This window comes from Klebsiella sp. JN_Kp126, assembly GCF_033843325.1.
GTDB classification, from domain to species: domain Bacteria; phylum Pseudomonadota; class Gammaproteobacteria; order Enterobacterales; family Enterobacteriaceae; genus Klebsiella; species Klebsiella michiganensis.
Map to the genome: position 1 here is coordinate 57,672 of NZ_JAWXQV010000084.1, position 57,671 is coordinate 115,342.

43 protein-coding genes and 9 pseudogenes (1 of these 52 only partly in view) are annotated in these 57,671 nt (G+C 55.1%); 30 read left to right on the forward strand and 22 right to left on the reverse strand.

Translation table 11 applies throughout. From position 1 onward, the window contains the following. The 3 genes and pseudogenes from lacZ to SIK97_RS20810 form a co-directional block, all read left to right on the forward strand. A protein-coding gene (lacZ, locus tag SIK97_RS20800) for a beta-galactosidase (RefSeq protein WP_057173951.1) crosses the window boundary here: on the forward strand, nucleotides 1-2,801 show its 3' portion. Its footprint begins 274 nt before the window's first position; the window shows 2,801 of its 3,075 coding nt (coding positions 275-3,075); its start codon lies off the left edge, out of view; its stop codon occupies nucleotides 2,799-2,801. A 51-nt stretch (nucleotides 2,802-2,852) separates the two neighbouring features. Next, nucleotides 2,853-4,106: a lactose permease gene (gene lacY, locus SIK97_RS20805; protein ID WP_003846917.1), complete on the forward strand. Its 1,254-nt coding sequence runs from the start codon at nucleotides 2,853-2,855 to the stop codon at nucleotides 4,104-4,106. A 65-nt stretch (nucleotides 4,107-4,171) separates the two neighbouring features. After that, nucleotides 4,172-4,312 (forward strand): annotated as a pseudogene (locus tag SIK97_RS20810) (maltose acetyltransferase domain-containing protein); the annotation flags it as partial. Nucleotides 4,313-4,326: 14 nt separating this feature from the next. Here SIK97_RS20810 and SIK97_RS20815 read toward each other — a convergent pair. The 13 genes and pseudogenes from SIK97_RS20815 to SIK97_RS20875 all read right to left on the reverse strand — a co-directional run bounded on the left by SIK97_RS20815 (nucleotide 4,327) and on the right by SIK97_RS20875 (nucleotide 20,327). Beyond that, nucleotides 4,327-5,021: pseudogene (locus tag SIK97_RS20815) on the reverse strand (IS1-like element IS1A family transposase). Between the two features lie 375 nt (nucleotides 5,022-5,396). Beyond that, nucleotides 5,397-7,130 carry an ABC transporter ATP-binding protein gene (locus SIK97_RS20820; RefSeq protein WP_004118832.1) on the reverse strand — a complete coding sequence of 578 codons (1,734 nt, stop codon included), beginning with the start codon at nucleotides 7,128-7,130 and terminating at the stop codon, nucleotides 5,397-5,399. A gap of 7 nt (nucleotides 7,131-7,137) precedes the next feature. Continuing rightward, nucleotides 7,138-8,085 (reverse strand): acetamidase/formamidase family protein, encoded by a 948-nt coding sequence (locus SIK97_RS20825; RefSeq protein ID WP_004118225.1) that lies wholly within the window; start codon nucleotides 8,083-8,085, stop codon nucleotides 7,138-7,140. Nucleotides 8,086-8,129: 44 nt separating this feature from the next. Beyond that, nucleotides 8,130-9,734, reverse strand: a complete 1,605-nt coding sequence (locus tag SIK97_RS20830; RefSeq protein WP_057174077.1) for an ABC transporter substrate-binding protein — start codon at nucleotides 9,732-9,734, stop codon at nucleotides 8,130-8,132. 12 nt (nucleotides 9,735-9,746) lie between these two features. Beyond that, the gene (locus SIK97_RS20835) at nucleotides 9,747-10,667 is read right to left on the reverse strand and encodes an ABC transporter permease (protein WP_004118227.1); all 921 of its coding nucleotides are present in this window, start codon (nucleotides 10,665-10,667) and stop codon (nucleotides 9,747-9,749) included. After that, nucleotides 10,667-11,515, reverse strand: coding sequence for an ABC transporter permease (locus tag SIK97_RS20840; RefSeq protein ID WP_004118228.1), 849 nt, complete (start codon nucleotides 11,513-11,515; stop codon nucleotides 10,667-10,669). Before SIK97_RS20840 ends, SIK97_RS20835 begins: the two co-directional genes overlap by 1 nt. Continuing rightward, on the reverse strand, nucleotides 11,512-12,105 hold the full coding sequence (locus tag SIK97_RS20845; protein ID WP_057174078.1) for an ANTAR domain-containing response regulator: 594 nt from the start codon (nucleotides 12,103-12,105) through the stop codon (nucleotides 11,512-11,514). The genes SIK97_RS20840 and SIK97_RS20845 overlap by 4 nt, the downstream gene beginning before the upstream one ends. Then, the gene (locus SIK97_RS20850; protein ID WP_004118840.1) at nucleotides 12,102-13,229 is read right to left on the reverse strand and encodes a transporter substrate-binding protein; all 1,128 of its coding nucleotides are present in this window, start codon (nucleotides 13,227-13,229) and stop codon (nucleotides 12,102-12,104) included. Before SIK97_RS20850 ends, SIK97_RS20845 begins: the two co-directional genes overlap by 4 nt. Nucleotides 13,230-13,513: 284 nt before the next feature. Continuing rightward, a pseudogene (locus SIK97_RS20855) lies at nucleotides 13,514-13,615 on the reverse strand (integrase); the annotation flags it as partial. A 412-nt stretch (nucleotides 13,616-14,027) separates the two neighbouring features. After that, a pseudogene (locus tag SIK97_RS20860) lies at nucleotides 14,028-14,216 on the reverse strand (DUF2913 family protein); the annotation flags it as partial. A gap of 917 nt (nucleotides 14,217-15,133) precedes the next feature. Continuing rightward, complete coding sequence (repA, locus tag SIK97_RS20865; protein WP_158010508.1) at nucleotides 15,134-16,108, reverse strand: plasmid replication initiator RepA; 975 nt, start codon at nucleotides 16,106-16,108, stop codon at nucleotides 15,134-15,136. A 688-nt stretch (nucleotides 16,109-16,796) separates the two neighbouring features. Then, nucleotides 16,797-19,763, reverse strand: coding sequence for a Tn3-like element TnAs1 family transposase (locus SIK97_RS20870; RefSeq protein WP_001138014.1), 2,967 nt, complete (start codon nucleotides 19,761-19,763; stop codon nucleotides 16,797-16,799). Nucleotides 19,764-19,766: 3 nt separating this feature from the next. After that, nucleotides 19,767-20,327 carry a recombinase family protein gene (locus SIK97_RS20875; RefSeq protein ID WP_001161490.1) on the reverse strand — a complete coding sequence of 187 codons (561 nt, stop codon included), beginning with the start codon at nucleotides 20,325-20,327 and terminating at the stop codon, nucleotides 19,767-19,769. A 309-nt stretch (nucleotides 20,328-20,636) separates the two neighbouring features. Between SIK97_RS20875 and SIK97_RS20880 the strand changes: the two genes are divergently transcribed. The 21 genes and pseudogenes from SIK97_RS20880 (at nucleotide 20,637) to trbC (ending at nucleotide 44,402) form a co-directional block, all read left to right on the forward strand. After that, nucleotides 20,637-22,214, forward strand: coding sequence for a PAS domain-containing methyl-accepting chemotaxis protein (locus tag SIK97_RS20880; protein ID WP_001323889.1), 1,578 nt, complete (start codon nucleotides 20,637-20,639; stop codon nucleotides 22,212-22,214). Nucleotides 22,215-22,403: 189 nt separating this feature from the next. Further along, nucleotides 22,404-22,655: a hypothetical protein gene (locus tag SIK97_RS20885; RefSeq protein ID WP_319610961.1), complete on the forward strand. Its 252-nt coding sequence runs from the start codon at nucleotides 22,404-22,406 to the stop codon at nucleotides 22,653-22,655. Nucleotides 22,656-22,663: 8 nt separating this feature from the next. Beyond that, entirely contained in the window at nucleotides 22,664-23,653 is a 990-nt protein-coding gene (locus tag SIK97_RS20890; RefSeq protein WP_049593989.1) for a toxin co-regulated pilus biosynthesis Q family protein, read from the forward strand. 2 nt (nucleotides 23,654-23,655) lie between these two features. Beyond that, complete coding sequence (pilM, locus tag SIK97_RS20895; protein WP_049593988.1) at nucleotides 23,656-24,072, forward strand: type IV pilus biogenesis protein PilM; 417 nt, start codon at nucleotides 23,656-23,658, stop codon at nucleotides 24,070-24,072. Between the two features lie 28 nt (nucleotides 24,073-24,100). After that, nucleotides 24,101-25,747, forward strand: coding sequence for a PilN family type IVB pilus formation outer membrane protein (locus SIK97_RS20900; protein ID WP_053094426.1), 1,647 nt, complete (start codon nucleotides 24,101-24,103; stop codon nucleotides 25,745-25,747). An 11-nt stretch (nucleotides 25,748-25,758) separates the two neighbouring features. Then, the gene (pilO2, locus tag SIK97_RS20905) at nucleotides 25,759-26,991 is read left to right on the forward strand and encodes a type 4b pilus protein PilO2 (RefSeq protein ID WP_049593987.1); all 1,233 of its coding nucleotides are present in this window, start codon (nucleotides 25,759-25,761) and stop codon (nucleotides 26,989-26,991) included. Beyond that, on the forward strand, nucleotides 26,975-27,397 hold the full coding sequence (gene pilP / locus SIK97_RS20910) for a type IV pilus biogenesis protein PilP (protein WP_049593986.1): 423 nt from the start codon (nucleotides 26,975-26,977) through the stop codon (nucleotides 27,395-27,397). Before pilO2 ends, pilP begins: the two co-directional genes overlap by 17 nt. Continuing rightward, nucleotides 27,390-28,910: a GspE/PulE family protein gene (locus SIK97_RS20915; protein WP_049593985.1), complete on the forward strand. Its 1,521-nt coding sequence runs from the start codon at nucleotides 27,390-27,392 to the stop codon at nucleotides 28,908-28,910. Before pilP ends, SIK97_RS20915 begins: the two co-directional genes overlap by 8 nt. Next, entirely contained in the window at nucleotides 28,903-29,979 is a 1,077-nt protein-coding gene (locus SIK97_RS20920) for a type II secretion system F family protein (RefSeq protein WP_049593984.1), read from the forward strand. Before SIK97_RS20915 ends, SIK97_RS20920 begins: the two co-directional genes overlap by 8 nt. 54 nt (nucleotides 29,980-30,033) lie before the next feature. Next, nucleotides 30,034-30,624 carry a type 4 pilus major pilin gene (locus SIK97_RS20925; RefSeq protein WP_077260796.1) on the forward strand — a complete coding sequence of 197 codons (591 nt, stop codon included), beginning with the start codon at nucleotides 30,034-30,036 and terminating at the stop codon, nucleotides 30,622-30,624. A gap of 46 nt (nucleotides 30,625-30,670) precedes the next feature. Further along, nucleotides 30,671-31,171: a lytic transglycosylase domain-containing protein gene (locus SIK97_RS20930; RefSeq protein WP_049593983.1), complete on the forward strand. Its 501-nt coding sequence runs from the start codon at nucleotides 30,671-30,673 to the stop codon at nucleotides 31,169-31,171. Nucleotides 31,172-31,353: 182 nt separating this feature from the next. Next, the gene (locus SIK97_RS20935) at nucleotides 31,354-33,246 is read left to right on the forward strand and encodes a hypothetical protein (protein ID WP_319610962.1); all 1,893 of its coding nucleotides are present in this window, start codon (nucleotides 31,354-31,356) and stop codon (nucleotides 33,244-33,246) included. Between the two features lie 16 nt (nucleotides 33,247-33,262). Continuing rightward, entirely contained in the window at nucleotides 33,263-34,450 is a 1,188-nt protein-coding gene (gene traW / locus SIK97_RS20940) for a conjugal transfer protein TraW (protein WP_319610963.1), read from the forward strand. Continuing rightward, nucleotides 34,440-34,967 carry a conjugal transfer protein TraX gene (traX, locus tag SIK97_RS20945; protein ID WP_062913647.1) on the forward strand — a complete coding sequence of 176 codons (528 nt, stop codon included), beginning with the start codon at nucleotides 34,440-34,442 and terminating at the stop codon, nucleotides 34,965-34,967. Before traW ends, traX begins: the two co-directional genes overlap by 11 nt. Nucleotides 34,968-35,337: 370 nt before the next feature. Then, nucleotides 35,338-35,433: a DinQ-like type I toxin DqlB gene (gene dqlB, locus SIK97_RS20950; protein WP_023321907.1), complete on the forward strand. Its 96-nt coding sequence runs from the start codon at nucleotides 35,338-35,340 to the stop codon at nucleotides 35,431-35,433. 136 nt (nucleotides 35,434-35,569) lie between these two features. Continuing rightward, a complete protein-coding gene (locus tag SIK97_RS20955) occupies nucleotides 35,570-37,717 on the forward strand; it encodes a DotA/TraY family protein (RefSeq protein WP_319610964.1) in 2,148 nt (715 codons plus the stop codon). 108 nt (nucleotides 37,718-37,825) lie between these two features. After that, a complete protein-coding gene (gene excA, locus SIK97_RS20960; protein WP_142777242.1) occupies nucleotides 37,826-38,419 on the forward strand; it encodes a plasmid IncI1-type surface exclusion protein ExcA in 594 nt (197 codons plus the stop codon). A 656-nt stretch (nucleotides 38,420-39,075) separates the two neighbouring features. Further along, a pseudogene (locus SIK97_RS20965) lies at nucleotides 39,076-39,822 on the forward strand (SAM-dependent methyltransferase); the annotation flags it as partial. Nucleotides 39,823-40,471: 649 nt separating this feature from the next. Beyond that, nucleotides 40,472-41,599, forward strand: a complete 1,128-nt coding sequence (locus tag SIK97_RS20970; protein WP_319610965.1) for a conjugal transfer protein — start codon at nucleotides 40,472-40,474, stop codon at nucleotides 41,597-41,599. Nucleotides 41,600-41,617: 18 nt separating this feature from the next. Continuing rightward, the gene (locus tag SIK97_RS20975) at nucleotides 41,618-42,448 is read left to right on the forward strand and encodes a thioredoxin fold domain-containing protein (protein ID WP_319610966.1); all 831 of its coding nucleotides are present in this window, start codon (nucleotides 41,618-41,620) and stop codon (nucleotides 42,446-42,448) included. Beyond that, entirely contained in the window at nucleotides 42,441-44,402 is a 1,962-nt protein-coding gene (gene trbC / locus SIK97_RS20980) for an F-type conjugative transfer protein TrbC (RefSeq protein WP_319610967.1), read from the forward strand. The genes SIK97_RS20975 and trbC overlap by 8 nt, the downstream gene beginning before the upstream one ends. On the opposite strand, the pseudogene SIK97_RS20985 reads toward trbC, so the two are convergent. After that, nucleotides 44,385-44,969: pseudogene (locus SIK97_RS20985) on the reverse strand (DUF1062 domain-containing protein); the annotation flags it as partial. The gene trbC and the pseudogene SIK97_RS20985 sit on opposite strands and share 18 nt — an antisense overlap. 323 nt (nucleotides 44,970-45,292) lie before the next feature. Here SIK97_RS20985 and SIK97_RS20990 point away from each other — a divergent pair. The 5 genes from SIK97_RS20990 to SIK97_RS21010 all read left to right on the forward strand — a co-directional run bounded on the left by SIK97_RS20990 (nucleotide 45,293) and on the right by SIK97_RS21010 (nucleotide 50,157). Continuing rightward, nucleotides 45,293-45,544: a zinc ribbon domain-containing protein gene (locus SIK97_RS20990; protein ID WP_131077022.1), complete on the forward strand. Its 252-nt coding sequence runs from the start codon at nucleotides 45,293-45,295 to the stop codon at nucleotides 45,542-45,544. 557 nt (nucleotides 45,545-46,101) lie between these two features. Beyond that, nucleotides 46,102-47,310 (forward strand): PfkB family carbohydrate kinase, encoded by a 1,209-nt coding sequence (locus SIK97_RS20995; protein ID WP_131077021.1) that lies wholly within the window; start codon nucleotides 46,102-46,104, stop codon nucleotides 47,308-47,310. 22 nt (nucleotides 47,311-47,332) lie between these two features. Further along, a complete protein-coding gene (locus tag SIK97_RS21000; protein ID WP_062913674.1) occupies nucleotides 47,333-48,094 on the forward strand; it encodes a glutamine amidotransferase in 762 nt (253 codons plus the stop codon). 66 nt (nucleotides 48,095-48,160) lie between these two features. Continuing rightward, nucleotides 48,161-49,126: a DMT family transporter gene (locus SIK97_RS21005; RefSeq protein ID WP_054177051.1), complete on the forward strand. Its 966-nt coding sequence runs from the start codon at nucleotides 48,161-48,163 to the stop codon at nucleotides 49,124-49,126. Continuing rightward, nucleotides 49,126-50,157, forward strand: a complete 1,032-nt coding sequence (locus SIK97_RS21010; protein WP_131077020.1) for a phosphotriesterase — start codon at nucleotides 49,126-49,128, stop codon at nucleotides 50,155-50,157. The genes SIK97_RS21005 and SIK97_RS21010 overlap by 1 nt, the downstream gene beginning before the upstream one ends. A 165-nt stretch (nucleotides 50,158-50,322) precedes the next feature. Here the strand turns inward: SIK97_RS21010 and SIK97_RS21015 are convergent, their stop codons facing one another. From SIK97_RS21015 to mobA, 3 genes are all read right to left on the reverse strand, one after another. Further along, nucleotides 50,323-51,276 (reverse strand): Rpn family recombination-promoting nuclease/putative transposase, encoded by a 954-nt coding sequence (locus tag SIK97_RS21015; protein ID WP_319610968.1) that lies wholly within the window; start codon nucleotides 51,274-51,276, stop codon nucleotides 50,323-50,325. Nucleotides 51,277-51,346: 70 nt separating this feature from the next. Then, the gene (gene traI / locus SIK97_RS21020) at nucleotides 51,347-53,218 is read right to left on the reverse strand and encodes a TraI/MobA(P) family conjugative relaxase (RefSeq protein ID WP_319610969.1); all 1,872 of its coding nucleotides are present in this window, start codon (nucleotides 53,216-53,218) and stop codon (nucleotides 51,347-51,349) included. Continuing rightward, nucleotides 53,215-53,541 carry a plasmid mobilization protein MobA gene (gene mobA, locus SIK97_RS21025; protein WP_023321898.1) on the reverse strand — a complete coding sequence of 109 codons (327 nt, stop codon included), beginning with the start codon at nucleotides 53,539-53,541 and terminating at the stop codon, nucleotides 53,215-53,217. The genes traI and mobA overlap by 4 nt, the downstream gene beginning before the upstream one ends. 268 nt (nucleotides 53,542-53,809) lie before the next feature. Here mobA and SIK97_RS21030 point away from each other — a divergent pair, with 268 nt between their 5' ends. Next, nucleotides 53,810-54,133, forward strand: coding sequence for a molybdopterin-guanine dinucleotide biosynthesis protein MobC (locus SIK97_RS21030; protein WP_319610970.1), 324 nt, complete (start codon nucleotides 53,810-53,812; stop codon nucleotides 54,131-54,133). A gap of 41 nt (nucleotides 54,134-54,174) precedes the next feature. Here SIK97_RS21030 and SIK97_RS21035 read toward each other — a convergent pair whose 3' ends face one another. From SIK97_RS21035 to SIK97_RS21055, 5 genes and pseudogenes are all read right to left on the reverse strand, one after another. Continuing rightward, nucleotides 54,175-55,008, reverse strand: coding sequence for a DUF932 domain-containing protein (locus tag SIK97_RS21035; protein WP_049593944.1), 834 nt, complete (start codon nucleotides 55,006-55,008; stop codon nucleotides 54,175-54,177). Between the two features lie 1,099 nt (nucleotides 55,009-56,107). Beyond that, nucleotides 56,108-56,227 carry a type I toxin-antitoxin system Hok family toxin gene (locus SIK97_RS21040; protein WP_223156217.1) on the reverse strand — a complete coding sequence of 40 codons (120 nt, stop codon included), beginning with the start codon at nucleotides 56,225-56,227 and terminating at the stop codon, nucleotides 56,108-56,110. Next, nucleotides 56,175-56,324 (reverse strand): annotated as a pseudogene (locus SIK97_RS21045) (DUF5431 family protein); the annotation flags it as partial. The gene SIK97_RS21040 and the pseudogene SIK97_RS21045, both read right to left, overlap by 53 nt. A 158-nt stretch (nucleotides 56,325-56,482) precedes the next feature. Continuing rightward, a pseudogene (locus tag SIK97_RS21050) lies at nucleotides 56,483-56,808 on the reverse strand (theronine dehydrogenase). Next, nucleotides 56,805-57,350: pseudogene (locus SIK97_RS21055) on the reverse strand (plasmid SOS inhibition protein A); the annotation flags it as partial. The pseudogenes SIK97_RS21050 and SIK97_RS21055, both read right to left, overlap by 4 nt. Nucleotides 57,351-57,671: the final 321 nt, after the last annotated feature.

Consider the following 57,671-nt stretch of genomic DNA (forward strand, 5'->3'; position numbering starts at 1 on the left):
AGATGCACGGTTACGATGCGCCTATCTACACCAACGTGACCTATCCCATTGCGGTCAATCCGCCGTATGTTCCCACGGAGAATCCGACGGGTTGTTACTCGCTCACATTTAATGTTGATGAAAGCTGGCTACAGGAAGGCCAGACGCGAATTATTTTTGATGGTGTTAACTCGGCGTTTCATTTGTGGTGCAACGGGCGCTGGGTCGGTTACGGACAGGACAGTCGTTTGCCGTCTGAATTTGACCTGAGCGCATTTTTACACGCCGGAGAAAACCGCCTCGCGGTGATGGTGCTGCGCTGGAGTGACGGCAGTTATCTGGAAGATCAGGATATGTGGCGGATGAGCGGCATTTTCCGTGACGTCTCGTTGCTGCATAAACCGAGCACGCAAATCAGCGATTTCCATGTAGCCACTCACTTTAATGATGATTTCAGCCGCGCTGTACTGGAGGCAGACGTTCAGATGTACGGCGAGCTGCGCGATGAGCTGCGGGTGACGGTTTCTTTGTGGCAGGGTGAAACGCAGGTCGCCAGCGGCACCGCGCCTTTCGGCGGTGAAATTATCGATGAGCGTGGTGGTTATGCCGATCACGTCACCCTACGTCTGAACGTCGAAAACCCGAAACTGTGGAGCGCCGAAATCCCGAATCTCTATCGTGCGGTGGTTGAACTGCACACCGCCGACGGCACGCTGATTGAAGCAGAAGCCTGCGATGTCGGTTTCCGCGAGGTGCGGATTGAAAATGGTCTGCTGCTGCTGAACGGCAAGCCGTTGCTGATTCGCGGCGTTAACCGTCACGAGCATCATCCTCTGCATGGTCAGGTCATGGATGAGCAGACGATGGTGCAGGATATCCTGCTGATGAAGCAGAATAACTTTAACGCCGTGCGCTGTTCGCATTATCCGAACCATCCGCTGTGGTACACGCTGTGCGACCACTACGGCCTGTATGTGGTGGATGAAGCCAACATTGAAACCCACGGCATGGTGCCAATGAATCGTCTGACCGATGATCCGCGCTGGCTACCCGCGATGAGCGAACGCGTAACGCGAATGGTGCAGCGCGATCGTAATCACCCGAGTGTGATCATCTGGTCGCTGGGGAATGAATCAGGCCACGGCGCTAATCACGACGCACTCTATCGCTGGATCAAATCTGTCGATCCTTCCCGCCCGGTACAGTATGAAGGCGGCGGAGCCGACACCTTCGCAACCGATATTATTTGCCCGATGTACGCGCGCGTGGATGAAGACCAGCCCTTCCCGGCTGTGCCGAAATGGTCCATCAAAAAATGGCTTTCGTTGCCTGGAGAGACGCGCCCGCTGATCCTTTGCGAATACGCCCACGCGATGGGTAACAGTCTTGGCGGCTTCGCTAAATACTGGCAGGCGTTTCGTCAGTACCCCCGTTTACAGGGCGGCTTCGTCTGGGACTGGGTGGATCAGTCGCTGATTAAATATGATGAAAATGGCAATCCGTGGTCGGCTTACGGCGGTGATTTTGGCGATACGCCGAATGATCGCCAGTTCTGCATGAACGGTCTGGTCTTTGCCGACCGCACGCCGCATCCGGCGCTGACGGAAGCAAAACACCAGCAGCAGTTTTTCCAGTTCAGTTTATCCGGGCGAACCATCGAAGTGACCAGCGAATACCTGTTCCGTCATAGCGATAACGAGCTCCTGCACTGGATGGTGGCGCTGGATGGCAAGCCGCTGGCAAGCGGTGAAGTGCCTCTGGATGTCGCTCCACAAGGTAAACAGTTGATTGAACTGCCTGGACTACCGCAGCCGAAGAGCGCCGGACAACTCAGGCTAACGGTTCACGTAGTGCAACCGAACGCGACCACATGGTCAGCAGCCGGACACATCAGCGCCTGGCAGCAGTGGCGTCTGGCGGAAAACCTCAGCGTGACACTCCCCTCCGCGCCCCACGCCATCCCGCAACTGACCACCAGCGAAACGGATTTTTGCATCGAGCTGGATAATAAGCGTTGGCAATTTAACCGCCAGTCAGGCTTTCTTTCACAGATGTGGATTGGCGATAAAAAACAACTGCTGACGCCGCTGCGCGATCAGTTCACCCGCGCACCGCTGGATAACGACATTGGCGTAAGTGAAGCGACCCGCATTGACCCTAACGCCTGGGTCGAACGCTGGAAGGCGGCGGGCCATTACCAGGCCGAAGCAGCGTTGTTGCAGTGCACGGCAGATACGCTTGCCGACGCGGTGCTGATTACCACGGTCCACGCGTGGCAGCATCAGGGGAAAACCTTATTTATCAGCCGGAAAACCTACCGGATTGATGGAAGTGGTCAAATGGCGATTACCGTTGATGTTGAAGTGGCGAGCAATACGCCACATCCGGCGCGGATTGGCCTGACCTGCCAGCTGGCGCAGGTAGCAGAGCGGGTAAACTGGCTCGGATTAGGGCCGCAAGAAAACTATCCCGACCGCCTTACTGCGGCCTGTTTTGACCGCTGGGATCTGCCATTGTCAGACATGTATACCCCGTACGTCTTCCCGAGCGAAAACGGTCTGCGCTGCGGGACGCGCGAATTGAATTATGGCCCACACCAGTGGCGCGGCGACTTCCAGTTCAACATCAGCCGCTACAGTCAACAGCAACTGATGGAAACCAGCCATCGCCATCTGCTGCACGCGGAAGAAGGCACATGGCTGAATATCGACGGTTTCCATATGGGGATTGGTGGCGACGACTCCTGGAGCCCGTCAGTGTCGGCGGAATTCCACCTTAGCGCCGGTAGCTACCATTACCAGTTGCTCTGGTGTCAAAAATAATAATAACCGGGCAGGCCATGTCTGCCCGTATTTCGCGTAAGGAAATCCATTATGTACTATTTAAAAAACACAAACTTTTGGATGTTCGGTTTATTCTTTTTCTTTTACTTTTTTATCATGGGAGCCTACTTCCCGTTTTTCCCGATTTGGCTACATGACATCAACCATATCAGCAAAAGTGATACGGGTATTATTTTTGCCGCTATTTCTCTGTTCTCGCTATTATTCCAACCGCTGTTTGGTCTGCTTTCTGACAAACTCGGGCTGCGCAAATACCTGCTGTGGATTATTACCGGCATGTTAGTGATGTTTGCGCCGTTCTTTATTTTTATCTTCGGGCCACTGTTACAATACAACATTTTAGTAGGATCGATTGTTGGTGGTATTTATCTAGGCTTTTGTTTTAACGCCGGTGCGCCAGCAGTAGAGGCATTTATCGAGAAAGTCAGCCGTCGCAGTAATTTCGAATATGGTCGCGCGCGGATGTTTGGCTGTGTTGGCTGGGCGCTGTGTGCCTCGATTGTCGGCATCATGTTCACCATCAATAATCAGTTTGTTTTCTGGCTGGGTTCTGGCTGTGCATTCATCCTCGCCGTTTTACTCTTTTTCGCCAAAACGGATGCGCCCTCTTCTGCCACGGTTGCCAATGCGGTAGGTGCCAACCATTCGGCATTTAGCCTTAAGCTGGCGCTGGAACTGTTCAGACAGCCAAAACTGTGGTTTTTGTCACTGTATGTTATTGGCGTTTCCTGCACCTACGATGTTTTTGACCAACAGTTTGCTAATTTCTTTACTTCGTTCTTTGCTACCGGTGAACAGGGTACGCGGGTATTTGGCTACGTAACGACAATGGGCGAATTACTTAACGCCTCGATTATGTTTTTTGCGCCACTGATCATTAATCGCATCGGTGGGAAAAACGCCCTGCTGCTGGCTGGCACTATTATGTCAGTACGTATTATTGGCTCATCGTTCGCTACCTCAGCACTGGAAGTGGTTATTCTGAAAACGCTGCATATGTTTGAAGTACCGTTCCTGCTGGTGGGCTGCTTTAAATATATTACCAGCCAGTTTGAAGTGCGTTTTTCAGCGACGATTTATCTGGTCTGTTTCTGCTTCTTTAAGCAACTGGCGATGATTTTTATGTCTATTCTGGCGGGCAATATGTATGAAAGCATCGGTTTCCAGGGCGCTTACCTGGTGCTGGGTCTGGTGGCGCTGGGCTTCACCTTAATTTCCGTGTTCACGCTTAGCGGCCCCGGCCCACTTTCTCTGCTGCGTCGCCAGGTGAATGAAGTCGCTTAAGAAATTAATGTCGGATACGGCGCGAGCGCCTTATCCGACCAACTTATCAGGACGGAATGTTAAAAATGAACATGTCGATGACAGAAAAAATAAAAGCAGGCAAGCTATTTACCGATATGTGCGAAGGCTTACCTGAAAAAAGACTTCGTGGGAAAACATTAATGTATGAGTTCAATCACTCGCATCCATCAGAAGTTGAAAAAAGGGTAATGACTCCAACTTATTGATAGTGTTTTATGTTCAGATAATGCCCGATGACTTTGTCATGCAGCTCCACCGATTTTGAGAACGACAGTGACTTCCTGCCCAGCCTTGCCAGATGCTGCCTCAGATTCAGGTTATGTCGCTCAATGCGCTGCGTATATCGCTTGCTGATTACGTGCAGCTTTCCCTTCAGGCGGGATTCATACAGCGGCCAGCCATCCGTCATCCATATCACCACGTCAAAGGGTGACAGCAGGCTCATAAGACGCCCCAGCGTCGCCATAGTGCGTTCACCGAATACGTGCGCAAACCGTCTTCCGGAGCCTGTCATACGCGTAAAACAGCCAGCGCTGGCGCGATTTAGCCCCGACATAGCCCCACTGTTCGTCCATTTCCGCGCAGACGATGACGTCACTGCCCGGCTGTATGCGCGAGGTTACCGACTGCGGCCTGAGTTTTTAAGTGACGTAAAATCGTGTTGAGGCCAACGCCCATAATGCGGGCGGTTGTCCGGCATCCAACACCATTCATGGCCATATCAATGATTTTCTGGTGCGTACCGGGTTGAGAAGCGGTGTAAGTGAACTGCAGTTGCCATGTTTTACGGCAGTGAGAGCAGAGATAGCGCTGATGTCCGGCAGTGCTTTTGCCGTTACGCACCACCCCGTCAGTAGCTGAACAGGAGGGACAGCTGATAGAAACAGAAGCCACTGGAGCACCTCAAAAACACCATCATACACTAAATCAGTAAACCACTTCACATTAATGGCAGCAAACACCCGAACCGGCAGATGAGCTCCGTGTTGTTCTACGGCGCAAATAGGTAGTACGGCGACGATATTCGCCATATCCAGTTTACTGAATTCCCGCGTGGTGAGATCACGCCACTAGGGAGAAGACGGTTTAAGCATGTTTACCTCCGGTTTTGTCTAACAATAAAAGATACGGTACGTTGCATTTAGGGCATTTTAGACCGGCTCTATGTCCTGCTATGTGCTAACTTTTCCAGTTTAATGGCCTCTCGTCGAGTTGTGTGGCAACAGTGTTGCCACCGGCGGAAATCCGCCGGTTTGAATGCTTTTTTGTTCAGCAGGCGACGAGGTGCCCGTCGCCAAAATCGGTAAAGCGCTGCGGTACTCTCTGATAGCCGATGGGTTTGATCGGTTCTGGTCTTATCGGCATTGCGCTGGTGGCTCGGGGTTGCCGTCTTTGCTGAACGTCAGGTATAGGAACGGCGCTGAGCAAGTGCTGAGTATAAGGATGCTGCGGATGGTGCAACACTCGATCTCGTGGGCCGATCTCCACGAGCTGGCCGCCAAACATCACCGCTACCCGGTGGCAGATGCGCTCCACCACCGCCATATCATGGGAAATAAACAGATAGCTGAGCCGATAGCGCTGACGCAAATCTTCCAGCAGCGTCAGCACCTGCGCCTGTACTGAAACATCCAGCGCGGAAACCGATTCATCGGCGATGATCACTTTCGGGTTCAGCGCCAGCGCGCGGGCAATGCAAATGCGCTGGCGCTGGCCGCCGGAAAACTGGTGCGGATAACGCCGCATCGCTTCCGCTGGCAGGCCGACCTGCTGCAATAGCTGCGCCACCCGCTCCGTGCGCTGTACTGCGGGCATCTGCTCATGAATCAGCAGCGGCTCCCCAACCAGGTCGAAAATAGTTTTGCGCGGATTGAGCGCCGCCCAGGGATCCTGAAACACCATCTGCAAATCGCGGCGTACCGCTCTTAACGCCTCGTCCTTCAGGCCGTGCAGCTCCTGTCCGTTAAGCTGCGCGCTGCCGCTAAATGGCACCATATTCATCAGCGCTTTTGCCGTCGTCGATTTACCGCAGCCGCTTTCACCGACGATGCCCAACGTCTCGCCGGGGAAAAGATCGAAGCTGACGCCATCGACGGCATGGACTTCGCGACGCACGCGCAGGCCGTCGCCGCGCACCGGAAAGCGCACGCTGAGGTCGCGGACGCTGAGCAACGGTCGCGTCGCCTCGACCGGCGCCAGCGCGGGCGCCTGGCCCAGCACCGGTACCGCCTGCAACAGCTGGCGGGTATAAGCCGCCTGCGGCGAGGTAAACAGCGTTTTTGCCGGAGCCTGCTCCATGATTTTGCCGTGACTCATGACCAGCACATCATCGGCCATTTCTGCCACCACTCCCATATCGTGGGTGATCAACAGCAGGCTGGTGGAAAACGCCTGCTGCAGTTCGCGCATCAACTCGAGGATCTGCGCCTGAATAGTGACGTCGAGGGCCGTGGTCGGCTCATCGGCAATCAGCACCTGTGGCTGGCACAGCATTGCCATGGCGATCATCACCCGCTGGCGCATACCGCCGGAAAGCTCGTGCGGATACTGTTGCAGGCGCTTCTCCACATGACTGATTTTGACCGCGTCCAGCATCGTGCTGACCCGGCTGCGCCGTTCACGGCGGCCCAGCACTTCGTGGCGTTGCAGCGTCTCTTCCAGCTGCTGGCCCACCGTCATCAGCGGATTGAGCGAGGTCATCGGTTCCTGAAAAATCATGGCAACCGACTTGCCGCGCAGCAGCTGCATTTGCCGCTCCGGCAGGCTGAGCAAATCCTGGTTATCAAAAATAATCGCGCCGCCTGGAATCTGTGCCTCCTCCGGAAGCAAACCCATGATCGCCAGCGAAGTCAGCGATTTACCGCTGCCCGACTCGCCGGCAATGCACAGAGTTTTTCCCGGCCAGAGCGCAAAGCTGACGTCATCCACCACCCGCTGTGTACCAAACTGGATCGACAGGCGCTCGACCGAGAGCAGCGGCGCCGGAAATAGGACTGCTGACATAACGCTCCTAATTAAACACGCTGTTGGGAAAATAGAACGACACCACCCAGTTAGGCCGATCGACGATTTCGCTGATGCGCAGATCGCCGCACACGGAGCAGAGCATATAGGCCTCTTCCGCCGACATCCCTTGTTCGCGGCACAGCGCATCGATGGTATAGCTTACCGCGTCGCGGGCGGCGGTCATCAGGTCAGGGCCAATGCCGGTGAAGGCGCTGTAGCCGTGCCGATCCAGATGTTGGGTCACTGGGCCAGGGGTGGCGAAACGCGGCGTTTTCAGCGGCATATCTTTAACCACTTCCAGCTTCACCACCACGTCCATCGCGCTTTCAATCGCCGTGCCGCAGACTTCACCATCGCCCTGCGCGGCGTGGGTGTCACCAATAGAAAACAACGCGCCTTCTACTTCCACCGGTAGCCATAATGTGCAGCCAGCGGCCAGATCGCGAATATCCAGATTGCCGCCCACGCGGCGCGGCGGCACCACCGAATGATGGCCCGCGGCGGCGGGAGCGACGCCGAGGGTACCGGCGAAGGGTTTCAGCGGTACGCGGCCATATCGGCCAAAGGCGCAGGGGGTTAAGCCCTGGCGGTCATATTGCCACAGCGTCAGCGCCGGATCAGAAAACTGATCGGCCAGCAGGCCGAAGCCCGGGATATTCGCAGTCCAGCCAAAGCCGCTGGGACGAAAGGATTCCAGCGTCACCTTTAGCGCATCGCCCGGCTGAGCGCCTTCCACATAGACCGGGCCACTGACCGGGTTGAGCTTATCAAACGGCAGCGTTGGGATATCCGCTGCGGTAGAACCGGCGTTGAACCAGCCGTTAGCCGCATCCAGGCAGTGAAACTCCAGTTGGCTGCCGGAAGCTACGTGCAGGACCGGGCTCAGGCTGTTATCCCAGCCGAAATGATGTTGAGCATGATGAATGGTCTTCACCAGACAATTTTGGCACATCCTGACTCTCCTTTAAGCAGCGGCGCCGTCCCGGCGCCATCAAATTATTTCAGTCCGATATAGTCGTAGTTGACTGGTACATGCACTGGATCGACATACAGCGCGTCCTCGCCCCCCATGCGTGCGGAATGTACGGTGTAGCGCTTCTCGTTGAATACCGGCACCCAGGGCGCGTCATCCATTGCAGTGATGAAGATTTTGCGCCAGGCTTCAATGCGCGCGTCCTGCTGGTCGGGTTTCACCATGCTGTCCGCCGCGGCCGCCTGCGCGTCCAGCGCTTTGTTGCAGTAGCGCGCCCAGTTCCAGCCGCCCTCTACCGCCCCGGCGCAGCCGAGGATCGGGCCATAGAAGTTGGAGGGATCCGGGAAATCGGCGATCCACGCCATGCCGCCGGACCAGACCATCGGCGCTTGGCTGGCGGAGCCGCCCGCCGCAATCACATTCGCCTGCGCCAGGGATTTGATGCTGGCGTGGATGCCCACTTTGGCCAGATCCTGCTGGATAGACTGGGCGATACGCGGCTGCGGATCGGTATTCATCACGTACAGTTCGGTAGCAAAACCGTTGGGGAAACCCGCTTCGCTGAGCAGTTGCTTCGCTTTTGCCGGGTCGTAGCTGAAACCCTGATATGCCTTGTCATAACCGGGCATGGCGGGTGGCAGTGGCTGGTTGGCCGGCGCCGCGCGTCCATTAATGATGCGCATGATGCGATCTTTGTTGACCGCCATGTTCACCGCCTGGCGGACTTTGAGATTATCGAAAGGCGGCAGCGTGGTTTTCATCGTCACGTAGCCGGTCTGCAACTGGTCGCCGGTGACCATCAGGCCCTTATAGGCCGGGTTGTTTTTAAACGACAGAAACTGTGCGGGCGGTACGCCGTCGCCGGCAATATCCACTTCGCCTTTTTCCAGCCGCAGCAGAGCGACCGAGGGATCCTGTCCCATTTCGAACTTTATGTGATCCAGCCGCGGCACGCCGGCTTTAAAGTAGTTCGGGTTTTTGCGGAAGATCAGCTCCTGGCCCAGCTTCCACTCCTGGAGCTCAAACGCGCCGCTGCCGACCGGATGCTTGCCGAAGTCGGCGCCCCATTTCTCCACCTCCTCACGGGGAACCACCGAGGCAAAGTTCAGCGCCAGCACATGCAGGAAGGTGGCGTTGGGCTCTTTCAGAGTGATTTTTACCGTATGATCGTCGACGACCTCGATACCGCTCAGGGTCGTGCTTTTACTGCTGGCCTCCTCGTCATAGCCCGCGATGGGACTGAAGAACCCGGCGCCCGGACTTTGGGTTTTCGGGTTGACTGTGCGTTCCAGAGAATATTTCACGTCCGCCGCCGTGACCTCGCGGCCGTTGTGGAATTTCACCCCTTTGCGTAGCACAAAGGTGTAGACCTTGCCGTCCTCGGAAATGGCGTAGCTCTCCGCCAGGTCGTTCACCAACTCGGTGGTGCCGGGACGATAGTCCATCAGGCCGTCGAACAGGCTTTTGATCATCGACCAGTTTTGCCAGTCATAGCCAATGGCCGGATCGAGGGTCGCCACGTCGTTCTGGTAGGTCACCACGATATCGCCGCCGGTCTTCTCGTCAGCCTGCGCGCCATAAGAGAAACAGGCCGCGGCCACCGCCATTGTCAATAACGCATTTTTCATCATCTTCCCCTGCTACTTTTTGACATCAATGCGCGGATCGACCCACGGCAGCACCAGATCCGCAATAAGGTTGCCGCCAACAATGGCAACCGCTGACACGGTGGTTACCCCGACAATCACCGGGATATCCACCTGTTGAATCGCCTGCCAGGCCAGCTGACCGATACCCGGCCAGCCAAAGACCGATTCGACTACCACCAGTCCGCCCATAAAAATGCCGATATCAATGCCTATCATCGGAATTAGCGGCAGCACGGCATTCGGCAGCACGTGACGCAGCAGTACGCGGGTTCGGCCCAGCCCTTTGGCCCGCGCGGTACGGATAAAATCCTGATGCAGCACCTCAATCATCGACGAGCGCAACATGCGTGAATACCAGCCGCTGCCGAGCAGGCCGAGGGTTAGCGCCGGTAGCGCCAGATGGCTGAAGCCGCCATAGCCTCCCATCGGGAACCAGTTGAGTACCACGGCGAAAAGATAGAGAAAAAGCATCGCGGCGATGAACTGCGGCGCCGAAACACCGATAAAGGAGAGCGCCATCAGAAGCCGGTCCGCCAGCCCGCCGCGTTTTAACGCCGCCAGGGTGCCGAGGGCGATCCCCAGTACCAACTCGCAGAGAATACCCGCCGCCATCAGCTGCAGTGACGGCCCGATACGGGCGGAAACCAGTTCACTCACTTCGCTGCGCTGAATAAACGAGCGTCCCAGATCGCCGTGCAGCAGCCCCTGCAGATAACGCCAATATTGCTGATAAAACGGCAGATCCAACCCCAACTGATGGCGGATGTTTTCGACTACTTCCGGCGTGGCACTGCGCCCGGCGATTTGGCGCGCTGGATCGGCGGGCAACATAAACAGCAGCAAATAGCAGATCAACGTAACGCCAAGCAGGATCAGCCCGGCATGCAACAGACGTTTTCCCAGAAATAGCATTAGTTTCGTCCTTTTAAGCCGGGATCGAGGGCGTCGCGCAGGGCGTCACCAGCGATATTGAAAGAGAGCGACAGCAGCACAATCGCCGCGCCGGGAAAGAACACCAGCCAGGGAGCCGAAGTAAAATAGCTCTGGCTTTCAAAGATGATGTTGCCCCAACTCGGCGTTGGCGGCTGTACCCCCACCCCGAGGAACGATAGAGTAGCTTCCAGCAGGACTGTGGTGGAGATGCCTAGTGTGGCCCAGACCAGCACCGTTGGCGCCAGATGTGGAATTAAATGCACGCCGAGAATACGCAACGTTCCGGCCCCCAGGGTGCGTTCCACGGCGATAAAGTCGCGGGCGCTAAGCGCGCTAGTTTCGGCGTAGATAACCCTGGCGATCTGCACCCAGTTCACCATGGCGATCACCAGGGACACGATCCAGACACTTGGCTGGAAAATCGCCGCCAGGGCAATCGCCAGCAGCAGTGCGGGAAACGCCATCATCAGATCGGTAAAGCGCATCAGCAGCCCTCCGATACGCCCCTGCAGATAACCTGCGCTAAGCCCTACCAGGACGCCGATCAGTACTGCAGTGCCGTTGGCGACAACACCGATGAGTAACGAAGTACGAGCTCCGTAAATTAAACGCGAGAAGAGATCGCGTCCCAGCAGATCGGTTCCCAGCCAGTAAGTGCTGTTGGGAGAAAGCGGTGCGCCTTCCAGGCTCAGTCCCTCGACAAACTGTTCATCGGGATCGAAGGGGGTGAGCCAGGGGGCAAACAGCGCGCTCATCACCACCAGGAGAATAAACAGCAGCGAGAGCAGCAGGGCTGGCCGGCGCAGAAAATATCCGACTCTATTCATTGTGCTCCCCGCTTGCCGGACGACATTCGTAGCAGCCACTTCTGCGCCACCTGTGCCACCGACTGGTTCGTACACATTGATTCCGAGCGCAGGCGAACCCATGCCTGTTGTTCATCAATACTTTCCGCTTGCATCTGGGCCGCCAGAGCTTGGGTAATCTGCGGCATTACTGCCAGACGCTGGCGCAGTAGCATCTGTTGCTGTTGAATGTCATGCAACTGCTGACGCAGCCCCACTGCCATCATCAGGGTGGTATAGATGGCTCGCTGTGTAATAGGCTTGGTAAGGAGCGCTGTTGCCCCTAACTCCAGCGCGCGCTGTACCTGGTAAAGTCCCTCATGTGAGGTCAGCGCGATCACCGGTATTCCCGCCAGGTTGATCTGGCTCAGGGTTATCGGGCTGGCGAATGCCTCCAGTTCCACCAGTACTGCACAGGGGGTGAGAGGAGGTAAAGCCTCATCTCCGGTCAGGTGATGCCAGCGGATACCCATCCGCGTCAGGTTTTTTTCCAGCGCTTCGCGACTCCTTGCTTCACAGTCTACCAGCAGGAGCGGCTGAGCATCTAAATCCGGGGACAGCAGCGTTTTCATTTAACAATCCTCAGAGCAGGTCTGGCTGCAACCGTTCGGCTTTCACGTAGCTCGGTCGCGGAGAGATAGGGATCGGGCATAACCGGCAGCGGTTCGCGATGCAGTATCTGAAAGCAAGTTTGTTGCAACTCAGCGATGTAGCAGGGCAAACAGGCGTGGTTGTTTCGAGCCATTACTGAGCGAGCGCCCGGAGAATCAACGTCGTGCTGACGATGCAGTGCCGCCAGCACCGCACCCGGCTCGCTGTTTCCGGCCTCGCGCAGGCTATTGGCAAACAGCCTTACTGCCCGCCAGCCGCCGATATAGTAGTGGGAGATGCGCTGTGCGCCATGTTGCAGGTGCTGCCGCGCACAAAAATCGAGATCGACGCTCTCAAAAAACGGTCCGCAGGAAAGCAAACGTACCGCCCTTAGTGGCGCGACTTCGGCGACTTCGGCTTCGGTAAAATTACAGCTGAGCACCGCTAACGTCCGCCGATCGCGAAGACAGGCCTCGTCCAGTGCGCGCAGAAACGCATAAGAGGTTTCGCCTACCAGGTTATTGAGCACAAAATCTACCTCTGTGCTGAGAATCGCCTCAATCAACTCGGTCACGTTGCTGTTTCTCAGGTGCAGATATTTTTCGCCCACCACCGTACCGCCGGAACCTTCCACTACCTCACGGGCGATACGATTGCTTTCCCAGCCCCAGACGTAGTTAGAGCCGATCAGCCAGGAGCGATTTCCGAACATATCCAGCGCCAGCCGCAGGAGTGGCAGCAGAGTCTGGTTCGGACAACCGCCCAGATATACGACCTGCTCGCAGCTCTCGAACCCCTCGTAAGGACAGCCATACCACAGCAGCAGGTTATGCTGCTCCAGGTCCGGGATAATCTCCTTCCGACTGGCAGAGGTAATGGTTCCGAAGATATGGCGGATGCCGTGAGCGATAAAGGTGCTCACCGCTTCACTGTAGGCTGCGAGTTCACCCGCAGGGTTGATATGTCGGGCCCGCAGCTGAAAAGGATAAGCAGGATCGGCATTGATTTCCTCTAAGGCATGGCGCGCACCAAGCAGTGTGCTGTTCGCCAGGTGGCTGTAGGTACCTTCTGTGGAAAGCAAAATTCCAATATCAATAGTTTGCACGTATGTTTGCTCTCTGCATTAATAAAAAAGCCTGATTGTCCTTATTAGGGCAATCAGGCTTCATTACCTGTCGATATTTAATGGATTCAAGGCTTAAGGGTTGCCCCTGCTTGCATATACCCGACATGAAAAATTCATGCCATTTTTAAAGCACAGTTAAATCAATGGATTATTTTTTTTTGGAGACACTTTTGCACCAATGGGATGCGGCTTGCTCAGTTATGGTGCAATTTTCTGATGCAGTCTGGTCTCTTCAACATGAGGTGGAGTAATGCACACCTGTTTTAGTTCCACGCACTTTTTGAGAGTTCCGGTTTTTCAGCCATCAGCAGGTGATCCTCCGGCGTCAGGTTATTCAGGGATTCATGGGGACGCTCTGGATGGAAGATCCTCGTGACGAAGCCGAATTTGCCCCCGGCCACGTGCTTTTTTTCGAGCGTAATGTTGTCCATGCATTACCAACCCTTCTTGAAGAACCCGTAATATTTCTGTCATTGGCCAGCCCTCGTCGTGATCCTGAAGATATTACCTTTGTTGACCCGAAAGATGGCACTGCCAGAACCTTTATGGCCAGAAATAATGAGTCAGCATAATTTATTTCCTAGTCCATTCATATGAAAACACTGGCGGAAGAGGGCTATGCACCGAGGTAAAGGGAGGCAATCCGTCGTCAGACGGTGTACTGTACACCGAAGAACAAAACCAGGCCCGTCAGCGCGAAGGGGCTGGTTTTGTTCAAGCGAGAATACCGCGCAATGTATTAATCAGTGCAGGCTCACGTTCAATGAGACACAGCAGTTTCAGAAGCCACTCGATGTCGGGGGTAATATCACACGAAAAGCGACGTTGCTTCAGCGCCGTCGCCAGCCACCTGGTGAGAAAGAGATTTTACTGTACTGGCGACACTATATCGCCGTTCTTCCTACCTAATGCCAGCGCAACCAGCTCGCACCACGCCAGATGGGCCGATTTTTCCTTCAGATTCACTACGAACATTTCCCTTATTTTTCGAGAACCTGAATGTATCTTAACCGGAAGCAGAAAGGATTCGGAACCGTTCACCCTGAATTGAATACACAGCCTGGACTGACGAGCAAGTTCTCTGAATGCCGCTTTGCGGCATGGAGGCGCCAGCAGCAGTTGAGTACAGCTCTGATAGTGAGTGGCGCCGTTGCCCGGCGCAGCCGGCTACTGTGTTGACAGGTTCTGCCTCACCGACCCCCTTCTCTGCAAAGCCATACCCGCTCAAAACATCTCAGACGCCTCTGTACGCGGTCGGAGTGGACCCGACAAGGCGACAGCCGCAGTCGGGGCGTATCTCCGCGTTAGCGGGCCGTAGGGCCGCTTACGAGCGTGTACCAGACAACTAACCGCAGCTCCACCCACAGCATGAAGAAGAGTAGTTACAACACCCATCATTAAAAGCGATGGTGTTCCCCGGCCTTCGGCCGGGGGCGGCGGCGGTTTTGTAGTGGGTGGAAGCGGCACGATCCTTTCAAACCTGTGATGGTGTTTATCGCGATGTTGAGGAGGGGCACGGAGGTTCTTACCTGCTCCATTTTTGGTGCTCTAATTGGATGTTGTAACTACTTTTTTGCAATTGCCTGTAATATCCCCGTTATTCACAGAGACTGCGGACTGAAATAATCGGTATGTAATGAATTATCTATGGTGGGTATGAATATATTGCACTTAACTGAAGTTCAATTGCACTCACGACGGTTTGCTACTTTGCAGATAACGGTGCACAACAGAATACGTCTGTTTGTTAGCGACGTTTTGTGGCCATTTCGGAGTTAGCAGGGAAGCTCAGTAAGGGCAGAAGTGACGAGAGAACGCCGTTTTGCCTGATTCAGGCAGACGTCATCACCGCAGGAGGCGGTTAGCTGGAGAGAAAATGCAAATCATTTGACTGGTGGCGCGCATTTCTGCGGCCGGAAAAAGAGCTGTAGCTGGTAAAGCTGTTCGTACACCAGTTTACCAAAACGCTGAGGAGGGATGGATGTTCGAAGTGGGCCCAGCTGACGGTAGACGCGCTCCCCTATGTGGCGCTTCTGTTCATCCGGCGATAACCCCTGTAACTGTTTCCTGAGCCGGGATTCTGCCCTTTTTTGTTGTCTGCGCCGGAGAACGGCCAGCCGGTTTCGTTCCTGCCAGCGTTGTTGAGCTTCTTTCAGCGCCTCGTTGTTCAGACGCACCTCACGTTCATGCCGGAAACGCGCCATATCAATCCCTGTCAGGCTCCATCCCAGGTCGGTGATAATGACATGTTTCGGGAAACGAACCTTACCCGTAAAATCAAATTCAGGACGTGGATTTTCCAGGATACCAAATCGTTCCAGTTCATTCAGAAGACGTGACAGGCGGCTGACAACCACATACTGCGAGGGATCTGGTGAGCCATCCGGTCGCACCGGGCTGAGCTGACGGCTGATTTCGGTAATATTGAGAACAACGATCCCGGTGGCCAGGTCTGCCGCTGAGATGAGAAGCACGAATACCGCATCCAGTAAATCACGACGAACTTTCGGGAACCCGCGCTTGCGGCCAAGCGCCGTACGCAGCGCAATGAATATCGGATCGGCAGATACTCGGCGCCGCAACGAACACTGGCCGGTTTTGCGGTCGCGGGCGACCAGACTGGCATAGGCATGCCCGTGGATCCCCTTCAGAGGTTTCCAGTCCGGAGGTCTGAAATAGAACGGGTGCCGGCATTTACAGACCGTTGAGTGGTCCCCCCGACGCCGTCCCCTGACACTGGCCGTCGTTGTCACGTCCGGCCCAGTGTTGAATGAGTCATATCCATTTTCATGTTTCTCCATTTTTTCAAAAAAAGGGATTAGATCACAAAAAGGATGCAAAACCGGACGTTTATTCACATCACCTCTCGGGATGCCTTTCATCTTGCGAAATCAGGAGATGTTAAAAATTGACGGGAATCAATATTTTTTAAGAAATATCTTATGGATAAGAGCGGCTAACACTCAGTTTGATGGTTTTTTATTCTGATAAAAACAGGGTTTATGATCAAAAAGATCGTGTTTTTTAACATTTGCAGACAGACGATCTAATATCACGCCTCAGATAAGAATAAATGACTGTTTTGACAAATTTATCCAGATCATTAATCTGGGTGTTGTGTTATGCGGCAGTAGATAAGATCGAATCTTTTAATTACTGCGATATAAACTAAATATTGTGATTTTTTATTTTTTTGCTAATGACACCTTACATAATGTTGGCTTTTGGCTGTCTTTTCTGGTTTTCAGGACCAACGGGGGCATTTGATTCGCTCTGCACCGGGAAAAGCCAGCGTAAAGCCCTCTGTCCGCCTGTAGGACGCCTGGATCAGATATCACAACTGGTCGTTGTGAGAGCGGGTCCCCGACCGGAGATCGCGGTCCTCTCCGCCGACCTCTCCGCCGACAGTCTTGACCATCATGACAGCGGCGTTGATTACACCCGGGTCTATCTGGCCCAACTGAACAGCAGGCGCACCCTGCGCCCGCCACCCTACAGGGAGCCGCCTATGCCGGGGAGCCCGCAGAATTCGGAAAAAATCGTACGCTAAGGTTTTCCGGGCATCCGTAAGGGCCGAAACTTCCCGTCTTCCAGTCTGCGGCTCTGCCGCCAGACGTAATCGCCGGTGAGGTTGATGTGCTCCCAGCCCAGCGGCGACAGGAATTGCAGCAGCTCGCCGTCCACCGGCTTGCCGGCCTCGACCAACCCCTGGGTGGCGCGTTCCAGGTACACCGTGTTCCACAGCACGATAGCCGCCGTCACCAGGTTGAGGCCGCTGGCCCGGTAGCGCTGCTGCTCGAAGCTCCGATCCCTGATTTCCCCAAGGCGGTTGAAGAACACCGCCCTGGCCAGCGAGTTGCGCGCCTCACCTTTGTTCAGGCCGGCATGCACGCGGCGGCGCAGTTCAACACTTTGCAGCCAGTCCAGGATGAACAGCGTGCGCTCGATCCGGCCCAGCTCGCGCAGGGCCACGGCCAGTCCGTTCTGGCGCGGGTAGCTGCCGAGCTTGCGCAGCATCAGCGAGGCGGTGACGGTGCCCTGCTTGATCGAGCTGGCCAGGCGCAGGATGTCGTCCCAGTGGGCACGCACGTGCTTGATGTTCAGGGTGCCGCCGATCAGCGGGCGCAACGTCGGGTAGGCTTGCACGCCCTGCGGCACGTACAGCTTGGTTTCGCCGAGGTCGCGGATGCGCGGCGCGAAACGGAAGCCCAGCAGGTGCATCAGGGCGAAGACGTGATCGGTGAAGCCGGCCGTGTCGGTGTAGTGCTCCTCGATCCGCAGGTCGGACTCGTGGTACAGCAGGCCGTCGAGCACATAGGTGGAATCGCGCACGCCGACATTCACCACGCGGGTGCTGAACGGCGCGTACTGGTCGGAGATATGGGTATAGAACAGCCGTCCCGGCTCGCTACCGTACTTCGGGTTGACGTGCCCGGTGCTCTCGCCCCGGCCACCCGCGCGGAAGCGCTGGCCATCGGAGGATGAGGTCGTGCCGTCGCCCCAGTGGGCGGCAAAGGCGTGGCGATACTGGTGGTTGACCAGCTCGGCCAAGGCCGCCGAATAGGTTTCGTCGCGGATGTGCCAGGCTTGCAGCCAGGACAGCTTGGCGTAGGTCAGGCCGGGGCTCGACTCGGCCATCTTGGTCAGCCCGAGGTTGATCGCATCACCGAGGATTGCGGACAGCAGCAACGTCCTGTCTTTGGCCTCGGCCCCGTCCTTCAAGTGGGTGAAGTGGCGGCTGAAGCCCGTCCAGTCGTCCACGTCCATCAGCAGTTCGGTGATCTTGATGCGCGGCAGTAACTGGCTGGTTTGGTCGATCAGCGCCTGCGCCCGATCCGGCACCGCCGCATCCAGCGGGGTGATTTTCAGCCCTGACTCGGTGAGGATGGCATCGGGCAGCTCGTTGTCCTTGGCCAGGCGGGTGACGGTGGCCAACTGCTCGTCCAGCAGCTGCAAACGCTCTTCCAGGTACTGGTCGCTGTTCGGGTTGATCGCCAGGGGCAGGGCCTGCTCGCGCTTGAGTGCGGCGAACTTCTCGGCCGGCAGCAGGTAGTCGTCGAAGTCGCGGAACTGCCGCGAGCCCTTGACCCAGATGTCGCCGGAGCGCAGGGCGTTCTTCAGCTCGGACAGGGCGCAGATTTCGTAGAATTTCCGGTCGAGGCCTTCCGGGGTGATCACCAGCGGCTTCCAGCGCGGCTTGATGAAGGCCGTGGGTGCATCGGCCGGCACCTTGCGCAGGTTGTCGGCGTTCATCTCACGCAGGGTCTGCACGGCTGCCAGCACGCCTTGCGCGGCCGGCGCGGCGCGCAGTTCCAGCACCTCCAGCAAGGCCGGCGTGTAACGGCGCAGGGTGGCGAAGTTCTCGCCGACCAGGTGCAGGTGGTCGAAGCCTTCCGGCCGGGCCAGCAGCTCGGCCTCGCTGACGCTCTCGGTGAACTCGTCCCAGGGAATCACCGCCTCGATGGCGGCATAGGGGTCGCTGCCGCTTTCCTTCGCTTCCAGCAGCGCCTGGCCGATCCTGGAGTACAGGCGCACCTTGTCGTTGATCGCCTTGCCCTGCTTCTGGAACTGCTGCTGATGCTTGTGCTTCGCGCCGCTGAACAGCTTGACCAGGATGCGGTCATGCAGATCGACCAGCTCATCGATCACGGTCGCGGTGCTCTCCAGCACCACGGCGGCCAGGGTCGCGTAGCGGCGCTGCGGCTCGAACTTACCGAGGTCTTTGGGCGTCATCTGCCCACCCTCGCGGGCCAGCTTGAGCAGGCGGTTCTGGTGGATGTGCCGGCCCAGGCCTTCGGGCAAGTCCACCAACTGAAATGTCTTCAGCCGCTCGATGTGTTCCAGCATGTGCCGAGAGTTGGGTTTCAGCGGTGCCTGGCGCAGCCAGGTCAACCAGGTGATGCTGCTGCCGGCCTTGAGCTTCAACAGCTCGTCCAGCTTGGCCCGATGCGAGTCCGTGAGTGGTTCGACCAGGGCGCGGTAGACCCGCCGATTGGCTCGCGCAATGGCTTCCGAGCAGGCCCGGTCAATCACGCTCAGCGCCGGCAGGATGCGTCGTTTCTGCCGTAGGCTCTCCAGGGCCTGACCGGCCAGCAGCAAGCCTTTGTCGGTCTGCTGGGCCAGCTCGGTTAGCTCGCGCACCAGGGCGCGGAAGTCGGACAGGCCGAACGGGGCCAGTTGCAGGTAGGTGCGCAGTTCCTGGGCATGCTCGCGACGGGTCACGTCGCGCTCGCCGTACTTTGCCCAGCTCGCCGGCTCGGCCTGGACTTGCTTCGCCACCCACAGGATGACCGGCTCGGGCAGCTCGCTGTCGGTTCCCAGCGCGTAACCGGGGTAGCGCAGCAGGCAGAGCTGCACGGCGAAGCCGAGGCGGTTGGCGTCGCCGCGTCGCTGGCGGATCAGCGACAGGTCGGAGTCGTTGAAGGTGTAGTAGCGGATCAGGTCATCCTGGCTTTCCGGCAGCGCAAGCAGGGTGTCCCGCTCCGTGGCCGAGAGGATCAAGCGACGCGGCATGTGTCAGTCGTCCGTGCGGAGGTACTGGTAGAGGGTTTCCCGGCTGATGTTGAACTCGCGGGCAAGCTGCGCCTTGGGCTCGCCGGCCGTCGCTCGCTGCCGCAGGGTAGCAGCCTGCTCATCGGACAGGGCTTTCTTGCGGCCCCGGTACGCGCCACGCTGCTTGGCCAAGGCGATGCCCTCACGCTGCCGCTCGCGGATCAGGGCGCGCTCGAACTCAGCGAAGGCCCCCATCACCGACAGCATCAGGTTGGCCATCGGCGAGTCCTCGCCAGTGAACACCAGGCCCTCCTTCAGGAACTCGATGCGCACGCCGCGCTGAGTCAGCTTCTGTACCAAGCGACGCAGGTCATCGAGGTTGCGGGCCAGCCGATCCATGCTGTGCACCACCACTGTATCGCCTTCGCGGACGAAGCTCAGCAGCGCTTCGAGCTGGGGGCGCTGGGTGTCCTTGCCCGATGCCTTGTCGGTGAACACCTTGCTCACCTGGGTTTGTTCCAGCTGGCGTTCCGGGTTCTGGTCAAAGCTGCTGACCCGGACGTAGCCGATGCGGTGCCCCTGCACGATGTCTCCTTGGTTGAAGGCGGCTTAAGTGCACTTTCTGTTCCGTTGTGCCTCAAAGCCCATTTCTGTCAGGCTGAAATCTATAACCTTCGCGGGCATGTGTCAAAAAATGGGAAAGCAGACTCTATTCTGACGAAGCGGCGCGGCCCTGCCTGACATCAAGTTAGGGTATAGCCTAGATTGACATGCGCGATGCAACCCTTAACTTGCTTGCACCTATCGTTTCCATGCTAGCTTTATCGTAACGCTCAAGAAATTGGGCTTAATGCCGAAAACAATAAAATAAAACAGCCAACCCTTGAGGTTCTTATGCGCCAGAATTTACCAGTGACGGGTCGAAACTTAGAACTCCCAAAAGATGCCAATATTCTTTCGACTACCTCCCCTCAAAGCCATATCACGTACGTTAATCCTGACTTCATTAAAATCAGTGGTTTCACTGAGGAAGAACTATTAGGCCAGCCTCACAACATCGTAAGACACCCAGATATGCCGCCTGCTGCATTTGAGCATATGTGGAGTACATTAAAATCTGGCCGCTCATGGATGGGGCTAGTAAAAAATCGCTGTAAAAATGGCGACCACTATTGGGTAAGTGCTTATGTAACGCCAATAGCTAAGAATGGTTCGATTGTTGAATACCAGTCTGTAAGGACCAAGCCTGAACCTGAGCAGGTTTTGGCTGCGGAAAAATTATATGCTCAATTGAGAAGCGGGAAGGCCGCGAGGCCGAAATTGGCTGCTAGCTTTTCCGTGAAAATACTCTTGCTCATATGGGGTAGTATTATATCAAGCGCAATGGCTGCCGGCATGCTTACTGATACATCAATAAGCAGCTTATTGTTAGCCACTTTAATGTCAGGAAGCTTAAGCTCTGTTAGTGTTTTGGCTATTCTCTCTCCTCTTGGAAGACTGGTTGAAAGAGCCAGGAATATTTCCAATAACCCATTAAGTCAATCCCTCTACACTGGGCGCACCGATGAGTTTGGCCAAATAGAGTTTGCTTTACGAATGATGCAAGCTGAAACAGGCGCCATAGTAGGTCGCATAGGTGATGCATCAAATCGGCTTAGCGAACACACCCGAGGCCTACTAAAGGATATTGAGTCAAGCAATGTACTTACAGTTGAGCAGCAGGCAGAGACAGATCAAATAGCAACGGCAGTAAACCAAATGGTGGCAAGCATTCAAGAGGTTGCGAGCAATGCACAGCATGCTGCAGATGCGGCCGGAAGAGCAGACACTGAGACGGCATCTGGCCAGCGTCTGGTAGCCCACACAAGCCAGTCAATCACTGCCCTTGAAGGTGAAATTAGGCAAGCCACTCAGGTTATTCATGAGCTTGAAGGTCAAAGTAACGAGATATCAAAAGTTCTTGACGTTATACGAGGGATCGCCGAGCAAACGAATTTGTTGGCACTCAACGCAGCAATTGAGGCCGCGCGTGCTGGTGAGCAGGGGCGTGGTTTTGCTGTTGTCGCCGATGAGGTTCGCAGTCTTGCTGCTCGCACACAGCAATCGACAACGGATATTCAAAGCATGATCAGCGCTCTACAAGAGCGAGCGCAATCCGCTGTTACAGTCATGGAGCAAAGTAGTCGGCAAGCGCACACGAGTGTAGCTCACGCAGAGGAAGCAGCTACAGCTCTTGATGGAATTGGCCAACGCGTTAACGAAATTACCGACATGAACGCGCAAATAGCGACTGCGGTCGAGCAGCAGGGAGCAGTAAGTGAAGACATAAACCGCAGTATTATCAATATACGCGATGCTGCTGATACCAATGTACAGACCGGGCAGAATAATTTGCAAAGTGCGAAATCTGTCGCTCAGTTAACTAGCGCTCTGAGCGAACTGGCAAAACAGTTTTGGGAAAAACGAGGATAACGCTTTTCAGTATCTCGACAGGGATAACTTACTTTACCATCGGTTATCCCTTTTAGCCGCACAAATTTTAGCCATGGCTTTTCAGGAAGTCAGGGCTATCAGAATGGCCTTAGAAAGCCTAGTCAAAGAGCTGTCACGAGAACACCGTTAGCTTAGCGTACGATTTTTTCCGAATTCTGCGGTTCCCCCATGCCCAAAGCCAAATCCTACAAACTTTCTCCTCTGCACACTGACCGCCTGACCCAGACCACTCTCTGTATCGCCTTCAGGCTGCGTACTGAAGTCCGCCCGCGCGATGTCCTGCATGCGCTGATCGACCAGCTTTGTGAAGGGGATGACAGCACCGTGGAAACCCTGGGATTACTTATCCAGAAAAACCAGCAACGCGAACGTAATCGTGACCGCCGCCGCCGTCAGAAACAACTCATGGCCAGCCAGTAAGGAACTGTATGAAAAAAATGTTGTTTGTCATGCCGGCACTGCTGACCGGCTGTACGGGGTTTTCCCCACTGAGATCACCCGCGCCGGAGCTCCAGGTCCCGGCACTGGTGTTTGTTGACGGGCAGATACGCAGCTCAGCAGAAACGGTGGCACATACCCAGCAGCAGGTGCAGGCGACCGTGCCGGCGCCATCCCGCGCAGCCCCGATCCCCCCGACACCCGCGACTGCTACCTCTGGCGTGCCGGCAATGTCGCCTTCCACCTCGCATGACACACTGACCGGTCCCGCAGCCCCGGCAGCGACCACGGCAGCTGGGCTGCGTGTAACCGGCACACCACAAAAACCGGCGGTTATCAGCCTGCCCGGCGTCAGTAACCTGACAACAGAGCAGTGGATACGCCGTATTCTGCCTGATGGCTGGCAGCTGCAGTACGAAAATGCCCTGCGCCAGACGCTCAGCACCCGACACAAGACTATCTGGCAGAATGATGAATGGACACGGGTACTCGAGCGTCTGCTGGTCTCACAAAATATTCAGGGCCATCTGGACTGGCATGCCCGGACGCTGACCCTGTCTCGTCCCGGCGTTCAGCCAGCAGTCCCCGTGACATCTTCCGCCCCTGCTGCCACGCCAGCGCCGCGTAATCCGTTCCGGCAGGGGCGTGAAGACGATACCTCCATCCCCCCTCCAGCCCCAATACCGGTCGCACCTGCCGGCCCGGTCTGGAAAGCCGAACCCGGCAGCACCCTGCGGACCACCCTCACGCAGTGGGCCTCCACGGCCAGCTGCAGTGGTGGCAAATGGCTGGTTATCTGGCCCGTCGCGGTTGACTATCCAGTTTCTGCGCCTCTGACCTTTAACGGGCCATTTGAACAGGTGATGACCGGGCTGTTTACCCTCTATCAGAAAGCCGCGGTTCCCCTGTATGCCGGAGTCAGTCGCCAGCAGTGTGTGATTTCCGTCAGTGATAAACCTTTTCCGGGAGGCACGCCGTGAACATGCTGGCGCCGTTACTGCTGCTGGTACTGCTTGTGACCGGCGGCTGGTATCAGAGACACGCAGAATCCCGGTTAACGCCGTCTGACCTGACCGCGAGACAGACCGCGAGTGAGATACTGATGCTGGCCGATGCGGTCAATGACTGGCGGTACCGTTACGAGGGTACACCAGCCCTGCAGGACCTGGATCTGCCCTGGCCCCTGCCTGCCGGGATCCACTTCACTGTGCACAACGACCGGCTTTTTATCTGGACCCGGGAACAACCTGGCCTGCTCAGCGCCCTGCGTGCTGCAGCCCGTCAGTCGGTTCTCGTCCTGACCGTCAGTAACGGTACACTGCTGATGGCATCCGGCACGCCGATGGGTGTCCCTCTGCCTTCAGGTATCACTGACAGTGACATTGTCTATCTGAATTAATGAATTAACTTCCCCCGGAGTTTCCCCTATGAAATTACCGTTCCGATCCGGCGCGGTCTGGCTGATGACATCCCTTTTGTCGCTCGCCGGCTGTTCTGCCATGTATGACGACATCAGTCAGGAGGCCGCCGGCATCACCCGCCAGAGCGATACCGCGCTGCAAACCCACCAGGTGGCAGAAGCACCTCCGGTGACGTGGCTTGACAGCCAGTGGGTCAATCCACACCCCCTGACCGTCAGTGAAAAAACCAGAAGCGTCCCGGCCTGCAGCATCACGCTGGTATCTGCTGTTCCCCTCACGCTGTCGGCCGCCGCGCAACGTATTACCGCATCCTGTGGCCTGCCGGTGACGATCCAGCCCCCCGCCGGGCTGTCAGCCCACGGTGAGACCCGCCAGTTAAACGGTTCGCTCCCGCTTCCGGATGCCAGTGGCCGGACGCCACTGGCCACGGCCGGCGCCATGCCCTCCTCCCGGTTAATCGCGGTCACCTCGCCGGATATCGGGCCCCTGAGCTGGCAGGGGCCACTGGGCGGGCTGCTGGATACGCTGTCCACCCGCTCCGGGATGCACTGGCGCCATGAAGGGGGCCAGATAACGTTTTTCAGCCAGACAACCGAAACCTTTCAGATAGCGGTGTTAAATGCCAGTACGTCCATGGATGCCAGCGTGACCGGGGGGACGTCCGCCAGTGCCGGTGTTTCCGGCGGAGGCTCGAACAGCAACTCCCTGTCCGGCAATCAGGATACCTCCCAGAAAACCACGGTACGTCTGGCATCTGAACTCTATGACGACTTGCGTAAAGCCGTGGAAACTATGCTGACACCAGACAGCGGTCGTTACTATCTGAGCACGGCCAGCAGTACGCTGACCGTCACTGACACCCCGGAGGTGCTCGCCCGCGTACGCCATTATATCGAGACCGAGAACAGCCGCCTTAACCGGCAGGTCACCCTGAAGGTGGAGGTTTACAGTGTGACCGCGAAGAAAGCGAACGAGCTGGGGCTGGACTGGAAAGCGGTCTATAACTCGGTGACCGGCATTGGTGCCTCTCTGACCGGCAGCTTTGCCTCCGGCAGCAGCACCGCGTCCAGTGCCGGTATGAGTATTCTCGACTCGGCCACCGGACGAGCGGCCCGCTGGCGCGGTTCTGAGGTCTTTATCAAAGCCCTTGCGGAGCAGGGTAATCTGGCCGTCGTGACGACCCAGACCAGCACCACCACCAATATGGTGCCGGTTCCAGTTCAGGTGGCTGACCAGACGGTCTATCTGGCCTCCACCAAAACCACCACCTCAGACTCCTACAGCTCCACAGAGCTGACGCCGGGAAGTATCACCACCGGCTTTAACATGACGATGATGCCGTACGTTCGGGATAACGGCGATATCCAGTTGCAGTTCAGTTTTAACCTTTCTGACAGCCCGACCATCCGTACGGTGACCTCCTCAGATGGAAACACCTCGATTGAAATGCCCTACACCAAGCTTCGTTCCCTGGCGCAGCGGGTCAACATGAAATCCGGGCAAACACTCATTCTTTCCGGCTATGAGTCCACTGCCGCCCAGGACACGCGTGAAGGAACGTTCACACCGAAGAACTGGTTGTTCGGTGGTGGACGCGGCGTTTCTGACCAGCGCGCAACACTGGTCATTCTCATCACGCCGGTTCTGTCCTGACAGGAGGCCCTATGCACTATTTTACTGTCGGAAAATACCGTCTGGCGGCGGGTCTCTCCTGGTCCGTGCTGACCGGAGGACGTCCGGGCCGTCAGTTACGCGCGCTGACCGGCCGACGAAATCCATGTGTGCTGGTTCGTCAGGGAGAGATGCAGTACGCCGGCGTGGGAGAAGGCCGGGAACGCGCCTGGTCTGTCGCCGTTGCCGCCCTCCCGGCCCTGGGCCAGAACGGATATGCCCTGATTAAATTACCGGATGAACGGTGGCTGTTTCTGGCCGCCGTGGACGGTATGCCCGCCCTGCAGGGAGATATAACCGGTGACAGTGTCACCTGTATCAGGGCGCGCGATCGTTTTCTGGCGTTTCACGACGCCCCTGTCTCCGGATGGCAGGAAACCGGGACAGAGGCGGCACCCGCAGACATTACCGCCCTGCTGCCCCCCCGCCTCCCTGCCGCCGCCCGGTTGTTTATTCCTGGGCAGCGTGTCCGCCGGTGTCTTCTCGTCGGACTGGCTGCCGTGGCGATCTGGTATGCCTGGGATTACTGGCAGGGGGTACAGCGCCGGGAAGCGCAGCGTCTGGCCGCCCAGGCCCGTAAACAGGCCCCGAAAAAAACCGGGATGCGCCGTGTTGCCCTTCCCCACCCCTGGGCAACCCTGTCGACACCACAATATCTGCTCGGCGAGTGCCTGACGGCCGTCAGAAATCTTCCCCTTACTCTTTCCGGCTGGACGCTGAAAGGTGGGGAATGCCGGGGAGACGGTATTCGCGCGGAATATCATTTCCAGGCCGGCAGTACGCTTACCCGTTTCAGAGAAAGTGCACTTGCCCTGACTCCCCCACCGGTTGTGATGACCAGTGATGATGGCCAGAGCGGAGAAATTCGCTGGCCCATCCCTGCAGGAGAAATGACGGATGAACGTCCGGGGAATCAGACCGAACAGCTCACGCCGTTTATATCCAGTCTCCAGGCGCGCAACGTCACGCTTCAGCTGAAAGCCGATCCTCCACTCCGACGTCCTTCACAGACCATTGACGGCGAAGTTATCCGTTATATCCAGGGCTGGCAGTCCTGGTCATTTTCCGTCACCTCGCCACGGGCACCGGATCGCTGGTTTCCGTTACAGAAAGGGATACGCATCACGGATATTGCGTTCAGTCTGAGCGCGGCCACCTCCATCACCTGGAAAACAAGCGGACAGATTTTTGCCATAAAGGAGCCCCCCCATGAAGATGAAAAATAACCTCTCCGGACTGCTTCTGCTGGCAGCCTCTTTCGCCGGCCATTCCGCCACGGTGGGCGAGCTGGAAAGTGTTCAGGAAAACAACCTGCTGCTGGAAGCGCGCCTGAAAGGTGCGCGTATGCTGGCGGAAATGGCAAAACACAATGAGCCGGCTCAGCCGCTCTCTGTTCTGCCCCGGGGCGCCACGCCCGCCTCTCCATCAGCCCCTGTCAGCATGCTGACCGGTATTCACGGGAAAGAGGGGGTGCTGACGGCTGAGCTGCAGCGCAACGGGCTGACTCATGAGTTACGTAACGGCAATCCGTGGCCGGGGAGCCGTCTCACGGTAAAAAGTATCACCCTGAAAGGCGTCACACTGAGTGACGGCACTGTGATTGTTCCCGGTCAGGAGATCCACCATGAATGACATACCGGTGCTCCCTCCGGTACCGGCAGCCATAGCCGACGCCGTGGTCATTGATGATCATGCGTCTCCTCCCGTGGTGCTGGTTGACCGCGAACAGAAAACGGACGCTGCTGTTCAGGCGTGGGTGGAAACACTGTGCCGTAGTCACCCGGAGGTGGACGTGACGTTTGCCGGGCGAACGGAGCTGGCCGCCTTTTCAGGTAATCCGGCGGCGACAGAGGGACAGTCGGAGACCCAGGACAAGGTGATCCGTCTGTTTCGTCAGGCCTGCGAGGTCGGTGCTTCAGATATTCATCTCATTACTGAGGGCAATTCTGGCCTGATCCGCATGCGCGTCAACGGGGAGCTGTACACCGTCTCCGAACCCCCTGCGAGGGAAATTATGACCATGGCCACCACGATTTACGGCACGATGTGTGATGCGTCTGAGCCGCACCTGGTTGAAACCCGTGAACAGGATGCGCGGCTGAAATCAACATTTCTGCGTCAGGCAGGCCTGTTTGGCGCGCGGTACAGCCACCGTCCCAAGGTGGGAGGACTGCTGATTGTCATGCGAACCATTCCGGACGATGGTGACGCTGCCCCGACGCTCGATGCGCTGGGATTTTTGCCTGAGCAGATTAACCTGATCGAGGAACTGGAGCGGCGGCCGGAAGGCGTTAACGCGCTGTCCGGACCTACCGGTTCGGGCAAGTCCACGACCCTGCGCTGCCTGAGTGCCCGGTTTATTCAGCGCACCCAGGGAAGACGTAATCTGATAACCATTGAAGATCCGCCTGAAGGGCGTATTGCGGGTGGAATACAGACGCCGGTTATCGCGGATAAATCCTCCCAGGACGACACCATGCGGGCGTGGCAGACGGGCATACAGTCATCCATGCGTCTGGATCCGGATGCACTGCTGATTGGTGAACTGAGGGACTATGCCTCCTCCCTGGCCGGGATCAGCGCAGCCCTGTCAGGACACTGGGTACTGACAACCTTCCACACAACAGACCCGCTCAGTATTCTCACCCGTCTGCAGATTTACGGGCATCCTCCCGCGCTGCTGGCCGACCCGGGATTATTTGTCTCTCTGATTTCCCAGCGGCTGGCCCCGGTGCTTTGTACAGCGTGTCGGATCCCCTGGACGGAAGCCGTCACGCAAAACCACATCACCGAAAAACAGCAGGCTTATATCCGAAATTGGGTCGACGTGACACACGTCCATTTCCGTAATCCCGACGGCTGCCCGGTCTGCCGTAAAAAGGTCATGGGGCAGGAAATCAGCCACGGTCTGCAGGGCCGGACGGTCATTGCAGAGATAGTCCCTACCGATCGCGGACTGATGGAAACATGGCTGACAAATGGTGTACTGGCCGCACGGTTGTACTGGAAAGCCAGGGGCGGCATCACGCGCTGTGAACACATGCGCCGCCGGGTGGCGCAGGGCATGATTGACCCACTGATAGCCGACGATATCTGCCCGCTCAATGAGGACGGCCGATTGTACGGGGAGGTGGCAGATGATTAACGTCCTGCAGGTACAGGTCTGGTTCCAGAGACAATTGTTTCTCGCCCAGGCCAGGGTACAGCTCTATGAAATTCTGCTGCTCCAGCTTCGCAACCGGCGTGGTGTGGATACGGCGCTGGAGAATATCCGGGAAGTCTATTCAAAGGGGGGAACCCGTTCCAACGCCCACACGCAACTGGCCAGCGAAGCACTGGCTGCCCTGGCAGATAACCGTCCGGGACACCGTATCGAAGATGTGCTGAGGCGCTGGTTACCCAGTAATGAAGCCGCCCTGTTACATACCGGACTCCGTACCGGGGCCCTGGAGTCCTCTCTTGAGCAGGCTATTGTCACGGCACGGACATTCGCCGTCATTCGTTCGGCTACCCTGCAGTGCATCGCTTATCCGCTGTTTTTCCTGGCCCTGATGGCCGGCATTGTCGGCACGTTCAGCAGTGAAGTGATGCCGGTTCTGCTGAAAATCGTTCCGGAATCACGCCTGACCGGTCCACTGGCATTCATGCACGGGCTGTCACAAGTGGTCAACACCTACGGGCTACTGATCCTGCTGAGCGGTTTTGCTGTTATGGCGCTCATCGCCTGGTCTCTGCCTGACTATACCGCCGGAGGCCGCCGTATCCTGGACAAACTCCCGCCCTGGTCCGTTTACCGGACACTACAGGGGGCCGCGTTCCTCACCAACATGGGTTCGCTCATGAAAGCCCAGGTCAACCAGGCAGAGTCACTGCTGATCCTGCAGGGATTTGCCAGTCCGTGGCTGCAGCAGCGAATCGCCGCCACGCGCCGCGAACTGGCCGGAGGAGCCTCCTTCGGAGAGGCCCTGAGCCGGACCGGCTACGGTTTCCCGTCGGAGGATGCGATCGCGCATATCCGGTTGCTGGTTATTGGCGATGGGGCCGCGGAGGCACTGGCGCGATTTGGTGAGTGGTGGATTGGTGAAGCCGCCCGTCAGGTGGCGCTCATTACCCTGCTGATTAAGGCCTTCTGCCTGCTGACCATGCTGATGTTCATCATCACCATGGCACTGGCCATCGAGACGCTGCAGTCCCTTCTCAGCCTCCCGGCCTGAGTCGCACTCCTTGTTACACCCGTAGTTTTTCTTTCACTCATAACCGGAGTCTCTATGCAAACTTCTTCTGCTCTTTCTCTCCAGTCTGTCCAGTCTGTCCGGCGTCAACCCGCACGTGGAGTGAACTCCCTGGATGCTTCCATCACCGTGGTGGCGATAATTGTTATCCTGGCCGTACTCCTGGGGTTCTATTATTCCTTTTCAAAAAGCTCCGCCTCCGGCACAGAGCTCACCAATATCCAGAGCCTGATGACCAACACCAGTTCCATGCTCAAAACCCGTAACGGTTATGTCGACGTCAGCATCGATGCACTGTACCGCGCCGGTGGCGTGCCGAGCGCCATGAGCTACGACATGTCCGGAGGGACGCTGAACAACACGTGGGGCGGTGAGGTCAAGGTGGCTACCGGTACCGGCAGTTCCGGCGCAACGGTTTCTAACGAGAATCTGGCCTTTACCCTGACGTACGAAAAGGTTCCGGAATCCGCCTGTGTGAATATTGCCAATCAGTTAAGCCGGACAGGGGCTATCGCCGGTATCACTGTCAACGGTTCCGTGGTGGATAAAGATGATTCCATTGCGGATATCACTGGCTACTGCTCTGACGAAGACGACAACACCCTGGCGTTCACTTCCGTACGCTGATCCTGTTCCGGGAGGCGTCAGCCTCCCGTATTCCGGAGACTGTCTTATGAAAGTGCTTCTGTCTCTGCTGTTACTTCTCTCCAGCGCAAAATCGGCGGCCTTCTGTTTTGAGGCGGCCGGAGCCCGCTACAGCATTGACCCTCTCCTGCTACGGGCGATAGCGACCGTAGAGAGCCAGCTGAATGCCAGAGCCATCAACCATAACCGGGATAAAAAAACCGGAAAAATCCTCAGCAGCGATTACGGCGTGATGCAGATTAACTCCACCCATATCGCCGGGCTGCGCTCTGCCGGCATTATCAGGAGCCATCAGGATCTGCTGGGTAATCCCTGTCTGAACGTCCAGACCGGAGCATGGATCCTGGCGCGACATTTTCAGACCTGCCGGGTTAGCTGGAACTGCCTGGGCAGTTACAACGCCGGGTTTAAGGACCGAAACGATGCTATCCGCGAGGCATACGCCAGCCGGGTATATAAACATTATCGCAGACTGATGCTGGATGAACGGGGTATATCCCTGTCCCCCGGAGGCCGCCATGCTGATTAGTATTGTCATATTGCTTGCCTGCTGTCTGACCGGAGGACTGACCGGCCTGGCGTACCTGGGTGCCCAGGAGAAGCATCGCCTCCTGCACAGGAGGACACTACCTGTCGCGACCGGCTGGATGCTGTGTTTTCTGGTGACAGGATCGCTCTGCTTTATGGCCGGGTACGGAATTTGATGAAGACGTGGATGGACTGGAGCAGTCTCTCGAAACCTGGGTCGATACCCTTGCCACCGCCCTGAATGCCGAGTTTGGCCGCCCGGGACATAAAATCAGTATGGTGTATGAACGGGATCCGGCTCAGGGCCAGGCAGAAATCGACCACCTTCTTGCCCCCCAGTACCAGAGCATTCGTCGTCTGGGCCTGAACATTCGCGACGTACTGGACGAAAAATCCCGCAAGCTAGCCCCCTGGATCGCCCGGGAACGTTGCTGGCTGGTTATCTGGACGTCCCGCGCCTCACTGTCCTCTGCAGAAATCAGGGATGAACAGGCCCGCATTGTCGCGATGAATAAACAGATCCCCCCGGCACGTTTTGGCCAGATCCCGACCCTGTCTTCTCTGGTCAGTCTGAAAATACGCCATGATGCCTTCCTCGAAATGCTGGAACACACGCTGTTCAACAGTGGCCGGGGACTCATGATCCGCCTGCTCGATGCGCATGAAGCCGGGCACGATATCCGCGCACAGGTTGACCGGGAGGGCACGTCCCCGGAGTGGTATCCCCTTCTGCCGGATGATCACATTACACCTCACGGAGACCGTAAGGGGGACGACCACACACCATTTCTGGCCCCCTGGCTCAATTACCAGCTGATGAGCGAAGCGCCGGAGACAAAGGGAAATCTGGTCCGGGTCGGACAGACCTGGCATGGCTCCCTTTCCATGGTCACCGGCCCGCAGCAGCGCCAGAGTTTCACTCGCCTGTTATCCCATATTCCCCGCGGACTCCCGTTCAGAATACGCACCGATATTGCGCCCGGAGGGATGAGAAAGCTGGGCATGACAAAGACTGCCCTGACCTTTCTCGCCGTCTTCCCGGCCCTGCGCCCTGTCTGGGACTGTGTCTGCCGGCTGGAGCAGGCTGACCGCCAGGATCCCGTTACCGTCTCCACCATCACCACCAGTACCTGGGGGCGGTCGGAAGAAGAGGTGAACCGTAACCTGACGCTGCTGCAGAAAGCCTTTCAGTCATGGGGCGTCTGCGAGATGACATCCCAGACCGGCGATCCGTATCGGGTCTGGACCTCGACCATTCTGGCTGCCTCTGCTGCCAGCGGACCGAATCTGCTGTATCCCCCCCTGAGTGAAGTGCTGGGGATGCTGCCGTTAAACCGCGCGGCAACGCCCTGGGCCGGGGACGGAAATATCCCCTTCATCACGCTGGACGGTAAACTCTGTCCGGTACGTCTGGGCACGTCAAAGCAGAACAAACACACCACGCTCATCACCGGTGACTCCGGGTTTGGCAAATCCGTGCTGCTGAACGTCCTGAATGAAATCACCATCACCTCGGCCCAGACGGCCCTGCCCTTTATTGGCATCGTGGATAAAGGCTTTTCCGCGCAGGGCCTGATACAGATGATCAGGGATGCGTTGCCGGCACACCGCAAGGACGAAGCCGTGGGGATCATCCTGCAGAACCATGAAGACTTCTGCCGGAACCCGTTTGATGTACAGCTCGGCGCCCGCAAACCCGTGATACCGGAGAAAGAGTGGCTGCTGAACCTGCTCTATGCCCTGTGTATTGACCCGACAACGGGCGAGGCGCCGAACGCCCGTGATACCCGCCAGATCCTGAACCGCATCACCGATGAGGCCTACCGGGCGACCGCAGAAACCCAGCCCCGGCTCTACACGGCCGGCGTTCTGGAGGATGTGGACCGGGCACTGGAGGAAACCGGGCTGCTGATGAAATATGACAGCGAATGGTTCGCTACCGCTCCCTGGTACGATATCCGGGATATCCTTTTCCGTGCCGGGCGCACCCACGAAGCGCAGTCCGCGCAGTATCAGGCAGTATGCGCTGTGACGTTACCGGCCTCTTTCTCCTTTGTACTGCCCCCCTTTTTCTGACTCCCCGGAGGATCCTGTGAAAATACGTCTCTCATTACTGGGCGTTTCGCTGTGCCTGTCGGCCAGCGCCCATGCCTACAGTGTTTATGTCACTGGCAGCGCCCCCGTCACCACCCAAATCATGCCGGCGTTGGGGACCATTGAAGCCACCCTGGCGGACATTCTGGCCACGCAGATACAACTGGGCACCGCCGTGGTCAATGGTAATGAACAGGTCGCCTCCGTCGTCAGCGAGGGCTTTAAAACCCAGCGAGAAATGGACATCCTGGCCCGGCAGACCGAACGCCTTGAGGACGCCCGGAAAAGCTTCACTGTGCCTGAAAGCATCTGTTCCGAATCGGCCTCGGGCGCGGCTGCGCAGGTGGCAGGCACGTCCCGCGCGACAGCCTCGTCTCTCAGAAGCGTCCGGGCGGCAGCTGGCGGCGCCCTGACGGGACAAACCCGGACACCCGGAGAGGATGCTGTCCGTGCCGCGTCAACCCATGCAGGTTACTGTACGGAAGAAGAGTTCAGTTCGATTGGGGGAACGCCCTTTTGCCCTGCTGTCTCCCGGCATCCCGGTGGGGACCGGCAGGTCACCACCCTGTATGACGGCTCCGGCGAAACAGGTAAACGGCCGGATCTGACGTTCAGTGATGAGCAAATCGACGCTGCCCTGGCGTATATGAAAAATACCGCGCGCCGTTCTGCGGGTCGCTCGCCCGAGAAAATGGACCTGAAAACCGCTGCGGGCCAGGAATACCAGGGGGTCTTTACGGAATATCAGGGGATTACTGATGCTGCCGCTGAGCCCCAGCTCTCGCTCATTGCGGCCAGTAAACCCAATACCAGCACCCGGGATGTCCTGAGTGAAACCCTGCAGTCAGAAGCGGCCAGAAAATATTACGACGAGACCACAAGCAGCGAAGCCAGACGGACCGGCATGATGAGTGAACGGGAATTTGAGGCCTTTGAAGTGGGACGCCGCTATGCCAATACCGCCTATCTGACCGACCTGCAGGAAATGGACGGCGACAACCTGATTCGGGAGCTTATCCGCACCCAGAACCTGTCGAACTGGCTGGCGCTGGGGATGAGAAACCAGCTGATCAGGCTCTCCGTCATTGAGGGGCAGTCACTTGCGCTGCTCGCTGAGCAGAAATACCGGCCTCAGATGGCCGCGCTTGAAGAACGCATGAATGCAGGGGGTTCCCGTGGGAAATAAAAAAGCGCGTAAGACAGCCCAGATTGCCGTGAACGTTATCAACTTGCTGTTTCCGGTACGCGACATTGCACGTATCGTGATGACGGCACCGAAACCCCTCCTCATGACTCTCCGGCGTACCCGGGAAGTTTTTCATCAGCAGGCGAAAGAACAGGCTGACCTGAGCTGGGCGGAGGCCCTCGCGGCCTCGGGCTACACGGAGGCGGCGCTGGCCCGGCGTTATCGCCACAGTCAGTGGCTGTGGCGTGCCGTCATGTGGGGAAGCCTGCTGGTCAGCCTCGTGCTGTTGACGCTGGTCATTGGGTCCTGGACGACGCTGAGTGCGTTTGAGGTCCTGCGGTCCGTATCATTTCTTTTTGTACTCCTCTCGCTGACGTTGCTGAGCTTTGTCAAAGCGATGGAGGCCACGTTCCGGCGCTGGCAGCTGCTGAGCCGCCGCGTCAGTATCGCGGAAAAAGGGACATTCAGGGATTTTACGGCTGAGAACGCCTGGATACGCCAGACGATGGGATACTGAGGACGTAAAAAAACCCGACTGGTGAGATCGGGTTTTAATACATTCCGGCACTGAGTTGGTGGCTCTGACCAGAAGAAGTCACTTTTCAACTGACAAAATGATGATATTACCTGTGGGGTGTAAATGCAACCTGACATCATACAGACCTCTGATATAATCGGCCTGTTAGCTCTGCATAGTGTCTTTCCTGCCCTACCCCGTAAACATGCGGGTATGAACGAATTAAAGTCCTGGCTGAATAAACAGGTGGTGCTGCGTTCAGTGCTCTGGCAGGAAGAAGTCACTTTTCAACTGACATTGAGAGATCCGTTGTGACAGGCAGTGTATGAGTAAGCAACGGTGATTTCTTCCAGTTAATCTGGAGAAACGGATGGTTAACCTGTTAATCATCGTTCTTCGGGCCGTAATCGCGTGTGCAAACGCGCTGATTGCAGTCCTGGAACTGATCCGCGAACTCATCGACTGATAGTTCCGGAAACGTAACTAAGGCCGGGAACCCCCTTCCCGGCCTTTAATAAAAACACACTCCTGTACCACTCTGTCGTCATCAACCACAACGCCTTTCCGATTTACTTCCATCAACTCTACGCGTGGAAAACTCTATGACTCTTCTTAAAAGACTCTTCTGGGGTGGGCTCGCGCTTGCCCTGACGACGGCCGTCCGTGCTGACTCAGTGACTTATGGCACCATCGCTGATGCGGCAAAAAATAATGAAGACCTGTCCCGACAGGCACTGATTGCCGTTTTTGGCCAGGTGGTTGCCGATCCGTTTCAGGCTTCGGAAATGACGGTCATGGGGGCGCTGTTTGCCCTGATGAACGGTGTGCTGGCCTGTATCGCGCTGTTCTGGTTTTTGACTATCACGCTCAAGCACGTTACCACCAGTGGCGCTCAGGGCCAGGTATTTGGCTCCGGTCGGAGTTACATGTATCCGGTCATGACTCTGGCAGGCTTTATCAGCATAGTACCCACCGGCTCCGGCTGGTCCATTGCACAACTGACCATGCTCTGGGCCGCCTCCATTATGGGGATTGGTAGCGCCAATCTGTTGACGAACAAGGGTGCAGAGATGATCGGGAGTGGTTATTCACTGATTACACAACCTACAGCAGCCAGCACCCGTACCGCATCCCGCACCATCTTCGAGACCATGCTGTGCCGCAATGCCATCAATGCACGGCAGAGTGAAATGGAAAACTACTTTACTCAACAGATGATGGAGATTGAGCCTTCTAAGGACAATCGCGGCTACACCATTACGAACGGGAATTCCGTCTGCGGTACCGTAGGCGTGCCTGTCATGACCAGAAGCAGCAGCTGGAACAATAAATTCGACATAGCTTCAGGCATCGATGTGACGTCCATCCAGGATGCGCAGCTGCGGGCGATGGATACGATGGTACAAACGCTGGATACGGCGGCAGGTAATTTTGTGAACGCCTATCTCAATGACCGTATCTCAGGCGAGGTATCGCTCCCGGATGCGGAAACCGCCATCCAGAATGCTGCAGAGGCCTATGAAAACAGCATCAACCGGGCGATTAACAGCCTGAACATGAATGAGAACAGTATGCAACGCAAACTCATTAGTCAGTTAAAAAGCTACGGCTGGGTTGCACTGGGCTCCTGGTACCACACTTTTGCTACCGCAAATGAAAAGACAGCAGCGGTGGCACAGCAATCCCCTGTCACCACGGGATTCAACGGTAAAGGGGATTCAGGTCAGCTTGATACCTATAACGCGGTTATGGCGGCCTATACACAACAGCTTCAGAATAGTTCCTACACGCCAACGATAGGGATGAAAGCGATCGGAGATGATTTAGCAGTTGTTGATTCTAGTGACCCAAACAATCTATTAAAAACAGTCTTTCAAGGCTCACTCGAAAGTGCCGCGAATAGTATTGCCTTATCATTCAACGAAACATCTGACAATAATCAAACCAATCCGCTATTGCGAATGAAAAATGTTGGGGATTATACGCTTGGAGGAGCTCAAATAGCTTTTGCCAGCTATATCGGTGCAAAAATAGGCGTCGCATGGGCTACGGGTACTCTATTTGGACGTGTGGTCAACACCGTGACCGGGGCGGGTGATGTTGCCAAAAATGCCTTAGAGGCTATACAGTCTCCTTTTTATTTTCTTTTATTTATTTTAATTTCCATCGGATTTAGCCTCTCAATTTTTTTACCTTTCATTCCATTTATATACTGGATAGCAGCTGTTACAAACTGGTTTGTCAGTGTACTTATCGGTTGCACTGCCGGACCTTTATGGGCAGCTACTCATATAGGTACCGAAGCAGATAAAGGTAGTCGTTCCGCATATGGTTATGTTTTCTTAATAGATATGATGATTAGGCCATCATTAATGGTATTTGGTTTTTTCTTTGCTTCTCTGGGAGTAGTTGCTGTGGGCACAATTTTAAACCTGCTGTTCGCTGCAGCCATTGCCAATGTACAAGCTGATTCTATTACTGGCGTTATTTCTTTAATTGGAATTTTAATGATCTACGCAAGAATATGCACAACACTTGTAACCAGACTATTTGGACTACAGGTCACAATGCCAGACTATGTGATTTCGTTTCTGGGTGGGCGTGAAGCCGCGAACGTCATGGGGGGAATGGTTGAATCCGTTAAAGGTATGTTTGCTGGATTCGGAAGAGGAGCAGGAAACATTAGCAAGGCGAAACAAATAGAAAGTAAGCAATCAAATCCTGATCCAAAGGCAGATGGCATAAGCTGACAAAGATCAAGTGACAAAAAAAAGACTATGATATATTGAAAATAATATCCAGTATCGTTTGGAGAAACCATGATTAAGAGAAAACGGAGTATTCTAGAGGTCATACCAATGACTTTATTTTATATGTTAAGAGTTTTTGGCTCACCAATAATCATCTTCATTGGAATAATAGCAGTATGGATTGATAGTCGAAACACTACCGAAACGATGATGGGGATAGCTATAATCATTATAGGTCTATCACCACATATCCTTGCATATGCATTAGCAAGGTCCAGTAGAAAGAAAATCCGTAAAATCCTCAGCGCCATTAAAAGCTCTGAGTCTTTCCTGCCTGAGCCAAAGTACGAGTTCTGGGAGCCCCACTCTGAAGCTTACCTCGGCATCGATGCTAAGCGCGGAACCTTTGTGTATGTACGTTTGATTCGTCGCGGGCAGGTTGATCTTATTGGGTTTGATATGCACAACTGGGTCGGCATCGAGCTCGATGGACGGCTCCTGAACATCAAAACGAAGACCATTGAAGCACCCGTGCTGTCGATGGGAACCCGCGCTGGCGATGGTGACAGGATACTGTCGCTCATAAACACCATGTCCAACAGACAATACCGTTACGATTGCTATTACTTCCCGGGATATGTTGCTCACAATGCGAAACGCATCGCAGAAGAGCACAAAGTCTTTATCCCTGTGTATAATTAGCAAATCGGTGCAGAATGATGAGAGACCATTTTCTATAAGCGGAGCTGAATAGTTCCGCTTAAGTGATTATGTCTTTATGTATAATTATAAGTGAATCAACTAACAATTTCACAATCACCCGCCAACAGATTAGGATTTATAAACCCTTTGTAATATTCTATATGTACGGATTTATTTGCCATCCCATTCATTTTATTTGAGGAGGGATTATTGTCACTGGTTATTCACCCCGGAGCCACACCCTAACCAAAAGAGATTCTGAGAAACCACTCGTCAGGTAGGATGTTTTTTTATCGCATTTATCCTCACCCGGCTTAACCGAAATAAAATCCGTCCATGCTCAACGTGGTGAAAAGCTCAGAATCTTTTCTGCTTGCCTCTATCCGTACGAGTTCCGGGAGCCGCATGCTGAATACCCGCCCCGGGATTGATGCAAAACGCGGTATCTTTGTGTAAATCAGCTTATTGACGTTTATTGACAATTCCCGTCAAGCGATTCTGATACGGGCTAATTCCCGACGCCCCTCCTTTTTATGCTGCTTTACAAAACCAGTCGTTGAGGCCTCATTTAACCTGCCCTGTTATATTTTTAATCAGTTTCTGTTTGGCCTGAAGGAATGGCCTTCTTCTTTATCTCTCTGAAAGGAAAGACTGAATTGGATATCCCTCGTATATTTACTATCAGCGAAAGTGCTCACCGTATCCACAACCCGTTCACATTCGAAAAAATGCATGTCCTGGGTGAGGTGTTGAGAATGGAGCAGGGAACCCGCATTCTCGACCTCGGCAGCGGCTCAGGCGAGATGCTGTGTACCTGGGCACTGGAGTATGGCATCACCGGTACTGGCGTTGACCTGAGTCAGTTGTTCAGCGAACAGGCGCGCCAACGCGCAGAGGAACTGGGTATCAGCGATCAGGTCACTTTCATCCATAACGACGCAGCAGGATTTATCGCCGAAGAGAAATGCGATATTGCATCCTGTGTCGGAGCGACCTGGATAGGTGGCGGAGTCAAAGGGACGATTGATTTGCTGCAAAAAAGCCTGAAACCAGGCGGACTTATTCTGATTGGTGAGCCCTTCTGGCGCCAGGTTCCTGCATCAGATGAAGTCGCCCAAAAATGCTTTGCCTCATCCATTGACGACTTCATGACGTTGCCGGCACTGGTAGCCTCTTTTGGTGAAAATGGTTATGACGTGGTGGAAATGGTTCTTGCCGACCAGGAAGGATGGGACCGGTACGAGGCAGCCAAATGGCTGACCCTTCGGCGCTGGCTGGATAACAACCCGGATGACGAAATGGCAAGCGAAATTCGCACCATGCTTGATACCGCGCCAGCCAACCACGTCACTTATACGCGGGAATATCTGGGCTGGGGTGTTTTCGTGCTCATGGCCCGATAAGTATTTCCCCTGATACTCTATCAATTAGCGGGACTGGATAGTCCCGCTTTGTTGATTATTTTTCTGTATATTATTCGGCCTGCATTTGTTAAATGAAGACTAAACAACCACTTTTTTAGTGTGGATATGGTGTTTTAATCCGTTAATCTGTTCTGGCTAACCAACGAACAGCTTTCCTGGAGGAAGCTGTCAGCTCAGACTGGAAATTCTTAGGCCACCCGTGGCCTTTTTTTCCATGACGACAGGTATCGTTATGTTAGATCCGTGGCACCTGATCTGCTCACAAATGCCTTACTTATTATTTTCATCGTTTAGCCGCCTGTGCAGGCGGCTCTTTTTCAGGGAGGAAGCATGCCTTTAAAGAAAATGAAACGTCATGCCATCCTCCACACCATCCACATTCCGGAACGTAAGCTGCGTCCCGTAAAATGGCTTGTCCTCATCTCGTCTCTGCTTTGTATGTTACAGCTGGCGATAGAACTCGTAGTCATATCCGAATAACGATAATAACCATGTAGCATGCCTTCCTTCCAGCCGGTCCTCAGGACCGGTTTTTTTTCGGATAAACCTCTCCGCCATCAGGTTTAAACCATACCTTCGCTATCCTGTCCGCCTTTCGCTAAAGGGTCTTTCCCCATGGAGTGAAATTATGCAAAGTCCTTCTGCACAGATTGCATCCCAGAATAACCGCAGCCTGATATGTATTTCCGTCGTGATGGCCGCTGTCCTGCTCTGGCTCTTTTTCGATTATCTGGTCTATGCGTCCTGTCTCCTGCTCTATCACCTCTGGCTTATCCCCTGGCGTATTGCCCCGTCTCTGTTGACAGAGGCACCGGTACATATCAACCTGCTGGCGCGAACCGGCAATGAATCCAGAATGGTCAGTTTGTCTGAATGGCTTGAGGTGATGGAGCATTCTGCGGGTATTATTTTCTGGTACGTCCTTCCCTTTATCATCACCGGCTTTGTCCTGGGTGTACGTCATCCGGCAATGAGCCACCATTCCCGTCGGGTTATCGACATTCACAACCTGGCCCGGTTGATGGTCGCGTACTCGCCGGCCATCGCCCCGGTGCTGTGTTACGGCGATAAAAAAGAGTTGCTGCTGAACGATACCACCCCGGCGCAGGCACCGGCCCTGTCTCCGGAAGCATTTGTCCGTCAGCATCACCTGATACGCCATGAAAGCCTGGAGCGCGGGGCCGCTGAGCGTGTCTTCCGGGAACAGCTGGGTCGTCCGCTCAATTCACTGCACGACCTGAAAAAGCACGAGCGGGTACTCTTCGCGCTCTTTGGCCTGCAGGTATTCTGCCAGGACAGGAAAGCGGCCGTGCAGCTGCGCGACGACCTCAACCGCTCGTGCCTCATCGGCAACAGAGGGTATCCCGTTCAGCGCCTCGCAGACAGGGCCTTCAGCCGCGTCAGCAGGGCACCAGGCGTACAGGAGTGGCTTTCCACCCATCGCTATGTCCGGACTGCACTGACAGGCCTGTACGGACGCGATCTGCATATTCCTCCGTCCACGTTCCGCTGGCTGAAAGGTCTCGACCGTACGCTCTGGTATGCCCTGCATACCGCCGACACCACCGCGGTATTTGTCGAAGGAGCCGGAGTGGTGGCTGTTGCGCGTGCAGAAATCACTGCCCGTAAACTCGGATATCCGCGACCGGAGCCGTCCTTTGATGCCCTCCTCAGTACGCTCACCCGCGAACTGGAAACCTTTGGCGAATTACCTTCTTCTTCACCGGTCAGCGCCCGCCCGGTTGCTGACGACTGATTTCCCCCGGAGATATTCATGGATCACACATATAAAGCCCTGCGCCTCAGCCGGGACGAACTGGCTGTGCTGAAAATAACGGATAAAGCGCCACCGGAGATTATCTGCACCCTGCCCGCCACGGGCAGAAAACCGGCCCCGCTTATCATCAGTATCTTCGCCTTTATACTGGCCCTGTGTGCCCTGACGCTTTCCGTCTCGCAGGAGCTGAGATCACCTGCGCAGGTCCGGACTCCTGCGCCAAAAGCCATGACAGTCACACAAACGGCTGCGCAGCCCGTACTCCGCCTGCCTGAACCCGCGTCTGCCGCCGTTCCTGCAGCCCGCACCGCCACACCCGTCCCGGTACCTGTTCAGCCTGATGTGATGGCCGCCAATATTCGCCGGGCAGCAGAACGGCAGATGTTTACCGTAACGCTGTCATCCGGCCATGCCCGGACGCTGTATGTGTTCGCCGACCCGCAGTGTGCGATATGCCGCCGGCTGGACCCCATACTCCGCCAGGTGGCTGAAACGGTCAATGTCGAAATATTCCCGGTATCCGTGTACAAAGGCGCGTCATCGCTGGCACTGGCCACAACGGCACTGTGTGCCGGTGACGCATCCCGGGCTGAGCGCTGGCGTTCGGTGCTTACACCGTCCATCACCCCGCCTGAAAATGACGGCGACTGCGATCTGGCCCGCCGTGCGGTGGCCGTGAATGACCAGGCATTCCGGGTGTACGGTTTTGAAGGCACCCCCTGGATTGTGGATGAACGTGGACAGGCGGTCCCGCAGTCGGTAGTCAGGGACCCGGCACAGCTGGCCGCCTGGCTGGCGAATATCACGCCGGAGGACGCACATGAATAAACCTGCTGTCGATACCCGGCGGGTGAACCGGGAGGTCTGGCAGGACGGGCTTTCCGGCCTGCTGTTCACGCCCGAAATTTTCCTGCTGGTTATCGTTATCACGACGTGTATCGGCTGGTTTTTTCCTGCCACCTGGCTGCTGTCCGGTCCCTTTCTGGTGCTCTGTGTTCCGATTGTGCTGGGCAATCCCTGGCGAATGCCCATGCGAATGCCCGCCACCCTGAACCACCCGGATCCCTCTACGGATATCGCTGTCCGCTACCGGTTTGTGTCCTGGCTGCCGTTTGGGGGCATACACATCAGACGCAGCCCGGGTGCCGGCATTCTGTATCTGGGGTTTCAGCGGCTGAAAGACGCGGGCCGGGAGCTCTGGCTCTCCATGGACGATCTGACCCGTCACACTCTTTTTCTCGGCACCACCGGCGCGGGTAAAACAGAATTTCTGCTCGGCGTCTGCCTGAATGCCCTGTGCTGGGGAAAAGGATTTTCCTTTACGGATGGCAAGGCCCAGAACGACGTGGCATTCGCCATCGGTTCACTGGCCAGACGTTTTGGCCGCGAGGATGACGTCCGCTACCTGAACTTCATTACCGGCGGCCGCAGCCGGGCCCAGGCGCTGCTCGATAACGACCGGCGTCGCCCCCAGACCAACACCATCAACAATTTCGCCATCGCGCAGGAAACCTTCATTATCCAGCTGATGCAGTCCATGCTGCCTCAGGTGGGCGGCAGTGACGGCGGCTGGCAGGAAAAAGCCAAAGCGATGATACAGGCTATGGTGATGGCCCTGTGCTATCTCTGCCGTCGCGAGCAGCGCATCATGTCCCAGCGGATCCTGGTGGAATATCTGCCTCTGAAAAAGGTGGCGCAGCTGTACTGTCAGGCGGTTGATGAGCACTGGCACGATGATGCCCGACTGCCGCTGGAGAACTACCTGAATCTGCTGGCCGGGTTCGATATCAGCCAGGTCCGCCGGCCGTCGGAATGGGCCCCAGAGGCCCTGCAGCAGCACGGGTATCTTATCCAGCAGTTCACACGAATGCTGACCCTGTTCAATGACACCTACGGACACGTCTTTGCTGAGGGGGCCGGCGACGTCGAGCTCCGGGACTGCCTCCACAATGACCGCATTGTGGTGGTCCTGATCCCGGCGCTGGAGCTGGAATCAGAAGAAGCGGCCACGCTGGGCCGTCTCTACTATGCCCAGATGGCCATGATCCTGAGCCAGGATCTCGGCGAGAAAATAGAAGGTCGCGCCAGCGACATACTGGTTATCAGTAAATTTAAGGACCGTTTTCCCTTCCTCATCATCGGGGATGAAATCGGGGCCACCTACACGGATAAAATCGGCGAACTGGCCACGCAGATACGTTCCCTGGGGTACGGGTTGTTCCTTGCCGGTCAGGATCTGCAGCGTCTGATCGTGGCTGCCGGCAAGAAAACCGGTACCCTGCTGGCCAACATGGGCACCCGTATTGCCGGCACGACCGTTGATCCGGAAGAAACACTGCAGGTTTTCAGCAAAGCGGGCGGCCGGGAGTTTCGGGCAGAAATGGCTGCTGTCGAACGCCGGGAGGGGGTTATCGATACCGACTGGGGTGAAAGCGACCAGTTGCAGCTTCGCGAGCATGACCGGATTGATTTATCGGAGCTGCAGGCGCTCAGGCCTGGAGAAATTGTCACTCTGTTTAAGGGCGAGCCTGTACGCGGTGCTGCACTCTATATAGCGGATCACGATAAGCTGACCCGCGAATCGCTGCACATTAACCGGTTTATCGAAGTGCCCGCCCCCACCCCGTCAGAGATGTGGGAAATGCTGCCGCACAGTGCCCGTAAATGCTGGCCAGCCCCGTCAATAGTCAGTCATCTGCGACGCATTCTGAGCGGGTACCGCAATACTGCGTTTGTTCGTTTCGCCCCGGAGCATATGACAATATCTACCTTGCAGTGTTAACATAATCCGGCGTCGCGCATACAGCGTTTCCGCCGCCAGCTGAAAATCGTATTCTGACGCCTTCAGTTTTTTCGCCTTGAGCTGTTTTAATGGTATACCCTTGATCTGCCCTGTCGCGACCAACCAGCGGATATCAGCCGTACTCAGCTTGAGCTGCTTTTTCAGTATCGACAGCAGGCTGACGCGAAAAGACTGAAGAACCCGAACGCGCACTGTTATTCGCTGACAAGCCATCAGCCTGACCGACCAATACTCCTGAATACGAAAATCAGGTTGCCCCGACAGCTCAGCGCGGTTGCGCTTCAGCGTCGCGATATCAGCGGCATAATAGCGAACCATGGCAGCATCGTTCTGCCTCAGGCGCTGAAGCAGTTCGCGGTTAATCTTGCTGACGTGCAGCCTGGAAAACAGGGCGATATTCCAGGTGTAATCGCAGTGCGTGCATTTATAAATGCTCCAGATATCCAGCAACTTCTTTTGCGAATTCACCCGGATGGCGCCGGAAGGGGCGAAGTCGCGTTTTACATTGCAGGAGGGGCAGCGTTTGGCAATGTACTGATACCCCACAGGCGTGACAGTCCATGTGACTTTCATAACGTACCTTTTTTAACCCATACAAAAACCAGATCCGTACAAAACGGACCAAAACTGTTCATGTATGAAAAATATTTTTTAGATATTTTTCAGATGGTTAAAAAAAGATTACCAACATTACAGTCCTGTCGAAGACCAAAAAGGTACGCAAAGAGTATCAAACCCCTAGCGATTAAATATATGACTTCAGTCAATATTGATGATAGCTACGGCTGGTTCTATTGATCTGATCGGTTAAACGCTGCGCAGTAATTCTGTATATTTAACAGGCAATAAAACGACTGGAGGAACATGTTATGACACAGCACGAGCAGTTTTGTCAGGCTTGCGGAATGCCGATGTCCGCACCTGATGCGCAGGGGGCCAGCGATAAATATTGCGCTTACTGTAGCGACAGCGACGGGAACCTGAAATCCTGGGATGAAGCCGTTTCAGGTCTTGCTGGCTTTCTCGACTCCTGGCAAAAGGTAGGTGAGATGGAAGCACGCAAGCGGGCCAAACGCTACCTGACAGCGATGCCGGCCTGGGCACATAAAGCGGACGAGTAACCTGTATCTTCTTTGTTCAAAAAGCAGGGTGCAGCCCTTTGAACTCGCCTGCTGGCACAAGAATTCAACAGACAGTTATCCATTGCTGATACGCTCAATGATGACTTTGTATGGTGTATGGCGCCCTCCCCGTTCACGAAAAGTACAGTTACATCTTTCATCTGCATACCGATACGCAGCCCGCCATGTGCGGGCTTTTTTCTACATTTTTGTCATACGCAGTCCCGGCTTTCATGTACTGCAAAAACATTGAGGCGTAACCCTAAGTCGCATCCTTAACGTCCACTTCGGCGAATGATACATTCCGTTTTTCCGAAAAACGGATTTAATCCACGGTAATAACCAACAACGTCATAAATTATTTTTCACAAATACATCAACTAACACCCGTTCATCTGATTTATCTAACAAATTAAGCGGAGGTGTCTATAACCGCCAGGATAAAGAGAACAACCTTTACTTTTTTTTGCTTTTTTTTGGTTTTGCGAACAATTTTACGGATACCATCACAGCCCTAAATAACAGGAGTATTACATTTGAACTCAGTGAGGTGACGTATGAAAACAGAACGCCATCATGAAATAATTAAATTGATCAGCTCAGCAGGATTTGTTCGTGTTAGTGCCCTTTCTGAACACTTAAAAGTAACGAAAGAAACAATTCGTTCAGATCTCAATGAGCTTTCCCAGAGAGGATTATTACATCGCTGTCATGGTGGTGCTTATATCGATATTAGTTCTCTGGATAGCGTCACCAAAAACGAAATCATACATGTCCTTGAATCAGTGGATTCACTCGACACAATAACAAAGGGACCTCCTGTCATGATAAATAACGTTTGTGTTTTGGGTTCATTTAATGTTGACATTATAAATTATCTTCCGAGGCTTCCAGATACAGGGGAATCATTACTTTCTGGTAAATTAATCTTCTCTCCGGGGGGGAAAGGTTGTAACCAGGCTCTTGCAGCCAGCTATGCTGATGCTAATGTAACCTTTATTACTAAAATAGGCTCCGATCATTTTAGTGATTACGCCAGTTCGTTTATCAATGCATCAATCATAAAAAAACCTGTCATTTATAAATCAGAAGAGGTTCAGACAGGCACCGCCTCCATTCTTGTTGATGAGTCTACAGGTGAAAACATAATAGCTATTTTCCCTGGAGCTAACATGACATTTTTACATGATGAAGTTTCCCTCCAGCAAGACGCTATAGCTGAATCTAACATTTTACTATTACAGCTCGAGACCAATACAGAGGCTTTAGTAAGAGCTGTTGAACTCGCGAAGAAAAATAACATACCTGTCATTATAAATCCCGCTCCTTATAACTCAGGCGTTAACCATTTACTGGATGGACTGGATTATCTGACACCTAATGAAACCGAGGCTGGATTACTCACTGGTATTTCTGTAACTGATGATAAATCTGCCATGGAAGCTGCAAGAGCAATAAATAAAAAAGGGGTGAAAAATGTCGTTATTACCCTTGGCAAAAAGGGCTCCGTGGCCTATGACGGCAAAAGGTTCATTGTGTCTCCAGCTTTTCCTGCGGTGGTAAAGAACACAGCTGGCGCCGGTGATGCATTTAATGGAGCCCTTGCATCAGAGCTTGCAAGAGGGCGCTCTCTGGAGAATGCGTTACTCTACGCAACCGCATTTTCATCACTGGCCGTTGAAACGGCTAATGCCTCGGATATGCCGGATAACGAGGCAGTACTGCATCGAATAAAAACAACGCAGTACCGTCAGATAATTTCTTAAACAAGCAGAAAAGGAATCGATTATGAACGCTGATACTTCCTCCTTAAAAATCCTTTTTATCGGTGAATCATGGCATATCCATATGATTCACTCAAAAGGATACGACAGTTTTACATCAAGTAAATATGAAGAAGGCGCTACATTTTTACTGGAAAACTTACGCCAAAATAACGTCTCCGTTACTTATATGCCAGCTCATCAGGTACAGATTTCTTTCCCGCAAGAGCAGGCAGAACTGGAGCAATATGATGCCATCGTCATTAGCGACATCGGCAGTAACACGTTCCTTCTGCAAAATGATACTTTTTATCATTCCAGAATCAAACCTGACGCGCTGGACATGATAAAAGAGTATGTCAAAAATGGCGGAGGATTATTAATGATTGGTGGATACCTTTCGTTTATGGGGATTGAAGCCAAAGCAAATTATAAAAATACTGTATTAGCTGAAGTTCTTCCGGTAATTATGCCAGATGGCGATGATCGTATCGAAAAACCCGCTGGTGTGTATGCCTCTCCGGTTGAGCATGAGCATGAAACAGTCTTAGGTTTCTCCGACTGGCCCATGTTTCTGGGCTATAACAAAGCAGTGGCAAAAGAAAACGCAACCGTTGCATTAACTATCAATAACGACCCTCTCCTTGTTTATGGATGTTTTGAAAAAGGCAGGACAGCCTGTTTTATGAGTGACTGTTCACCACACTGGGGTAGCCACGAATTTCTGAACTGGAAATATTACACCCCGATGTGGTTAAACATTCTGCGTTATATCGCCAGCAGTTAAAAATAGCGGGTCAGAAGCTTATATCTTCGGACCCATTCCTGACTGATTAATATACAGGATGGACTTATGAACAAAAGCAAATATTCTGTTCCTTTGCTGATGCTTGCAACAATTCTTGCAGGTACGCTTTCTCCAATGCAGTCTGCTGTTAATGGCGAACTCGGTCACTGGCTCAATGATGGAAATGCCTGCGCAGTGATTTCTTTCGCCAGTGGTTTAGTCGTGATGTTCTTTATAATTATGGCCAAAAAAGAAACCCGTCAGCAATTTGCCTCTATTCCTTCACTGATAAAACAGCGGAAAATACCGCTATGGAACTGGTTTGCTGGTCTGTGTGGGGCAATGGTGGTGTTTTCTGAAGGTGCATCCGCCAGCGCGCTCGGCGTGGCAACTTTTCAAACAGCGTTAATCTCGGCACTCATTCTTTCTGGTTTACTGTGTGACCGATTTGGTATTGGGGTTAGCGAGAAAAAATACTTCACTTCATACCGGATTATCGGAGCCATTTTCGCCGTTGTCGCTACGGTGTTTGTGGTTTCTCCTCAGTGGCGTTCCACGTCGTTTATCCTTCTGGCCATTCTGCCATTTATGGCAGGTTTACTCGCTGGATGGCAACCTGCAGGTAACGCGAAAGTCGCGGAAGCGACTGGATCGATGCTGGTATCAATCACCTGGAATTTCATCGTCGGTTTTACCGTCCTGGGTATCGCCCTTCTCGTCAGGATCTCGCTCGGTCACGTCAGCTTCCAGTTGCCTGATACATGGTGGATGTACCTCGGCGGACCACTGGGGCTGATGTCCATTGGATTGATGGCGATTCTGGTTCGTGGACTGGGATTATTGATGCTGGGCGTGGCCTCCACCGCCGGACAGCTTCTTGGGTCAGTACTTATTGATGTACTGATTCCGGCGCTTGGCAATACCGTCTATTTTGTCACCCTGGTAGGTACGGTATTTGCCCTTGTGGGGGCGATTGTCACCACCATCCCCGACTTCAAACAAGCACGGCTGGCGAAAGCGGAGGCACAGTAATGAAAGGTTATTTGCAGACTGTTACCGGTTCAATACCTAAGGAAGAGATGGGCTTAACTTTGCCACATGAGCACCTCTTTAATGACCTGTCTTCTGTCGTTGATAAACCCTTTTATAGCTGGTCTGAACAGATCGCTGGCTCCTGCGTTTGCCCGGAGAAACAGTGGGCACTTAAGCACGATCCATACTGCTGCGCTGATAATATGAGTAAAAAGGAAATTGAAGACGTCATTGAGGAGATAACAAGCTTCATGGCGTTGGGGGGTAAAACCATTGTCGATGCCACAGGCTCTGCGTCGATTGGTCGCGATCCGTTATCGCTTTATGAAGTTGCCCGCCGAACAGGTATTAACATTGTCGCCTCTTCTGGCCCGTACCTTGAAAAATTCGAAGGAGAAAAACTTCATCAGCAAGTGGACATTCTTGCCCGGACTATTGATCGTGAACTGAATGAAGGGATTGACGGAACGGATATCCGGGCAGGAATGATTGGCGAAATCGGTGTCTCTCCGGAATTTACCGATGCGGAGAAAAACGGTCTGCGAGCCGCCTCACTGGCCTGGAAAGACAATCCGGATGTTTCAATCAATATTCACATGCCTGGATGGTTAAGACGTGGAGATGAGGTTCTGGATATCGTTCTGGGAGAAATGGGAGTCTCCCCAAGGAAAGTTTCCCTGGCTCATTCAGATCCATCCGGAAAGGACCTTGATTATCAACGCCGTATGCTCGACAGAGGAGTCTGGCTGGAGTTTGATATGATTGGGCTCGACATTACGTTTCCGAAAGAAGGTGTAGCTCCTGGGGTACAGGAGACAGCCGATGCCGTCAGCAAGCTCATTGAACTGGGGTATGGAGATCAGCTCGTATTAAGTCATGATGTTTTCCTGAAACAAATGTGGGCAAAAAATGGAGGGAACGGATGGGGATTTGTGCCAAACGTCTTCCTGGGCTATCTGTCCAGCCGCGGGGTCGATGCGGAGTCAGTGAAAAAACTTTGTGTTGATAATCCGGCAAATCTCCTGGCCTGACAATTACCTGGCAGCCCGAACGACGTGCGGGCTGCATCTTCCCCCACTGATCTAAATGAAAAGAGAGTTATTACGGACACCGGCTATGGGAAAATATTCATCGGGATTTATACCCCTGCCTCATCAATACATGCTGATGGCCCGGCAGGGGATATCAGGCAAAGATTAGTGGCGGATCTGCGCCAGGTCGTCTTCAGTCAGACCTGTCATCTTCATGACGGTACTGCGGTCAATACCGTTCTTCAGCATAGTACGGGCAATTTTAAGGGTGGCTTCACGCTCGCCTTTTTCAATTCCGCGCTGTTCACCCAGTTGGATGCCCTTCTCGATACCTTTCTCGATACCTTTCTCGATACCTTTCTGCTCAAGCTGTTGTGCGATGGTCATAAGTGCGTCTCCGTGTTGCGGCACACGCTGTGCCAGTTCGCGAACAAAGGCTTCGGCGTCCGCTGTTTCGCCTGCCTGTAAAATATAGTGTACCAGTGATAGGACCTGCGATGAAGACAGATATCCGGCCAGTAAAATCGGCGCCAGCTGGTCAACGAGTTCTGCCAGATCGCGCTGATGAATATGCTTCTGCAGCAGCGTCAGCGCAGCCAGACTGCGGTGCCCTGCAATTTCATCATCCGGAATAACGGTCACGTCAACCAGCGGGAATGCGGTACTGTAGAGCCTTCCTGCAAGTTCAGGATCGTCAAACTCATCCAGCCAGCGAGTCGAGTATGGATACGGGCTGCGCTTCCCCGTGTAGAACAATACCGGTATAACCAGGGGCAGTTTTTTATGGCCAGCATCAAGATGGCGCTGCATTGCAGCCACCGCGTAACGGATAAGCCGAAAGGCCATATGTTTATCAGGCGACGACTGGTGCTCAATGAGAACATGGACATATCCATCACCGGCGGTTGTTTTCAGACTGTAGAGCACGTCACTGAAATACTGCCGGAGATCATCTTCAATGAACGAGCCCGATTCCAGCTTCAGCGTGCTGAGATCGCAGATCGCAAGCAGCTCTGCCGGCAGGTGTATATTCATGAAATCGCGTGCGGTATCCGGCTGTGTCAGAAACTGCCGGAACGTCGCATCATGAGGTGTCGGATTATTGCTTTTTTTCTTCATCGACCCAGACTCTGAAAAATATCAATGTAATGGTACAGGGGCCGACAGTCCTGTGAAACGAAAACTTTCATCAGGGCTTCCAGACCATTCCACCCTGTGGAGAATCTTGCTGTTCCTGTCTGCGCGGCTGTTCCTGGCTTGTATATCGGTTCTGCTCGGCCTCCACGATCCTGCGCTGCTCCGGCTCCTGCAGTGCAAGCCTGCGAGACGGAAATTCCCGGTTAAACTCCGCCACGGTTCGGCAGGCCCGGGTCCTGAAGTCAGGATCGTTACTGAAGCTCACATGTTCGCCACTTTTCAGCGAAGCCGCCCCCACAGCAAACCACATGGACGGGATTTCCTTCGGTGTAACCACTTCCAGTCGGTCACCATAATCTGCCACCTCTGCCCAGCCGTTCCGGCCATATACCACCACACCGTCCCGTCTGACAGTTGCCTCAAACTCCGGGGCTTCCATGATGCCCACATCATCTGCCGGAGCACAGTAGACGATACTGTTAGTCGGAAATCCCCTCCGCTTGCTACGGTAGTGCCAGCCTCGTAACTGGCTGATTGCCGCCACATCGCCCTTAACCGCTTCCTGCTCCACCCACCCCCTGTACGTCATTGGGCGCAGCTTACCCGCCACGTGCAGTGTCGCCCGCTCCTCACGCAACTGCAGACGCAGCGCCGCTTCTTTCTGCATCTTTTCAAACGCAATAATGTTATACGCCAGACGCCGTATCTGCGGATCGGCTGTCCGTCCCCGCCGCCTCACTTCCGCTTTCCGATCGCGCGCCTCTGCGGCTATCGCCCGAAAACGTCCCGCCACATCCAGGTCAGGTTTCTTCCAGTCCATCCGGTAACGCTCATACCGCGCACGCAACTCAAGACGCGCATTTGCCCTGGCCTCCCGGCGTTCTGCTCTCGCCCCCTGGTCACGCACATGCAGCGTGTTCCGGTACCGGTTATGGCTTTCCGGATACCAGTCCGGCGGCTGAAACGCACCGGCGATCGCCTCCTGTTTCAGTGTCAGATCCGGATGAAGCCGGCTGGCTCGAATCGGTGTCTGTGCTGTGTCATACAGGCTGTAGACCGCCAGTCCTTCTCCCTTGCGATCCAGGCACAGTCCGGCCGCGCACAAAATTTCATGCGCGGCCCCCCAGGAGAAATGCGGTCCGGACAACAGGCGATCAATCTGTTCAAAACAGTGCTGGCGTGCATACGTCGTCAGACTTTCCGTATCAGCAAAGTGCTCCAGACGCGCCGCCCCTTCCGGCAGCGCTTTCATCCGTTTCTTCGCCCGGACAACATGACCCTGCTCGTCAACCTTCCAGCTGCCGTTGTCATGCCTGAATCCGTGTTTCAGCTCCAGCTGACGACAGCAGCGCTGCAGCCGCTCCTTGCTGAAGGACAGCGTCGCCGCTTTGAACGTGCGCGGACATATGCGGTTTGTCGCAATATGCACATGGACGTTGTCCGTGTCACGGTGAATGGCGGCCACATACTGATGCCCTTCCAGACCCAGGGCTTTCTGTGTGTCAGCCACGCAGGAAAATATGATATCCGGGTCAGGATTTTCATCTTCCTGCCAGGACAGAATGTAATGAAATACCGGCTCCTCACAGCGCCGGTTAGCCATCGCCGTCGCCGCCATTTCCACCGGCGCGGTTTCCAGGCTGAAGCAGTTATGCTGGATCACCACACCGTTCACCGCGATACGGGAGTCGCCGTTCTCCAGCATAATTTCTGTCCCCTCTCCCTCGCCGGCGTTCTGCGAACGGTCAATGTATTCAACCAGCCGCTCAAAGCACGCTTCACGTGAACGGGAGGGACGCCGGAAACGGGCATCTTCCCGGAGCGCCTCTTCCGGACTGAGCTCATCCCGGATGCAGTTGTAGGTGATGAGCTGCAGGAAGCTGGACCGGCCGTCTCGCCGGCCGTCAGGGACTTTGGCGATCATACGCCGCTCCTTTGCCCGAGCCTGAGCAGCGTGTCGCGAATGGTCACCAGGATATCAGCATACTGTTTGCTGAAGCTGGCACTGACCGTATCCCGGCCTTCATTGAAGAGGTGTTTCTGCAGAGCCCCCAGGCGCGTCAGTTCACGGACGGTCTGCTGATCGCTCCAGGTCTGGATTTTACGATTGAGCGCGCACCGGCGCAGAAATTCCCCGGTACTGAGACCGGCGATTTTCGCCTTTTCCAGAATTTCTGTTTTCTCCTCCGGCGTGCATCTGATCCCCAGAAGCAGCTCGGTGCGCTGACGTTTTTCGCTCTTGCTCACAGTTAGTTATCCGCTCCCTGCGCGAAATTGCCGGGCAATTTCGCCTCACCCGGGGTGTCGGGGCTCTGCCCTGACCAGGAGATTTGTTGGGGCCGACACCGTGGTGGCGGTTCAACAAATCACATCCTGTCCCGCGTTTGGCTTCGCTTATTTTGCATGCAATCGAGTATATAGACGTCTTTCTGGTGACTCCAGAAAAACCATGCTTGGTGTGTGGTTTTGTGACACAATTCCCCGCGTCCGGGCAGGAGGGATGCAGGGGCATGTTATGACAGCAAAAAAATGGTTTTCCGAAAATGATGTGAATGCGGCCCGCGAACGACTGAGTGCGCTGCCGGATCTCACACGGGAGCGGCTCACGCGTGCGGAGGTGCTCGGGCAGTTGCGCGACGATATCCGGACGTTACACAGGAAGAAAGGTTACACCCTTCCGGAGCTGCGCCAGCAGCTGGCGAGTATCGGCCTGACCGTCAGCGAGAAAACCTTACGGGACCTGCTGGACGGTGGGCGACCGGCACGCAGACGGACAGGCAGTCCGGCTGTTGCAGAAGAAAAAAAAGCGGGCGGTCTGGCAGGAGAAAAGTCAGATTAATGACAGAAAAAAGGGGCGTCCGTTGCGCCCCTTTTTCATGTTCAGCTTTTAAGCTGTTTCATTTTCTCGGCCATCTCCCAGAGTGCGCGGTTCAGTTTCACATCCCCGTCGATGCCGTTTACGGGGCGCGTACGCTGATGCTTCCCTTTCGCGTTCCTGCCCCATACGCCGCCCTTCGTCATGTTCTCCTGAACGCGCTGGTAAGTCGTCCACAGATCATCTTTTTTGTCTTCGTGGCGGCGGGCCTGCAACACATCGTCAGCCGTCAGCGGGATATGTTTTCCTTCCCCTTTCTCGTCATATTTCCAGTTGAGCGCAATCTCCGCAAAAATGCGCTGTTCGTCGCGACTGAGGCCGATTTCTTTCATCTCGCTGCGCGATTCTTTCACACCGTCGAAAATCTCCAGCACCTCAAAGGCCCCCTCAATGACCTGCCCCACCACGTCGCCTTTGTGCGGCACGCGGATTTCACCAAAAGTCTTTCCGCAGACCATGCCGTTCATGCAAACGAAGCGGAACATACCGGGGATCATCTGGTAGCTGCTGCTGCCGTCGTGGCTGTTGAGAAGAATAATTTCCGGTACTTCCTCGCCCGCAATTTCACCTTCGCGGCGCAGTCGCAGCATGTGTTTGGTGTGTTCTCGCTTACCGATATCGCGCGTACGGGTCTGGCAGGCAAAGAAAGGCTGGAACCCTTCTTTGCGCAGATTATCCAGCAGCGTGATGGTCGGAATGTAGGTGTAGCGTTCGCTGCGGGATTCATGCTTTTCCTCCGAGAAGACGCTCGGAACGAAGCGCATCAGTTCGTCATTGGTCAGCGCGCGCTCTTTACGGATGACGTTGGCAGAGCGGAAAACGGATGATAAACGGGCCATGGTAATTCTCCTCTGAATGCAAAAAGTGACTTTCTTCTGGCGTTGTCCTTTTGATGGTGATTCACCATCGCGAAAGGCCGTTGCCGTGATGAAATGACCGGCCTGGACCTACAGTGAGGCCTGCAAGGGAGCTGACCGAGGCCGCAGCGCAAGCGACTGACCAACAGGAAGGAGTGCGAACGGGGGAGGAAAGCAGGCGTCAGCCGTGCCCTTGCAGGGTGAACGGTCCAGGCCAGTGTCTTTCACGGCAAAGGCGGACTGCGATGACACCGGGAACGAAAAGGGAAACGCCGGAAGGAAGTGGCGGGCCATGCCCGTATCCGTAAAGGGGACGCGAAGCGGCCCCGGTTGGGGCGGCACTGGCGCAAGCCAGTTGCAAGCCCGGGATGGTGTCTGACGGAAAGAAATTTACTGATCGGGAAACATATTGCCCCGGGTTTCAGGGCAGTATCATCACCATTCAAACTGAGAGCAGGCATCGGGAGAAGCCGGTTTTCCGGCTTTCCTTAGCGGCCGTCCGTGACGGCCAGTTAGAGTGGCACTGCCGGTTCGGCAACTGCTAACGACACCCTTCAGGCATCGTTTGCTATCCTGACAGGACGGCGCCAGGCCAGGTTTGAGTTTCTTTGGTTTTGATGCTTATCGACTCGAAATGCGGATGAATAACGAGGTAAAATAAGTGCAATTTCTGCACTTTTTTGATGGTCGTTATGACCGGTTTTGAACTCAGATTATGGCGAAAGAGCCTTGGCTGGCGCCGCGACAGGGCAGCAGAGGAGCTGGGCGTTTGCCCGCGTTCTTACAAAGATTACGAAAACGCGTCTAAAGTTAAGCGGGCCATAGCGTTGGCCATGATCACGCTTTCCGTACAGGGTATCATGCCGCTAATATCACGCCCTCAGATCAGCAAATTGAAAGCCCTTGAGATGCTTCAGAGAATGCTGCCCTGAATCATTTGCGCAGGTCAGCCCTCAGGCGCAGAACCGCAATAATAAAAGGGACTGCCCGATTGCTCAGACAGTCCCTTCATAAAGGCGCTTCAGGCATGTCAGACATCATTAGCCCCTGAATGGCGGGGGTTACCCCCCGCCGGGGTTAGCTACTTAGCGGATTCGTAAGCCATAAAAGCCGCCACCTCCCTGTTCGTATCTCTGTACCGGATTTCGCAGAGTGACTTCCGGGTCAGGTAAGTGAATATCAGCAGTGTGAGACACACTATTAATACGCACCCGAGCAGAGTGTTTCGCGGTAGTTTCATGGCCTTCTTCTCCTTGCCTTGCGGCATCTAAGAGGCTATCCTGATGTTGTCTAGGCATACAGGTGGCCTCGTGGGTTAATGAAAATTAACTACGGGGCTTTCTGCTCTTTGCCACACAACACGGTAACAAACCACCTTCACGTCATGAGGCAAAAAGCCTCAAGCGCCACCGCTATAATACCGCACACCGTCACTGTCTGACCAGGATTCCAGCCCTTATCGGGCTGATTTACCGCGAAAATACTCCGGTCGGGTTTCCAGTTCCCGCTCGATAAGTTCATCAGCAAACAGTGGCGCAATCCGATTAACGCGGCGCTCCAGATTTCCTCTGCGGGCAGCCGCTTTCCGTTCATCGCTCCAGCTCCTGATCTGTCTCTCATCAGGAAATCCACACACACTGCATACCTGGCACCAGCCACCCAGCGGGCCATCACCGATTCAGGAGCGGGCTGCCCGGCCCCCACCACTTCCGATACCAGTTCATGCGGACCCGGACACGGTCTGTGCGGAACCTTCCAGCGCAGCGAATAGCGCCTCTTCATCCCCGGCTCCGGTCCGTCAGCTTGTTGGGTACCTTCCAGCGTTCGGCCTCGCGTAAATGTGCCGGGGTGTCCCGGACGTTGAACCGGATTTCATACATCACGTTGTACAGTGGCTCATTGCTGTCGCGCAGCCAGCCCAGCGATATCAGCGAGGCAAACCGCGTCCACCACTGCCAGAACCCCTGTGCCAGCTCCCGCGCGTCAAACTCGTCAGCCCAACGCGTATACAAGGTGTTAATGGTTTCCGGCGACTGAAAATTAAGCTCCGTCAAGGCCTGTCCCAGCAAGTTCTGCCGCAACATCCAGGCACGCTCCAGCACTTTTTCCTCCCGGCGCATTTTGCGGTTGGAAGCAAGTTTCTCGCGCTGCATCCGGCGATCTGAGCGCATGTGCATCACCTCCGGGAACAGTTCAGCCTGTACATCAGTGGAAAGTGGCAGTGGGTAAGACTCTCCGTGGCTGGAAATAAGGCGGTCCAGTGCCTCTTCCACCTGTTTCAGGCTGGTCAGCTGGTTCTTCGGCTCCCAGTTCAGGCCGGGAATCACATATTTCGCGAAACCGGGCGGTGCCGTGCATCCATACCAGTCGGACGATCAGTCGGGGATACAAGGGCGCAAAGGAAGCCGCAGCCTGACGGCATGGAAGACGGGAGCTGAAGGGTGAGACCGTGAAACTTGAGTGGTCGAACGACCGGAAGATCGCGGCTGACGTGTAGGAAGGACCGGATGACCGCCGCGTGCACTTTACCCATGTATCCACGACAGCCCGGCTACGATGGATGCACGGGACAGCCCGCACACGGCGCCGGACTGACAGAGTGGAAAACCATCAGGCCACGTCACGCGGGGACGGGGCCGCCATAA

Excerpts from the sequence above, each read along its gene's own strand:
- SIK97_RS20820 (WP_004118832.1), bottom strand. The coding sequence starts at position 7,130 with ATGTCAGCAGTCCTATTTCCGGCGCCGCTGCTCTCGGTCGAGCGCCTG.
- SIK97_RS20915 (WP_049593985.1), top strand. The coding sequence starts at position 27,390 with ATGAATGACATACCGGTGCTCCCTCCGGTACCGGCAGCCATAGCCGAC.
- SIK97_RS20885 (WP_319610961.1), top strand. The coding sequence starts at position 22,404 with ATGCCCAAAGCCAAATCCTACAAACTTTCTCCTCTGCACACTGACCGC.
- SIK97_RS20970 (WP_319610965.1), top strand. The coding sequence starts at position 40,472 with ATGCAAAGTCCTTCTGCACAGATTGCATCCCAGAATAACCGCAGCCTG.
- SIK97_RS20930 (WP_049593983.1), top strand. The coding sequence starts at position 30,671 with ATGAAAGTGCTTCTGTCTCTGCTGTTACTTCTCTCCAGCGCAAAATCG.
- SIK97_RS20990 (WP_131077022.1), top strand. The coding sequence starts at position 45,293 with ATGACACAGCACGAGCAGTTTTGTCAGGCTTGCGGAATGCCGATGTCC.
- traI (WP_319610969.1), bottom strand. The coding sequence starts at position 53,218 with ATGATCGCCAAAGTCCCTGACGGCCGGCGAGACGGCCGGTCCAGCTTC.
- SIK97_RS20835 (WP_004118227.1), bottom strand. The coding sequence starts at position 10,667 with ATGCTATTTCTGGGAAAACGTCTGTTGCATGCCGGGCTGATCCTGCTT.
- SIK97_RS20955 (WP_319610964.1), top strand. The coding sequence starts at position 35,570 with ATGACTCTTCTTAAAAGACTCTTCTGGGGTGGGCTCGCGCTTGCCCTG.
- SIK97_RS20880 (WP_001323889.1), top strand. The coding sequence starts at position 20,637 with ATGCGCCAGAATTTACCAGTGACGGGTCGAAACTTAGAACTCCCAAAA.
- pilO2 (WP_049593987.1), top strand. The coding sequence starts at position 25,759 with ATGCACTATTTTACTGTCGGAAAATACCGTCTGGCGGCGGGTCTCTCC.
- SIK97_RS20920 (WP_049593984.1), top strand. The coding sequence starts at position 28,903 with ATGATTAACGTCCTGCAGGTACAGGTCTGGTTCCAGAGACAATTGTTT.
- pilP (WP_049593986.1), top strand. The coding sequence starts at position 26,975 with ATGAAGATGAAAAATAACCTCTCCGGACTGCTTCTGCTGGCAGCCTCT.
- SIK97_RS21010 (WP_131077020.1), top strand. The coding sequence starts at position 49,126 with ATGAAAGGTTATTTGCAGACTGTTACCGGTTCAATACCTAAGGAAGAG.
- SIK97_RS21000 (WP_062913674.1), top strand. The coding sequence starts at position 47,333 with ATGAACGCTGATACTTCCTCCTTAAAAATCCTTTTTATCGGTGAATCA.
- SIK97_RS20830 (WP_057174077.1), bottom strand. The coding sequence starts at position 9,734 with ATGAAAAATGCGTTATTGACAATGGCGGTGGCCGCGGCCTGTTTCTCT.
- lacY (WP_003846917.1), top strand. The coding sequence starts at position 2,853 with ATGTACTATTTAAAAAACACAAACTTTTGGATGTTCGGTTTATTCTTT.
- pilM (WP_049593988.1), top strand. The coding sequence starts at position 23,656 with ATGCTGGCGCCGTTACTGCTGCTGGTACTGCTTGTGACCGGCGGCTGG.
- SIK97_RS20995 (WP_131077021.1), top strand. The coding sequence starts at position 46,102 with ATGAAAACAGAACGCCATCATGAAATAATTAAATTGATCAGCTCAGCA.
- SIK97_RS20925 (WP_077260796.1), top strand. The coding sequence starts at position 30,034 with ATGCAAACTTCTTCTGCTCTTTCTCTCCAGTCTGTCCAGTCTGTCCGG.
- SIK97_RS20975 (WP_319610966.1), top strand. The coding sequence starts at position 41,618 with ATGGATCACACATATAAAGCCCTGCGCCTCAGCCGGGACGAACTGGCT.
- excA (WP_142777242.1), top strand. The coding sequence starts at position 37,826 with ATGACTTTATTTTATATGTTAAGAGTTTTTGGCTCACCAATAATCATC.
- dqlB (WP_023321907.1), top strand. The coding sequence starts at position 35,338 with ATGGTTAACCTGTTAATCATCGTTCTTCGGGCCGTAATCGCGTGTGCA.
- trbC (WP_319610967.1), top strand. The coding sequence starts at position 42,441 with ATGAATAAACCTGCTGTCGATACCCGGCGGGTGAACCGGGAGGTCTGG.
- SIK97_RS20825 (WP_004118225.1), bottom strand. The coding sequence starts at position 8,085 with ATGTGCCAAAATTGTCTGGTGAAGACCATTCATCATGCTCAACATCAT.
- SIK97_RS20840 (WP_004118228.1), bottom strand. The coding sequence starts at position 11,515 with ATGAATAGAGTCGGATATTTTCTGCGCCGGCCAGCCCTGCTGCTCTCG.
- SIK97_RS20870 (WP_001138014.1), bottom strand. The coding sequence starts at position 19,763 with ATGCCGCGTCGCTTGATCCTCTCGGCCACGGAGCGGGACACCCTGCTT.
- SIK97_RS21015 (WP_319610968.1), bottom strand. The coding sequence starts at position 51,276 with ATGAAGAAAAAAAGCAATAATCCGACACCTCATGATGCGACGTTCCGG.
- SIK97_RS21005 (WP_054177051.1), top strand. The coding sequence starts at position 48,161 with ATGAACAAAAGCAAATATTCTGTTCCTTTGCTGATGCTTGCAACAATT.
- SIK97_RS21030 (WP_319610970.1), top strand. The coding sequence starts at position 53,810 with ATGACAGCAAAAAAATGGTTTTCCGAAAATGATGTGAATGCGGCCCGC.
- SIK97_RS20890 (WP_049593989.1), top strand. The coding sequence starts at position 22,664 with ATGAAAAAAATGTTGTTTGTCATGCCGGCACTGCTGACCGGCTGTACG.
- SIK97_RS20900 (WP_053094426.1), top strand. The coding sequence starts at position 24,101 with ATGAAATTACCGTTCCGATCCGGCGCGGTCTGGCTGATGACATCCCTT.
- SIK97_RS21035 (WP_049593944.1), bottom strand. The coding sequence starts at position 55,008 with ATGGCCCGTTTATCATCCGTTTTCCGCTCTGCCAACGTCATCCGTAAA.
- SIK97_RS20845 (WP_057174078.1), bottom strand. The coding sequence starts at position 12,105 with ATGAAAACGCTGCTGTCCCCGGATTTAGATGCTCAGCCGCTCCTGCTG.